Origin of the sequence: Listeria weihenstephanensis, from assembly GCF_003534205.1 — a bacterium.
In the GTDB taxonomy this organism is placed as follows: domain Bacteria; phylum Bacillota; class Bacilli; order Lactobacillales; family Listeriaceae; genus Listeria_A; species Listeria_A weihenstephanensis.
In genome coordinates this window covers 1,184,793-1,242,463 of record NZ_CP011102.1, presented here as the reverse complement: position 1 = coordinate 1,242,463, position 57,671 = coordinate 1,184,793, and the positions used below count along the sequence as shown (strand labels likewise).

General features: G+C 41.2%; 55 protein-coding genes and 1 riboswitch (2 of these 56 cut by a window edge). Of the genes, 15 read left to right on the top strand and 40 right to left on the bottom strand.

What is annotated here, in order from left to right:
• The 9 genes from UE46_RS06025 to UE46_RS05985 all read right to left on the bottom strand — a co-directional run.
• Nucleotides 1-398, bottom strand: the beginning of a protein-coding gene (locus tag UE46_RS06025) for a permease (RefSeq protein WP_036063002.1). It extends 619 nt beyond the left edge of the window; the window shows 398 of its 1,017 coding nt (coding positions 1-398); it begins with the start codon at nt 396-398; the stop codon falls past the left edge of the window.
• A gap of 148 nt (nt 399-546) precedes the next feature.
• Nucleotides 547-990, bottom strand: a complete 444-nt coding sequence (locus UE46_RS06020; protein WP_036063000.1) for a VOC family protein — start codon at nt 988-990, stop codon at nt 547-549.
• Between the two features lie 113 nt (nt 991-1,103).
• The gene (locus tag UE46_RS06015; RefSeq protein ID WP_036062998.1) at nt 1,104-2,177 is read right to left on the bottom strand and encodes an ABC transporter substrate-binding protein; all 1,074 of its coding nucleotides are present in this window, start codon (nt 2,175-2,177) and stop codon (nt 1,104-1,106) included.
• The gene (locus UE46_RS06010) at nt 2,174-2,980 is read right to left on the bottom strand and encodes an ABC transporter permease (protein ID WP_036062995.1); all 807 of its coding nucleotides are present in this window, start codon (nt 2,978-2,980) and stop codon (nt 2,174-2,176) included. The genes UE46_RS06015 and UE46_RS06010 overlap by 4 nt, the downstream gene beginning before the upstream one ends.
• Nucleotides 2,977-3,786: an ABC transporter permease gene (locus tag UE46_RS06005; protein WP_036062993.1), complete on the bottom strand. Its 810-nt coding sequence runs from the start codon at nt 3,784-3,786 to the stop codon at nt 2,977-2,979. Before UE46_RS06005 ends, UE46_RS06010 begins: the two co-directional genes overlap by 4 nt.
• Nucleotides 3,787-3,789: 3 nt before the next feature.
• The gene (locus UE46_RS06000; RefSeq protein WP_036062991.1) at nt 3,790-4,881 is read right to left on the bottom strand and encodes an ABC transporter ATP-binding protein; all 1,092 of its coding nucleotides are present in this window, start codon (nt 4,879-4,881) and stop codon (nt 3,790-3,792) included.
• A gap of 13 nt (nt 4,882-4,894) precedes the next feature.
• Nucleotides 4,895-5,437: a helix-turn-helix domain-containing protein gene (locus UE46_RS05995; protein WP_118907474.1), complete on the bottom strand. Its 543-nt coding sequence runs from the start codon at nt 5,435-5,437 to the stop codon at nt 4,895-4,897.
• A 338-nt stretch (nt 5,438-5,775) separates the two neighbouring features.
• On the bottom strand, nt 5,776-7,836 hold the full coding sequence (locus UE46_RS05990; RefSeq protein ID WP_036062989.1) for a Na+/H+ antiporter: 2,061 nt from the start codon (nt 7,834-7,836) through the stop codon (nt 5,776-5,778).
• A 14-nt stretch (nt 7,837-7,850) separates the two neighbouring features.
• Nucleotides 7,851-8,492 (bottom strand): GTP pyrophosphokinase, encoded by a 642-nt coding sequence (locus tag UE46_RS05985; RefSeq protein ID WP_036063062.1) that lies wholly within the window; start codon nt 8,490-8,492, stop codon nt 7,851-7,853.
• Between the two features lie 270 nt (nt 8,493-8,762).
• Between UE46_RS05985 and ytvA the strand changes: the two genes are divergently transcribed.
• Together ytvA and UE46_RS05975 are read left to right on the top strand one after the other, a co-directional pair.
• Nucleotides 8,763-9,536, top strand: coding sequence for a YtvA family blue-light photoreceptor (gene ytvA, locus UE46_RS05980; RefSeq protein ID WP_036062987.1), 774 nt, complete (start codon nt 8,763-8,765; stop codon nt 9,534-9,536).
• A 92-nt stretch (nt 9,537-9,628) separates the two neighbouring features.
• A riboswitch (Lysine riboswitch) is annotated at nt 9,629-9,822 on the top strand.
• A gap of 105 nt (nt 9,823-9,927) precedes the next feature.
• Nucleotides 9,928-11,415 (top strand): amino acid permease, encoded by a 1,488-nt coding sequence (locus UE46_RS05975; RefSeq protein ID WP_036062985.1) that lies wholly within the window; start codon nt 9,928-9,930, stop codon nt 11,413-11,415.
• Nucleotides 11,416-11,546: 131 nt separating this feature from the next.
• Here UE46_RS05975 and UE46_RS05970 read toward each other — a convergent pair whose 3' ends face one another.
• On the bottom strand, nt 11,547-16,229 hold the full coding sequence (locus tag UE46_RS05970; protein WP_036062983.1) for a beta strand repeat-containing protein: 4,683 nt from the start codon (nt 16,227-16,229) through the stop codon (nt 11,547-11,549).
• 338 nt (nt 16,230-16,567) lie between these two features.
• Nucleotides 16,568-17,026, bottom strand: coding sequence for a MarR family winged helix-turn-helix transcriptional regulator (locus UE46_RS05965; protein WP_036062980.1), 459 nt, complete (start codon nt 17,024-17,026; stop codon nt 16,568-16,570).
• Between the two features lie 191 nt (nt 17,027-17,217).
• Between UE46_RS05965 and UE46_RS05960 the strand changes: the two genes are divergently transcribed.
• Together UE46_RS05960 and UE46_RS05955 are read left to right on the top strand one after the other, a co-directional pair.
• Nucleotides 17,218-17,658 carry a MarR family winged helix-turn-helix transcriptional regulator gene (locus UE46_RS05960; RefSeq protein ID WP_036062977.1) on the top strand — a complete coding sequence of 147 codons (441 nt, stop codon included), beginning with the start codon at nt 17,218-17,220 and terminating at the stop codon, nt 17,656-17,658.
• A 45-nt stretch (nt 17,659-17,703) separates the two neighbouring features.
• Nucleotides 17,704-18,234, top strand: coding sequence for a YceI family protein (locus tag UE46_RS05955; RefSeq protein ID WP_036062975.1), 531 nt, complete (start codon nt 17,704-17,706; stop codon nt 18,232-18,234).
• Nucleotides 18,235-18,287: 53 nt separating this feature from the next.
• Here UE46_RS05955 and UE46_RS05950 read toward each other — a convergent pair whose 3' ends face one another.
• The gene (locus tag UE46_RS05950; RefSeq protein WP_233230993.1) at nt 18,288-18,926 is read right to left on the bottom strand and encodes a DUF1129 family protein; all 639 of its coding nucleotides are present in this window, start codon (nt 18,924-18,926) and stop codon (nt 18,288-18,290) included.
• Nucleotides 18,927-19,077: 151 nt separating this feature from the next.
• Here UE46_RS05950 and rarD point away from each other — a divergent pair, with 151 nt between their 5' ends.
• Together rarD and UE46_RS05940 are read left to right on the top strand one after the other, a co-directional pair.
• Complete coding sequence (rarD, locus tag UE46_RS05945) at nt 19,078-19,986, top strand: EamA family transporter RarD (protein ID WP_118907472.1); 909 nt, start codon at nt 19,078-19,080, stop codon at nt 19,984-19,986.
• Between the two features lie 150 nt (nt 19,987-20,136).
• On the top strand, nt 20,137-20,769 hold the full coding sequence (locus UE46_RS05940) for an NAD(P)-dependent oxidoreductase (RefSeq protein ID WP_036062971.1): 633 nt from the start codon (nt 20,137-20,139) through the stop codon (nt 20,767-20,769).
• A 52-nt stretch (nt 20,770-20,821) separates the two neighbouring features.
• Here the strand turns inward: UE46_RS05940 and UE46_RS05935 are convergent, their stop codons facing one another.
• The 7 genes from UE46_RS05935 to UE46_RS05905 all read right to left on the bottom strand — a co-directional run bounded on the left by UE46_RS05935 (nt 20,822) and on the right by UE46_RS05905 (nt 30,782).
• Nucleotides 20,822-21,463: a DUF5105 domain-containing protein gene (locus tag UE46_RS05935; RefSeq protein ID WP_036062970.1), complete on the bottom strand. Its 642-nt coding sequence runs from the start codon at nt 21,461-21,463 to the stop codon at nt 20,822-20,824.
• A 145-nt stretch (nt 21,464-21,608) separates the two neighbouring features.
• Nucleotides 21,609-22,250, bottom strand: a complete 642-nt coding sequence (locus UE46_RS05930) for a DUF5105 domain-containing protein (RefSeq protein WP_036062968.1) — start codon at nt 22,248-22,250, stop codon at nt 21,609-21,611.
• A gap of 131 nt (nt 22,251-22,381) precedes the next feature.
• Nucleotides 22,382-23,152, bottom strand: coding sequence for a DUF1295 domain-containing protein (locus UE46_RS05925; protein ID WP_036062967.1), 771 nt, complete (start codon nt 23,150-23,152; stop codon nt 22,382-22,384).
• Between the two features lies 1 nt (nt 23,153).
• Entirely contained in the window at nt 23,154-24,935 is a 1,782-nt protein-coding gene (locus UE46_RS05920) for a DAK2 domain-containing protein (protein ID WP_036062964.1), read from the bottom strand.
• A gap of 17 nt (nt 24,936-24,952) precedes the next feature.
• Nucleotides 24,953-25,360 (bottom strand): DUF2177 family protein, encoded by a 408-nt coding sequence (locus tag UE46_RS05915; RefSeq protein ID WP_036061143.1) that lies wholly within the window; start codon nt 25,358-25,360, stop codon nt 24,953-24,955.
• Nucleotides 25,361-25,503: 143 nt separating this feature from the next.
• A complete protein-coding gene (locus tag UE46_RS05910; RefSeq protein WP_036061142.1) occupies nt 25,504-29,931 on the bottom strand; it encodes a 2-hydroxyacyl-CoA dehydratase in 4,428 nt (1,475 codons plus the stop codon).
• 215 nt (nt 29,932-30,146) lie between these two features.
• A complete protein-coding gene (locus tag UE46_RS05905) occupies nt 30,147-30,782 on the bottom strand; it encodes an FMN-dependent NADH-azoreductase (protein ID WP_036061140.1) in 636 nt (211 codons plus the stop codon).
• 185 nt (nt 30,783-30,967) lie between these two features.
• On the opposite strand from UE46_RS05905, the gene UE46_RS05900 reads away from it, so the two are divergent.
• The 5 genes from UE46_RS05900 (at nt 30,968) to UE46_RS05880 (ending at nt 36,679) form a co-directional block, all read left to right on the top strand.
• On the top strand, nt 30,968-33,775 hold the full coding sequence (locus tag UE46_RS05900; protein WP_036061139.1) for a sigma-54-dependent transcriptional regulator: 2,808 nt from the start codon (nt 30,968-30,970) through the stop codon (nt 33,773-33,775).
• Between the two features lie 224 nt (nt 33,776-33,999).
• The gene (locus tag UE46_RS05895) at nt 34,000-34,422 is read left to right on the top strand and encodes a mannose/fructose/sorbose PTS transporter subunit IIA (protein WP_036061136.1); all 423 of its coding nucleotides are present in this window, start codon (nt 34,000-34,002) and stop codon (nt 34,420-34,422) included.
• Nucleotides 34,422-34,910, top strand: coding sequence for a mannose/fructose/sorbose PTS transporter subunit IIB (locus tag UE46_RS05890; protein WP_036061135.1), 489 nt, complete (start codon nt 34,422-34,424; stop codon nt 34,908-34,910). The genes UE46_RS05895 and UE46_RS05890 overlap by 1 nt, the downstream gene beginning before the upstream one ends.
• A 69-nt stretch (nt 34,911-34,979) precedes the next feature.
• Nucleotides 34,980-35,798 carry a PTS mannose/fructose/sorbose transporter subunit IIC gene (locus tag UE46_RS05885; RefSeq protein WP_036061133.1) on the top strand — a complete coding sequence of 273 codons (819 nt, stop codon included), beginning with the start codon at nt 34,980-34,982 and terminating at the stop codon, nt 35,796-35,798.
• 20 nt (nt 35,799-35,818) lie between these two features.
• Complete coding sequence (locus UE46_RS05880) at nt 35,819-36,679, top strand: PTS mannose transporter subunit IID (protein WP_118907471.1); 861 nt, start codon at nt 35,819-35,821, stop codon at nt 36,677-36,679.
• 55 nt (nt 36,680-36,734) lie between these two features.
• Here UE46_RS05880 and UE46_RS05875 read toward each other — a convergent pair whose 3' ends face one another.
• Nucleotides 36,735-37,355, bottom strand: coding sequence for a hypothetical protein (locus UE46_RS05875; protein WP_036061131.1), 621 nt, complete (start codon nt 37,353-37,355; stop codon nt 36,735-36,737).
• A gap of 15 nt (nt 37,356-37,370) precedes the next feature.
• Nucleotides 37,371-37,970 (bottom strand): hypothetical protein, encoded by a 600-nt coding sequence (locus UE46_RS05870; RefSeq protein ID WP_036061130.1) that lies wholly within the window; start codon nt 37,968-37,970, stop codon nt 37,371-37,373.
• Nucleotides 37,971-38,188: 218 nt separating this feature from the next.
• Here UE46_RS05870 and UE46_RS05865 point away from each other — a divergent pair, with 218 nt between their 5' ends.
• Nucleotides 38,189-38,650 (top strand): Lmo0779 family protein, encoded by a 462-nt coding sequence (locus tag UE46_RS05865; RefSeq protein ID WP_269467371.1) that lies wholly within the window; start codon nt 38,189-38,191, stop codon nt 38,648-38,650.
• A 37-nt stretch (nt 38,651-38,687) separates the two neighbouring features.
• Here UE46_RS05865 and UE46_RS05860 read toward each other — a convergent pair whose 3' ends face one another.
• The gene (locus tag UE46_RS05860) at nt 38,688-39,071 is read right to left on the bottom strand and encodes a hypothetical protein (RefSeq protein WP_036061129.1); all 384 of its coding nucleotides are present in this window, start codon (nt 39,069-39,071) and stop codon (nt 38,688-38,690) included.
• Nucleotides 39,072-39,135: 64 nt separating this feature from the next.
• The gene (locus UE46_RS05855) at nt 39,136-40,287 is read right to left on the bottom strand and encodes a serine hydrolase domain-containing protein (protein WP_051492938.1); all 1,152 of its coding nucleotides are present in this window, start codon (nt 40,285-40,287) and stop codon (nt 39,136-39,138) included.
• Between the two features lie 145 nt (nt 40,288-40,432).
• Between UE46_RS05855 and UE46_RS05850 the strand changes: the two genes are divergently transcribed.
• Nucleotides 40,433-41,305 (top strand): ROK family protein, encoded by an 873-nt coding sequence (locus UE46_RS05850; RefSeq protein ID WP_036061128.1) that lies wholly within the window; start codon nt 40,433-40,435, stop codon nt 41,303-41,305.
• 48 nt (nt 41,306-41,353) lie between these two features.
• Here UE46_RS05850 and UE46_RS05845 read toward each other — a convergent pair whose 3' ends face one another.
• Nucleotides 41,354-41,695, bottom strand: coding sequence for a GRAM domain-containing protein (locus tag UE46_RS05845; RefSeq protein WP_036061126.1), 342 nt, complete (start codon nt 41,693-41,695; stop codon nt 41,354-41,356).
• 158 nt (nt 41,696-41,853) lie between these two features.
• On the opposite strand from UE46_RS05845, the gene UE46_RS05840 reads away from it, so the two are divergent.
• Nucleotides 41,854-42,585, top strand: coding sequence for a sirohydrochlorin chelatase (locus UE46_RS05840; RefSeq protein ID WP_036061124.1), 732 nt, complete (start codon nt 41,854-41,856; stop codon nt 42,583-42,585).
• A 123-nt stretch (nt 42,586-42,708) separates the two neighbouring features.
• Here UE46_RS05840 and UE46_RS05835 read toward each other — a convergent pair whose 3' ends face one another.
• Nucleotides 42,709-43,596 (bottom strand): diacylglycerol/lipid kinase family protein, encoded by an 888-nt coding sequence (locus UE46_RS05835; RefSeq protein ID WP_036061123.1) that lies wholly within the window; start codon nt 43,594-43,596, stop codon nt 42,709-42,711.
• A gap of 167 nt (nt 43,597-43,763) precedes the next feature.
• On the opposite strand from UE46_RS05835, the gene UE46_RS05830 reads away from it, so the two are divergent.
• The gene (locus UE46_RS05830) at nt 43,764-44,525 is read left to right on the top strand and encodes an alpha/beta hydrolase (RefSeq protein WP_036061122.1); all 762 of its coding nucleotides are present in this window, start codon (nt 43,764-43,766) and stop codon (nt 44,523-44,525) included.
• 83 nt (nt 44,526-44,608) lie between these two features.
• On the opposite strand, the gene UE46_RS05825 is transcribed toward UE46_RS05830, so the two are convergent.
• The 15 genes from UE46_RS05825 to UE46_RS05755 form a co-directional block, all read right to left on the bottom strand.
• Entirely contained in the window at nt 44,609-45,427 is an 819-nt protein-coding gene (locus UE46_RS05825; protein ID WP_036061120.1) for a polysaccharide deacetylase family protein, read from the bottom strand.
• Nucleotides 45,428-45,449: 22 nt separating this feature from the next.
• On the bottom strand, nt 45,450-46,097 hold the full coding sequence (locus UE46_RS05820) for a GntR family transcriptional regulator (protein ID WP_051492937.1): 648 nt from the start codon (nt 46,095-46,097) through the stop codon (nt 45,450-45,452).
• A 30-nt stretch (nt 46,098-46,127) separates the two neighbouring features.
• Nucleotides 46,128-46,808: a hypothetical protein gene (locus UE46_RS05815; protein ID WP_143812872.1), complete on the bottom strand. Its 681-nt coding sequence runs from the start codon at nt 46,806-46,808 to the stop codon at nt 46,128-46,130.
• A gap of 222 nt (nt 46,809-47,030) precedes the next feature.
• The gene (locus UE46_RS05810) at nt 47,031-47,648 is read right to left on the bottom strand and encodes a PepSY domain-containing protein (RefSeq protein ID WP_036061116.1); all 618 of its coding nucleotides are present in this window, start codon (nt 47,646-47,648) and stop codon (nt 47,031-47,033) included.
• Between the two features lie 81 nt (nt 47,649-47,729).
• A complete protein-coding gene (locus UE46_RS05805) occupies nt 47,730-48,728 on the bottom strand; it encodes a lipoate--protein ligase (protein ID WP_118907469.1) in 999 nt (332 codons plus the stop codon).
• A gap of 60 nt (nt 48,729-48,788) precedes the next feature.
• Complete coding sequence (locus tag UE46_RS05800; protein ID WP_036061115.1) at nt 48,789-49,661, bottom strand: metallophosphoesterase; 873 nt, start codon at nt 49,659-49,661, stop codon at nt 48,789-48,791.
• Nucleotides 49,662-49,732: 71 nt separating this feature from the next.
• The gene (gene hflX / locus UE46_RS05795) at nt 49,733-50,989 is read right to left on the bottom strand and encodes a GTPase HflX (RefSeq protein WP_036061114.1); all 1,257 of its coding nucleotides are present in this window, start codon (nt 50,987-50,989) and stop codon (nt 49,733-49,735) included.
• A 487-nt stretch (nt 50,990-51,476) separates the two neighbouring features.
• Nucleotides 51,477-51,986 carry a GNAT family N-acetyltransferase gene (locus tag UE46_RS05790; RefSeq protein ID WP_036061113.1) on the bottom strand — a complete coding sequence of 170 codons (510 nt, stop codon included), beginning with the start codon at nt 51,984-51,986 and terminating at the stop codon, nt 51,477-51,479.
• Between the two features lie 448 nt (nt 51,987-52,434).
• On the bottom strand, nt 52,435-53,052 hold the full coding sequence (locus tag UE46_RS05785; RefSeq protein WP_036061147.1) for a flavin reductase family protein: 618 nt from the start codon (nt 53,050-53,052) through the stop codon (nt 52,435-52,437).
• A complete protein-coding gene (locus UE46_RS05780) occupies nt 53,049-53,654 on the bottom strand; it encodes an alpha/beta hydrolase (protein WP_036061111.1) in 606 nt (201 codons plus the stop codon). Before UE46_RS05780 ends, UE46_RS05785 begins: the two co-directional genes overlap by 4 nt.
• Nucleotides 53,655-53,663: 9 nt before the next feature.
• Entirely contained in the window at nt 53,664-54,620 is a 957-nt protein-coding gene (locus tag UE46_RS05775; RefSeq protein ID WP_036061109.1) for a ring-cleaving dioxygenase, read from the bottom strand.
• Entirely contained in the window at nt 54,617-55,486 is an 870-nt protein-coding gene (locus UE46_RS05770; RefSeq protein WP_118907468.1) for a VOC family protein, read from the bottom strand. Before UE46_RS05770 ends, UE46_RS05775 begins: the two co-directional genes overlap by 4 nt.
• 133 nt (nt 55,487-55,619) lie before the next feature.
• Complete coding sequence (locus tag UE46_RS05765; RefSeq protein ID WP_036061105.1) at nt 55,620-56,600, bottom strand: ABC transporter permease; 981 nt, start codon at nt 56,598-56,600, stop codon at nt 55,620-55,622.
• On the bottom strand, nt 56,593-57,498 hold the full coding sequence (locus UE46_RS05760; RefSeq protein WP_036061103.1) for an ABC transporter ATP-binding protein: 906 nt from the start codon (nt 57,496-57,498) through the stop codon (nt 56,593-56,595). Before UE46_RS05760 ends, UE46_RS05765 begins: the two co-directional genes overlap by 8 nt.
• A protein-coding gene (locus tag UE46_RS05755; protein WP_036061101.1) for an SGNH/GDSL hydrolase family protein crosses the window boundary here: on the bottom strand, nt 57,495-57,671 show its 3' portion. 612 nt of this gene lie beyond the right edge of the window; the window shows 177 of its 789 coding nt (coding positions 613-789); its start codon lies off the right edge, out of view; it ends in the stop codon at nt 57,495-57,497. The genes UE46_RS05760 and UE46_RS05755 overlap by 4 nt, the downstream gene beginning before the upstream one ends.

Below are 57,671 nucleotides of genomic sequence, written 5' to 3'. Positions count from 1 at the left end.
ATCGCGACGACTAGACTCCCTAAAACACGTAACAGCGGTACTTCCCACGTGCTCCCAAACGCTACATAGGTCGAAAAAAGCACTACTGGATTGATGATCGGCGCCGTTAACATAAAGGCAATTCCAGCGTGAAGCGGCACCCCTTTTGCGATCAAATTTCGGACGATCGGCACAATACCGCATTCGCATGATGGAAAAAATACACCAATGAGCGAACCTACAATCACCGCTAAAAATCGATTTTTCGGCATAATCTTAGCAATAAACGCCTCAGAAATAAACATTTGAATAAAACCTGCAATAAAAACACCAATAAGTACGAACGGTAAAGCTTCAATCATAATCGAAATAAAAATCGTATTCATTTGTAAAAAAGAATCTGGTAAATTTTGAAACATGTGTTCACTTCCTTGCCAAATCTGTTTTTGCTAAGCTAACCTCTTGATTCTATGCTTATTGGGAAAAGAAATCAAGTTGTAACGGATCAAAAAAACAGGCACATCCTCCGATTACTCATGAGGACACGCCTGTGTTTACTATTCTATATTACTTCAATTTAGAATACGGTTGTGCATGGAACATCCAGAGTAAGCCGTATTTATCTTTAATAATTCCCATTTTACCACCCCAGAATTTCTCTTCCAGTGGATCAATGATTTCAACACCGCTATCCGTGACGTTCTTGTATAGCGCGTCCAGTGCGGCTACTTCTTCTGCATCTTCTGAATTGAAATCAAACATCAATGTTGTACTCGACGAAAACGGCTCACCTTTTCCAAAACGGTCGCTACAGAAAATCGTGTTACCCAATACAACAAATCCACCATGAATCGTTGTATCTTCTAGGTTCTCCGTCGACATGCCCCATTCTTTCGCCATGTTTTCATCCATTTGATTACGTTCCAGTAATGTGGCACCAAAAACCTCTTTGTAGTACTCCATCGACTCTTTTGCGTTCTCAAAACTTAAATAAGAATATAATTTTGCCATTTTCTTTGTGCCCCTTTCAAATTAAGTTACCTCTGGATTATAGTTGATGAAAGAACTGAATACAATGAAAAACTAGCGAAAACAGTAAAGTTGGGAGACTTCTCAAAATTGGTCTACTTCCGGTACATCTTAAACTCTAAAAATAATTCATTATAATGCGCCAACATCTTCTTACCAAGATTATCGTAGACCTCTAAATTTTCTAATTGGTCTGGTTCAGGATAGAAGCGTCGATCACTCGAAATTTCTTTTGGCAGAAGTTTCACGGCAGCCTCGTTCGGCGTTGCATAGCCTACATATTCCGCATTTATAGCTGCATTCTCAGGTTTTAACATGAAGTTAATAAATTCATGCGCACCGTCCACATTCTTCGCCGTTTTCGGAATAACCATATTATCAAACCACAAATTCGAGCCATCCTTTGGAATCACGTACTCCAAATCCTTGTTTTGACTCAACATCTCAGAAGCCTCACCAGAGAACGTCACCGCTACTCCAGCCTCGTCTCCTGCCATCAAAACTTTAATCTCATCACCAACAATCGCTTTCACATTCGGCGTCATTTCTTTTATTTTCATCAACGCCTCTTGCAACTCCGCTTCATTCGTGCTGTTCAGCGAGTAACCAAGACTGTTCAAACCAAGCCCCATCACCTCACGCGCACCATCGATAAGCATAATCTGATTTTTAAGTTCTGGTCGCCACAAGTCATTCCAAGTCGTGAACGGAATATCGTGAATCATCTTCTTGTTGTAAATAATCCCGAGCGTTCCCCAGAAGTACGGCATCGAATACTTATTCCCTTCATCAAACGATAAATCCATAAAGCGCGGATTTAAATATTTCATGTTCGGTAATTTCGATTTATCCAGCGGAATGAGTAGATTTTCCTCACGCATTTTACTAATCGCGTAATCACTCGGAACCGCAATATCAAATGTGGTCCCGCCTTGCTCAATTTTCGTCATCATCGCTTCATTCGAATCAAATGTTTGGTAAATAACCTTAATCCCCGACTCTTTTTCAAATTTCTTCAGTAAATCAGGATCCACATAATCGCCCCAATTGTAAATCGTCAGCGTGTTCCCACCCGAATAACCTTCCGATTTGTTCAAAGAATAGGTGAGCCCCATCATGAGTAGCGCCGCAACCACGACGATACCAAAAATACGAACTAATTGCTTCATTTTTTAGGCACCTCCAAAGCTTGCGCTGTTTTCGCATTGCGCTGATTGATGAAGTAATACCCAATCACAAGGATTATTGTAAATAGGAACAATAACGTCGAAAGTGCATTGATCGAAAGTGAAATCCCTTGTCGTGCTCGTGAATATATCTCAACAGATAGCGTCGTAAAGCCATTCCCCGTTACAAAGAACGTCACAGCAAAATCATCGAGTGAATACGTTAATGCCATAAAGAATCCTGCAAAAACACCAGGTGCGATATACGGTAAAATAACTTTACTGAGCACGTCCCATTGGCTTGCACCTAAGTCCCGCGCGGCATCGATCAATGTCGGACTCATCTCTTGTAATTTTGGCAGAACCATTAACACTACAATTGGAATACTGAAAGCAATATGCGATACAAGCACAGAGATAAAGCCGAGTTTCACACCTAAAATCGTGAAGAAAATCAGGAAGGAGGCACCAATAACAACATCTGGGCTCACAATCAAGACATTATTCAAGCTGAGCAATGAATTTTTCGTAAAAGGGCGTGGCATATAACGAATCGCAAGCGCTCCAAGTACTCCGAAAATCGTTGCAACCACGGAAGAAAGCAAAGCAATCACAAACGTGTTAAGCACGATAATCAGCAATCTCGTATCCTGAAAAACCTCTTTATAATAATCGAGCGTGAACCCGCTAAAGTGGCTCATATTTCCTGCTTCATTGAACGAATAGAACATTAAATAGAAGATCGGTGCGTATAAAACAAAGAATACGACAGCTAAATAGATTTTTCCCCATTTGTTTTTCTTCATTTCACCGCCCCTTTCTTACGTTTTGCGCCTGAAATAAACATGATAATAAACATCGCGATAATCAAGAATACGCCGATTGTTGAACCCATTCCCCAGTCCTGCGTCACTAGGAAATGTTCCTCAATCGCTGTTCCAAGCGTGATGACGCGGTTTCCGGCAATCAAACGCGTGATCATAAAGAGCGATAGAGCTGGGATAAAGACCGCTTGACATCCCGCTTTTACACCATCAAGCGTGATCGGAAATACGACCCGCCAAAATGTCGTCCAACGAGAAGCACCTAAGTCTTGCGCTGCATTCGTTAGCGACGGATTCATTTCCTCAAGCGCGTTATAAATCGGTAAAATCATAAATGGAATAAAAATATATGTCGACACAAACAAGAAACTAAAATCCGTAAACAAGATCTGCTTCGTGCCAATCCCGATAAACTCTAAAAACTTATTTGCCGTCCCGTACGTCCCAAATATCCCCATAAACGCGTAGGCTTTAAGCAATAAATTAATCCATGTCGGCAAAATAATCAACAATAACCAAAGCTGTTTATGCTTCAATTTTGTCAAGACTAGCGCCGTTGGATACGAAATTAATAACGTAAATAACATGATCAAAAAAGCATACCAGAACGAGCTCACCGTCATTTTCAAATAGACTGGCGTAAAGAAATTCACATAATTAGAAAACGTAAAATTGCCGTCAATATCGAAAAAAGAGTAGTAGGCGATCAGCACGATTGGCGCAATAACAAACAGCAAAATCCAGAAGGCATAAGGAATTAGATAAAAAGTACGCGCTCGTCTCGTCATCCCTTACGCCTCTTCATAACTTTCTAGACGGGCATCAAACTCTTCTTCGGTTTCTCCAAGACGCATAATATGAATCGCCTCTGGATCAAATGCCAGCCCTAATTTTTCACCAATTCTTGCTTTTTTAGTGGAATGCACCAGCCACTCATTGCCGTCCTCATCCACACAACCAATTTCATAATGCACCCCGCGGAACAAGACCCAATCCACCGTTACGCGCAGATTTCCTTTTTCCTCGGTCGTAATTTCCAAATCTTCTGGGCGAATAATGACCTCGATCACCTCATTCGGATTAAATCCTTGATCGACACATTCAAATCGGCGTTCCACAAACTCTACTTCAAAATCCTGAATCATCCGACCCGAAACGATATTCGACTCCCCGATAAAGTCTGCCACAAAGCGATTAATCGGCTCATCATAAATATCCATCGGCGTCCCACTCTGCTGAATCTCACCCTTGTTTAATACAAAAATTTCATCGCTCATCGCCAGCGCCTCTTCTTGATCATGCGTCACAAAAATAAACGTAATGCCCAATCGGCGTTGCAAATCACGTAACTCATACTGCATCGCCGTCCGCAATTTCAAATCAAGTGCCGAAAGTGGCTCATCTAATAAAATAACTTCTGGCTCATTCACAATCGCGCGCGCAATTGCCACACGTTGACGCTGACCACCAGACATCTCCGTGATTTCTCGTTTTTCATATCCATCTAAATTCACAAACCGCAATGCTTCCATTACCTTCTGCTGAATCACATCTTTTTTCAGCTTCTTAATCCGCAAACCAAAAGCCACGTTCTCAAAAACATTCAAATGTGGAAATAAGGCATAATCCTGAAAAACCGTATTAACTGGTCGCTTATTCGCGGGAATATCATTGATGACCTTATCATCAAGAAAAATCTTGCCATCACTTGCCTCTAAAAAACCTGCAATTAGGCGTAAAATCGTTGTTTTACCACATCCAGATGGGCCCAGAAGCGTGTAAAACTTTCCTTTTTCAATCTCAAAACTAACATTATTAAGTACTGGTGGATCATTATCAAACTGCTTTGTCACATTTTCAAAGCGAATAATTGTTTCTGCCATTGTTTATTCCTCCTTACAAATACGAATCCGTCGCCACTAGAATCAGCGTCGCCGGCTTGTCTTCTTCATTACAAATTTGGTGTTCATCGGAAGCATGGAAATAAATCGCCTCACCTTTTTTAGCGATATATACTTTCTTACCTAATTTAATCGTTACTTTACCTTCTAATACATAGGCAAACGTCTCCGATAACGAAGGTTCAAAATGCTTAAATGCTCCTTTTTCAAAAAGCGATAACAAAACAGGCTCCATTTCCTTCTCATTCGATTCTGGCACCAACCATTTCGCTTGATAGCCTCTATCTGTATCTTCAAAAAAAGTATGTTCATCCGCGCCATAAACCACCTTTTGCTCCTGCTCTTCTTCATCAAAGAACTCTTTTGGCGTACATCCCAGCACTTCTAAAATATCGAATAATGTTTCAATAGACGGTGAGCTTAGATCACGCTCCAGCTGCGAAATATAGCCTTTGGAAAGATCCGTTCGTTCACCAAGCTCTTCTTGCGTTAGATTTTTGCTAAGTCGTAAATTCTTAATCCGTTTACCAATATCCATAGTCGCAACCTTTCTACATAGTTTAGTATAAGTAAACTACAAGTCATTATTGTTTAGTAAAAGTAAACTCCGTGTTTACCACAGCAAAGTTCATTATACAGCACAGCTCCTTATGTAGCAATAGTTTTTTCAGTTTTTTTTCAAAAAATATCGCTACATAAAATGAGCATTTGATATCAAAATTTATGGTGACTCCGCTATTCGGAAAATCGCTTTTTACTTCATGTTCTCTAGGATCATGTCACGCTACTTCAAAGCCTCCAATCGCAACATTTTTACCCTGTTATTCCACAACACGAAAATACCGAATCAGATATTCCATCCGATTCGGTATTTTCTTACGCTAATTCTTCACTTCCAAAATAATACGTCTCATATAAGTTCAAGTTTTGCCTCATATCACGTACTAGATCTCTTGAAATCTTTCCTTGTTCAAAAAGCTCTTGCAGTACATCTCGCTCGATTTGTATCGCTTGGAGTTGTACTTCTTTTTTATTTTTCTCGAACCGCGCTCTGGATTTTGCAGAACCAATATCGCGTCTCATTTGATCAAGTAATCGCTTATTCTCATCAATAAGTGGCCAAATTACTGCTTGATTTGAATCGTCCAACATCGATTTTAGCCTATCTGTTATCAAGGCAACATTTTTCTCACGCAATTCTCGAATTTCTTCCATCATCTTTTGACTTTGTTCTGGGTTTTGTTTCATTTCATTGAATCGCGCCTTTGCCTCTTGCCATTGTTTCGGATGGAGGATCTGGCGTGTCAGTCGTTTAAACATCAAGCTCGTCGTTCCAGAACGTGTTTTTGTCTTACGCGCTAACGCCTTTTCCATCGCATCAATATATTTCTTATAACGACTTGCTGTTTGATGGCTTGTTTCACCACGACTGGCTAATAAATCCGTATTTTCTCTTTCCCATTTCAAAATTTGCAGACGCAGTTCTTGCTGAGCCTTCGCAACTTCTCTTTGCTTACTCAGGTCCATATCTTCTTTAAGAATACCACGCATCCGACCTCGGTAATCTTCCACCACTACTTCTGTCGCTAGTTTATTCTCCGTCGTTACCTCTTTATTGAGCTCCTCGATAACCTTCCGACAAACGCTTACTCTTAGGGCTTTCTCAGCGCGCGGACTGTCTGTCGTTGTCTCATCTTTTCGAGCTAACATCGGTAAAATTGCAGTGGCAATAATAAGCGAGCATAAAATAACACCCGATGCGATACAAATGATTAGGGACCGCTGTGGAAATGGAGTTCCATCGCCAAGCACAAACGGGATCGAAAGTGCCGAGGCAAGCGTTACCGCACCACGTACACCTGATAAAGACGTTAGTACCGTGGCTCGTAAATTTAGCTTACTAGTATCTTCTCGTTTTAGCATATGAGGAATCAGCCATCCCAAATGAATCCATAAGAACCGGATCGTGATTAAACTGAACGTAATTAGCAACACGTAGAATATAACCTGCCAGTTACTCACACCAGAATTTTGCCACACAACTTGAATGATATCTGGTAATTGCGTGCCTAATATAATAAAGACTAAACCGTTCAACACGAAAATAATAACAGACCACGTACCCTGAGATACCACGTTTAATTTTACGGTCATCGGGTCCATTTTTCGTTTTTCAAAAGCGTGCATGATTCCTGCTGCAACTACAGCTAAAATCCCAGAAACGTGCAATTCTTCCGCTACTAAATAAATGACAAATGGCGTCAAAATCTGAATTAACATATGTAACGTCACATCTTCCATACCCAGGCCACGTATCCATTTTAGGAATTTAAATTTAATAAAAGTCAAAACCAAACCACAAATAATACCGCCAACTGCGATAATGACAAAACTGACAGATGCGCTCCAAATGGAAAATACGCCGGTCACCATTGCCGCAATCGCAAATTGAAAGGCAACAAGTCCCGAGGCATCATTCATTAAGGCTTCTCCCTCTAAAAGATGCGTGATTTTCTTCGGCAAATCAATCCGTCCTGAGAGCGAACCCACTGCTACTGCATCTGTTGGAGCCAATGCCGCTGCAAGTGCAAAAGCCGCTGCCAATGGAATCGTTGGAATCATCCAGTTCACAAAATACCCAATCACAAGCACGGTCACAAACACAAGTCCCAATGCCAATGCTAAAATCGATGCGCGCAGATTCCACAATGCTTGCCTGTCCGTTCGTTTCCCATCATTAAACAACAATGGCGCGATAAATAGCACCAAAAATAATTCTGGATTCAATTTCAATTCAAATGCTAATGGTAAAAAGGCCACCAAAACGCCTAGCCCAATTTGAATTAATGGTATCGACACAAACGGAATAAACCGGTTCACAACGTTCGAAATCAAGATTGTTGCTAGCATTATTAATACGTAATAAAATATGTCCACCCTTTTTCAACCCCTTATTCGCCCTCTACTTCATGCTTATATTGATCTATTTCATCGTTCAAGTATTTCATCTTTTCATCTAAATGCTGAATAATCGCAGCTGCTTCATATAATTCCTGTGTTAAATGCGCCGGTGCTGTCGATTTATACTTATAATAAATCTTATGCTCCAAACTCGCCCAAAAATCCATCGCAACGGTTCTAATCTGGATTTCCACACACATTTTACGAGACGTATTCGTCAAGAAAATCGGCACTTCACAAATTAGATGCAGACTCCGATAGCCATTTGGTTTAGGATTCTCCACATAATCTTTCACCGTTAGAATAGTCATATCATCTTGATTCGCAAGCATTTCATAGATTTTATAAATATCCGAAACAAAAGAACAGGTAACCCTGATCCCCGCGATATCATGTACATGAGCAAACGCATTTTCAGGCGTAATATCAAGTCCCTTTTTTTCCAATTTAGCAGTGAGACTCTCAAAACTCTTTACACGTGATTTCAAATGTTCCATCGGATTATAATCATGAAGAAATTGAAACTCATCATTTAATATTTTCAACTTTGTATTTACTTCTTCTAAGGCGAATCGATGCAGTAACATCACATTGCGCCAGTCTTTTAATTCATTTACGGAAGGTTGTTGCACAAAAATAGCTCCTCTCATCTTCACTTTCCCTACCCTCCTATGTTACTACATTTTTCACGTTTGCGCACAGGAATTCATAAAATCAAAGCAATTTCTTACTATTTTATCATCATTTTGTTATGCGATCTATAACCGATATCAGTATATTCAAAGTTTATGAACACAATATGAACTCCACGAACAGCCGGTTTTTCATAAAACAATTCCTATTTCCAGTACTTTTTGATATGATGGGTGTATCTAAATCTAAAAAAGGGCGGTTGTGTTAGGATGCTAAATAAAGAAGCGGAGTTGCAATTTAATATTATTTTAAAAGCGCTAAATATGAGTAGCGTTGGCGTTATAATTACCGATGGCGATCTACCAAAAAACCCAATCATCTATGTGAACGCTGGTTTCGAACGCATTACTGGCTACCAAGCTGATGAAGTTCTCGGCAAAAACTGCCGCATGCTTCAAGGTAAAAAAACAGATAAAACCGCTACCGCAAAAATTAGCCAAGCAGTAAAAAATCGTACCAGCGTTACTGCTTTCCTGCAGAATTATCGTAAAAATGGCGAAATTTTCTTCAATGAACTCACGATTGACCCCATTTATGATGAGGCTTCTGGAAAAAACTATTTTATTGGGATTCAACGTGATGTCACATGCGAAGAAAAATATAAGATGCTTCTAGAAGACTCGATCGAAGAAATCGTTAAAATGTCGACACCTATTGTCCCCGTTCAAGATGGTGTCGCAGTCCTTCCTCTTGTTGGTGCCCTTTCCACAGATCGCTTTGAAGAAATGACACGAAATGTAGCTACTTACCTCGATGAAAACCACATTGATTATCTAATTATGGATATTTCAGCACTCGCCAATTTTACAGAAGAAGTGGCAGCAAATCTCATCAAATTTCTAGCCTTGACGAAACTAACTGGTGTAAGCCTTGTGTTGACTGGTGTTTCACCGAAGTTTGCGATGCTGATGGTCAACTACGACAGCCGTCTTCCAAATATCCCGACATATAGTACTGTTCGCGAAGCCCTGAAAAACGTGTAGAACAGATCCATATTTTCTAAAAAAGCCTTGCAATTGCTAGATAAGTTCGTTACTATTGATACATGGAAAACTGAATAAAATCCTCATCCAAACGGTGAGGTAGAGGTTGCGAAATTCACAAGTAACGGTTGACGAGGTGCATAACACACTGATGACTCCCCGCAAAAAGGATGCTCGCCGAAGTGAAGACAGGTTTATGACTGCTCTTTAGCTGGGACTGTTATCGAAAGAAACAGGACTGCCGTTTTTGCCATTAGCTTGATGAAACGGATGTGCTATCTAACGCTTTTTGATGTTGGTATCTATAGACTGATCTCAAAAGTTGCACACGGGATTGGTTTTTTTTGTTCCCAAAACCTCATTTTCATACAGAAGAAAGGGAGTTTTACTTGTGAAAAAAGAACAGCAACAAGGTCACATTCGTAGAGATTTAAAAACGCGTCATTTATCGATGATTGCCATTGGGGGCTCGATTGGAACGGGATTATTCCTAGCGAGCGGAAATGCCATAGCAGTAGCAGGTCCGGGGGGCGCACTTGTCGCTTACGCTGCGATCGGCTTAATGGTTTACTTTTTAATGACAAGCCTTGGAGAAATGGCGACGTACATGCCTGTGTCTGGTTCCTTTAGTACGTATGCCTCCCGTTTTGTCGATCCAGCTTTCGGATTCGCACTCGGCTGGAACTACTGGTTCAACTGGGCGATTACACTTGCCGTTGATATTTCGACTGCCGCACTTATTATTCAATTTTGGTACCCAGATGCACCAGCTTGGCTTTGGAGCGCCGGGTTCCTATTACTCATATTCGGCTTAAATGCGCTGTCCGTAAAAGCTTACGGCGAATCAGAGTATTGGTTCTCCATCATCAAAGTCGTTACCGTCATCGTCTTTTTAATCATCGGTGTACTTACTATTCTCGGAATTCTTGGCGGTCATTTCATCGGTTTTGAAAACTTCACGATGGGTGATGCACCATTTAAAGGCGGATTCTTCGCCATTCTTGGAACCTTCCTGCTCGCCGGTTTCTCCTTCCAAGGAACAGAACTCGTGGGGATCGCAGCAGGTGAAAGCGCAACACCCGAAAAAAGTGTACCAAAAGCGATTAAACAAGTATTCTGGCGTATCCTGCTTTTCTATATTTTTGCGATTTTTATTATTGGGATGATTATTCCCTACACGAGTCCAAACTTGCTTGGAGGTGAAGCGACAGACGTTGCAATTAGCCCATTCACTCTTGTTTTCGAAAAAGCTGGTCTTGCGATTGCTGCTTCTGTGATGAACGCAGTCATTTTAACCTCCGTCCTGTCCGCTGGTAATTCAGGACTTTACGCTTCTACTCGGATGTTATGGTCAATGGCAAAAGACGGTAAAGCTCCGAAATTTCTATCCAAAGTAAACCGTCGTGGTATTCCGATGGCAGCCCTTATTTTGACGACAATCGTTGGTGCGATGACATTTATCACGACTTTAAGCGATAATGGTGCTGTGATCTATACATGGCTTCTTAGCGCATCAGGTTTGACTGGTTTCATTGCCTGGGTGGGGATTGCGATCAGTCATTATCGTTTCCGCCGCGCATACGTCAAACAAGGACTTGATTTGAATAAACTGAAATATAAAGCAAAGTTCTTTCCATTTGGACCTATTTTAGCGCTAGTTCTGTGTTTATTAGTCATCGTTGGACAAGATTACAACGCCTTTTTACATCCAGATATTACAAACCCACAATGGTGGCAAAAAATTGCGATTTCCTACATTGGACTTCCTATTTTCTTGGCATTTTGGCTTATTTATAAATACACACAAAAATCAAAAGTTATCCCACTCGACGAATGTTCTTTCGATGAGCACTCGTATACAGATGGAAAACGTGACTAACTCAATATTTATGCTAATGAGGTGATACTATTTTGTTAAAAAATAGTATCACCTTTTTTCTATGTATGGAAAAACAGCAGATGAAATATTTTCACCTGCTGTTTAAACCCATTAACCATTGATATTGCTTATTACTGTACTTTCACACGTGCGACTTCTTTAAAGCTTGCGTTGACTGCTACAATTTCTACTAAATCGGATGTGCTTGTGATACCTCCAAGGCCACTAATTGTAAAATTACCATTGTTCAGTGTAGCTATTTTAACACTTACTCCATTTATCCATAAACGGACAGAAGTTATATCCTTGCCATAAGCGCCTGTGATGGTTGATGCTCCAAATGTATACGGGTCTACACTAAAAGTATAATCATAGACGGTGCTATCCGCTTTTACCGTTACATTTTTGCTCGCTACTTCTTTGTATTGGGCATCGACTGCGATAATTTTCACGACATCGGTTGTGCTTGTGATGTATGTGTTTGCGCCTGCGATGCTATACGTGTTGCCTGTTTTAGCGGCTTGTTTCACGATTACACCATTCACGGATAAACGAACATTCGCAACGTTTGTACCCATAGTTCCATTGATCGCTGTATCTTTATTCAACGTGAAATCGGCTGGTGCTGTTAAGCTGTTGTCTAATGTGTCAAAACCAGTTTTTGTAACCGTGATGCGATTTTTCTCATTATATTGGGCATCTACACCCACAACTTCCACTAAATCTTCTTTATTTTTGATAAAGCTTGCAATGTTAGTAAATGTATAGTTACCGTTGTTTGTTGTTGCTTGTTGTACAACCGCTCCATTGACCCATAGGCGGACTTTCGAAATATCTTTGCCGAATGTACCCGTAAGATTCGCCGCTCCTTTAGCATAGTTGTTCGCTGTCAGAGACGTATCTAAAATAGAGCTTCCCTTAGTTACCACTGTTTTACGAGCGACTTCGTTGTAGGCTGCGTTTACGCCGACAACTTCGACTTTATCCGTTGCTAATTTCACAAAACTTGGTACTTTGTCGAATGTGTACGTGCCATCTGCGTTTGTTGTTGCTTGCGATACGACCACATTGTTGACCCATAGACGTACTTTGGATACGTCTTTACCGTATTTACCTGTTAGCGTTGCATTTCCTAATGTGTAATCGTTCGCTGTTAGGCTGTAATCATAGACTGGATCGCCAGTAACAGTTACAGCTACACGAGCGCGTTCTACATATCCGCCATCAACACCAACCACTTCAACTTTATCGGTTGGTTTTGTGATGAAGCTCGCGATGTTAGGGAAAGTAAACGTGCCATTGCTTGTTGTTGCTTGGATGACCAGTTTGTCGTTCACGAAAAGACGAACTTTAGCGATGTTTTTGCCGTATGTTCCTGTTAGATTCGCTGTGCCAATTTTATAGCTGTTGGCTTTTAGGCTGTAATCAAGCGCTGCTGGAATCAGTGTGCTCGCTGTGGATACTTTGCCATTTGATGCTTTGGTGATTGTTGCTGTGATGGTAGATCCTGCTGCTTGTGGTGTGATGTTGAAAAGGTACGTACCATTGCTCGCTGTTTTACCAGATGCAATCGTTGTGTTACCATTTTTGATGATGATATCTGAATTTGGTTCACCCGAACCAGATACAGTTGTAGAATTAGCTGTTAGGTCGTTGATAGTTGTTGTTGCAATTGTTTCATCGGCAATCGTTGTGCTTGCTGTTGATGTTTTACCATTCGATGCTTTTGTTACAGTCGCTGTAATTGTTGAACCACCTGCTTGTTTTGCGATGTTGAATGTATAGCTACCATCGCTTGCTGTCTTACCTGATGCAATCGTTACTGTACCATTTTTGATAACGATATTTGAGTTAGGTTCACCTACTCCAGATACTGTTGTAGAATCGGCTTTTAACGTGTTAATTGTTGTTTGAACAATGCTATCATCTGGAATCGTTGTACTTGCCGTTGACATCTTACCATTTGACGCTTTTGTTACAGTCGCTGTAATTGTTGAACCGCCTGCTTGTGGTGCGATGAAGAACAGATAATTTCCATCACTGGCTACTTTACCAGATGCAATTGTCGCACTACCGTTTTTGATAACGATGTCGCTGTTAGGCTCACCTTTACCCGATACCATGACATCTGTCGCTGATAAGCTGTTAATTGTAGTGGCTACGATTGTTTCATCGACTACTTTTGTACTAGCACTAGATGTTTTACCGTTCGATGCTTTCGTTACAGTTGCTGTGATGGTAGATCCACCTGCTTGTGGTGTGATGAAGAACAGATAATTTCCGTCGCTAGCTACTTTACCAGATGCAATTGTCGCACTACCGTTTTTGATAACGATGTTGCTGTTAGGCTCACCTTTACCCGATACCGTTGTCGCGTCAGATGTTAATCCAGCAATCGTTGTTTGCGTGATTTGGCCAAACAGCGTATTCGCTGTTGCAATATCGCCTTGTAGTTTCGTTTTGTCTGTACTTGCTGGTAGGGCATTTACTTGTGCACTTGCTGCGTCAATCATCGCTTGCGTTGTTGTATCTTTCAAAATAGTGTTCGTTGGTGCGTTGGCGAATAAGTTATTAACGCTTGCTTTCGCTTGCTCTGTCGCTGTTCTTGCTGCTAGTTCGGCTTTCGCTTGGTCGATTTGTTTTTGTAGGTCTCCGCGAACTACTGGGTCTACGATAACGTTAACTTTCGCTTGCGCTGCATCAATTGCTGCTTGGTTTGTTGTGTCTTTAATAGGATAAATAGGGTTATTATTAATGAACAGATTATTGACAGCTTCAAAAGCTATTGATTTAGCTGTGTTATCAGCAATACGAGCATTTAGTTCATTTTGTGCTTTTGTTACATAACCTTGAAGTTCTGCTTTTTTAGCCGTATCTGTTACAGCGTTGACTTTCGCTTGCGCTGCATTAATCGCTGCTTGATCCGTTGTGTCTTTGATGTGATTTGCTGGATTGCTATTGATGAATAGATCGTTGACAGATGCGGTTGCTACTGCGCTTGCTGTTGCTTCTGCAATACGAGCATTTAGTTCATTTTGTGCTTTTGTTACATAACCTTGAAGTTCTGCTTTTTTCGCTGTATCTGTTACAGCGTTGACTTTCGCTTGCGCTGCATTAATCGCCGCTTGATCCGTTGCGTCTTTGATGTGATTTGCTGGATTGTTGTTGATGAATAGATCGTTGACAGATGCGGTTGCTACAGCTGTTGCGTCTGCGATGCGAGCATTTAGTTCATTTTGTGCTTTCGTCACGTAAGTTTGTAGTTCTGCTTTTTTCGTTGCATCTGTTACAGCGTTGACTTTCGCTTGTGCTGCATTAATCGCTGCTTGATCCGTTGTGTCTTTGATGTGATTTGCTCGATTGTTTTCAATGAATAATCCATTAACTGCTACATTCGCGGCATCATAAGTTGCTGAAACAGTAGCAGATGTGATCGGATAGTAATTGCCGTTCACTTCTAGTTTCACGGATACGACGTCACCATCTACCAGAGTCCCTCCTCCTTTTAGTACACGTTCAGAACCAACGAGGGAATTGATGAGATAGTAGCCCATATCACCCTCGGTGTTTCCAGAATAAACGCCGTTAACATAGAAGAAGAAATTGAAGCGTGAACTTTCTGCACTGTCAATTTTCGCTTCAAATCCAGCAGTGGATGCTGTTAGGCTATGAAATGCTACTTTCGCTGCTGCTATTTGTGCTTCTACTGTAGTACGAGCATTGAGTTCGTTTTGTGCTTTCGTTACGTAACCTTGGAGCTCTGCTTTTTTCGCTGTATCTGTTACAGCATTTACTTTCGCTTGTGCTGCATTAATCGCTGCTTGATCGGTTGTATCTTTGATGTGGTTCGCTGGATTATTGTTAATGAACAAGTCATTAACAGCTGCTACAGTAGCTGGATCAAGTGCACCTACAGTTACTGGAATTGTCGTTGAAATCTGATTGTTAGAATTAGATGTAACAATGATGTTAGCCGTTCCAGCTCCAGTTGCAGCCCAATTTCCGTTTCCATCGACTGTCATAACTCCTGGATTGCTAGAAGAATATGTTACTCCTTGGTTGGCGGTTGCAGGTAAGACGTTTGTAGACATTTTGCCTGTAGCTCCTACCATTGGTGCGGTGTTAAGTCCTGTGACATTGAAACTAACAGCCGGAGTAGCCACAGGGAAGGTTGGATTCTTTCGGTACGCAAAGTAATATGAAGCATTTAATGCTGCGAACTCCATACCATCGACATTACCCCATGTTAGTGAATCCGGTAATTTGAATGAAAAATTGCCTTCCGCATCTGTAGTAAAGAATACTTGACCTGTCGCACTTAGCCCAACCGAGAAAGTCACGTTGGGATGTCCAGTGAAAACACCCTTAATAGTCGTATCTGAATCTTTCATAGTATTAAGTTTGAAAGTGGACATATCACCTATAGTTATCGATTGCCCCGCAGTCTTTCCATTATCGAAAGTTACTAGAATCGCATCTGTTTTCAAATAATTACCAACATATGATTGTACAGGAATAGAATAATCTCCAGATTCATCTGCTATTCCTGCGAAAGTATAGCGGACGGCACCGGTCCGGGCGTTAAATATTTGCACTGTAACTTGTTTCCCTGCTCCAGCTGGCACACGTCCTGTCACTTTTGTGCTATCGCTTGTTACATAGTCCAACATTGATCCTGAACTTGATTTCAAAGTGGATGTTAACTTCTGTTCTGCTGCGTGTGTTTGTACTGGTGGTAAAGCTGTGATAATTGTGCTTGCTACTACATTTGTCGCAACGAGTGCGAGTGCGATTTTCTTCATATTCTTATTCATTTGTTGTATTGCTCCTCTTTATTTTTTATTTTTTACCTTGCTGAAACTAGTTTCGATCCTCCTCTTACTATTTTTTGTAGCGTTAGAAATCTTCTACTTAGATAGCTTAACACCTAAGGTAGGACAAAAAAATACAATACTTCTTGTTTTTGAACTTCACATTTGTCAATTTGGTTACGTTTTTATTTTGTTTCACTATTTTCGGATTTTATGTATAGGTTAAGGCATTGATGTATATGTATACAAAAAGAGTTCACTCATAAAGTCAATGGTGACATCATGAATAAACTCTCTTGTTAAATATATTCGACTTCGATAAATATACGCTGTACGCTTTCTCAGTCTGCTTTTAGTAAACCTTCAATCTTCTGGTTAATCTCAATTAATTTATCAATATCCTCATCCTCTATTTCATCCAGCGCCTTCATCATTGCTTTATATGCGAATGCGTTCTGCGTCGAGCGCTCTGACATTTCTTTGCCCTTCTCCGTCAACTGTAAACGCCATGCATCGGCATTTTCTACGAACTCCGTATTCATTTTCTCTACTAATCTTGCGTGCACTAGACCGTCCACGTTTGCCGAAATAACTTCTGTCGATGTGAATAGTTTCTTCTTTAAGTCATCTACCGTGGATTCCGGACGTCCGTATAAAATATTGATTATCGCCATTTGTTGTAGTGACAAGCCTAGGCTCAGCGCGTTTTGCTCGGCGTGTTTTGCTGTAATTCGATTGATTGCCCAATACGAGCCCAACACGTCCCGCACTCGATTTACTCTATCTTCACTCAATTCCATCTAGCTTCACCTCTTCCTTTTCTATTTTACGCTACTTTCTATTATACACAATGATCTTTACATAATCTTAACGAAAACTACTTTTTTTAAAATTTTTTCTAAATCGCTTGACTTACTTTTTATAAGTATGTTATTATTTGTTTGTAAGATATTTCGATATTAAAACATTTTGTTGGAACGAGGTGGTTTCCTTGGATAATATCGATTTGAAATTATTTACTGTTTTGTTGCGATCGGCAGGTTGGATTCAAAAGCTCACGGCTAGATTGGTCGAGGAACATGGGATTACGCCAAGTGAATTCGGTGTTTTAGAGCAGATTTATCATCTTGGACCACAACAACTTCAAGCGATTGGGCAGAAAAACCTGATTTCAAATGGCAACACGACTTACATGGTCACCAAGCTTGAAAAAAAACAATATGTCGTTCGTACGGCAGACCCCAACGACCGCCGAATCGTTTACGCAGAGCTAACAGAGCACGGCACGAATTTTATTAGCAACTTATTTCCGCAGTTTGAAGCATTGATAAAGGAACAACTCGATGTTTTAGATGAGGGAGAGAAGGAAACATTAATAATGGGGCTAAAAACAATCGGACTAAACGCCGAGTCCCACTGGCGAGCAAAATGAAGATGGCGCCAACAAAAAAATGATATTAATTGGAGGAATTTTAAAATGACAGTAGAAAAATGGAATGTAGACCCAGCACACAGTTCAATCGAGTTTCAAGTAAAACACATGATGGTATCTAAAGTGAAAGGCGCTTTCAAAGATTTCAGCGCTGATTTAAACTTAGATCCAGAAGATTTAACAACAGCAAGCCTTGTATTCACAGTAGATGCAGCATCTCTTGATACGCGTCAAGCGCAACGTGATGGTCACTTGAAGAGCCCAGATTTCTTCGACGTTGACAACTATCCATCGATTACTTTTAAATCAACAGACATCACAAGCGATGGCGACAATGAATATAAAGTAACTGGTGATTTGACGATTCGCGAAGTAACGAAACCTATTACATTAAAAGTAGAATATGAAGGAACAAGCAAAGACCCAATGTCAGGCAATATGGTTGCTGGCTTTGAAGGTACTGGTAAATTCAATCGTAAAGATTTCGGCTTAAACTACAATGCTGCGCTTGAAACTGGTGGCGTACTTATTGGTGACGAAGTGAAACTAAATATCCAAATCGAAATTTCAAAATAAGCAAAAAAAGTGAGGTTAGGAACTCTAATGCAGAGTCTCCAAGCCTCACTTTTTTATTTTTTACGCCATATAAGTCCTGCTGTTGTAAAACCTGCAATACCAAGAATGACTTCTATCAGCGCCCCACTTGCGATCTTTTGACCAAAATTCGGTAAGATCGTCAGGAGGAAAACGAGCACAAATACGTACATAATCACGATTCCGCTACCAATCAAAAAGTATGCCGCCATCGACTTGGATTCGGTCACAGAATAATGTTTCCACAAGATATAGCCACCGAGTAGCATACAAGCGATACAAATAACGACTAAGATCAATGATACAAAAAACGTACCGAGATAAAACGTACTTTCTTTACTAAAGAAATCGATGATGCCCATCACAATTAAATAGAGACTCATGATAATAAAACCTGCGAAAACGAATATCCGAATAGGTTTGTCCGCCACTTTATCTGCTGTTTGCTTTGTTATTTGCCTCGCATATGTCGTCGCGTCCATTCCCAAAATCGCCTCGGCATCTGATTCTTGCTCTAACAATCGGTCTACAGTCGTTAGAAGAAATATTTCCTTGTCCTCTTCTGAAACATTTTTATCAGCAGCGAGTACCCATTCCACCGTTTGTAGATAGGCTTGTTTCTCTGCCGTTAATTGCTCTTTTCTCTCCATCAATGCTTGCTTTTTGCTGCCCATATATACATACCTTCTCCCATTTTGTTCTCCTCCCATCATATGCGAAAAAAAATGTTTAGGCAACTCTCAACTTTTTTAGCCTATTTCCCATTTTTAAATAGCTAATTTGTGTTACAATGGTTCTATTATTTTGTTTAGAAAAGGTGAGTATATGTATACAGAAAAAGAAAAAATGTGGGGTATATTAGCTGCAGTCATGGCTTATATTATTTGGGGCGTATTACCGCTCTATTGGAAAATGGCTGGAGATGTCCCTGCTAGTGAGATTCTAGCCTACCGGATTATCTGGTCTTTTGTATTTATGGTCGTTATCATTGCGATTCTCGGAAAAACGAGAGAAGTTTGGACGGAGATTATCAGTATTCTCAAAAGACCTAGGTTACTTTTGGCGATCACGATCGCGTCTGTTTTAATCACGGCAAACTGGTTTATTTTTATTTTTACCGTTAACGATGGGCATGTGATCAGCGCGAGTCTCGGTTATTATATTAACCCGCTTGTAAATGTGCTGCTCGCCACCGTTTTTCTTAAGGAGAAACTAAGTCGTGGGGAAGCGCTGGCGGTACTTTCTGCGGCCATTGGCGTACTTATTTTAGCGATTCACCAAGGCGTATTCCCGTGGGCTGCTATTTCTATGGCCGTTACATTTGGCTTATATGGACTGATTAAAAAACTCGTTCCCATTAGTGTCTGGGGCGGACTTACAATCGAAACGCTAATTATGACGCCATTTGCACTGATTTTTTTACTCTTTTTTGCACAGGATGCGTTCATGAAATTTGGCTTAGACACAAACCTCGTTCTCTTCGGAGCAGGCGTTGTCACTGCAATCCCACTACTATTATTCGCAACCAGCGCCAAGCGGATTTCTTACGTCATGCTCGGCTTCATCCAATACATTGGGCCAACATTAATGCTGATACTCGGCGTCTTTGTATTCCATGAAGCCTTTGATAGCACGCAATTCATCGCGTTCCTCTTCATCTGGGCGGCACTCTTAATCTTCACGATTTCCCACCTATTGATGCTATCCAAACTCAAAAAAGCAAAATTGATATAATAGGGCCAGGCACGAAGCACAGATTTATCGCTTCGTGCTTTTTTATGATCTCAAAAGCGTTATGCTTTACATTCTTGTTCAAAGTAGGTATACTAAAATCAATCGTTGTAACAATTATAGTTACAACCGAAAATTAGGAGGTCATTTCATATGAAAATTGGAATTATCGGAGCAACAGGTCGCACAGGTTCAAGAATTTTAACAGAAGCAAAAAATCGTGGTCATGAGGTCACAGCAATTGTCCGTAACGCTAGTAAATTAAGCGATTCATCCCTACCCGCCATTGAAAAAGACATTTTCAACCTAACAAAAACAGATGTTGCGGATTTTGATGTACTAGTAGATGCTTTTAGCGCCCCTATCGAAGAATCAGATAATCACTGGAAATCGATCGATCACTTGATTACAGAATTGAACGGAACGACGAACCCTCGTTTAATCGTTGTTGGTGGCGCTGCAAGCTCGCTCATCGATGATAAAGGTACCCGAGTTCTTGATACAGCATCCTTCAAAGAAGCGCCATATTACGCTACTGGTTCCGCACAAGCGATTCAATTAGACCACTTAAAATCAGATGCTACATTTGATTGGACATTTATCAGCCCGGCTGGATTATTCGAACCCGGCGAACGAACAGGTACTTACACAACTGGAAAAGATGAACTTATCGTAGACGCAGAGGGAAATAGCTACATCAGCATGGAAGATTACGCGATTGCCCTTGTTGACGAAGCTGAAAATAACAAACATCCTCGTGCCCGCTTCACAGTTGGACAACGATAAAAAAAGAAGCACAGCTAACCCCAAAAATTCGGAGTTAATTGTGCTTCATTTTTTATGATTGAACAGTGCCAGTAAAGAATGCTAGATATAGGTTTTGCGCAAATTTATCAGCGTCTTTGATTTTCCACTGATCTTTGTTTGATTCTAGATTCATTTTTACTTTGACAGCTTTATTAGAAACTTTTGCTTTAGCGATTGTTTCTTGATACACGTCAAGCATCGCAGTAGCAGCTTTTTTAGCATCTGTTTGGATAGATGGATCTGCTTTTACTTTTGCTTGTAGTGCTGTTGTCATTTCTGCTTGTACGCCTGTCATATCCAGACCATTTACAGAAATTTCAACAGTTGGTTTGTCTTTATCGTCATTTGTTACTTTTGTTGTATATTTTGTTACTTCTTTGACGCGCTTAGCAAACGTATCGTATAATTTATCAACCTCATCATCGATACTACCATCTGTAATGTTTAGGCTACTTGTGAAACCTTTTTTGAAACCAGTTTTGATTTCTTTTTCCAAGTTTGCTGCATCTTCACCAAAAACATCTTTAAATTTATCTGTATCCTTATTGTAGATGATTGTGTTAACTGCTGTGTCTGCTGCTTCTTTCGGATCAACAGCTTTACTTCCACACGCAGCCAGGGTAATCGCAGCTGTTAAAACAACGACAAGCATTAAAGCTAACTTTTTCTTCATGTGATACACTCCTTTTTCCCAACCTTATTTTCATACTCTTCCTATTTTAAAGGAATCCCAACAGATTACAAGTATTTAGACGAAAATATATCAAATAATAATTTAAATCGAGACACATTCTCAAAATAATCGCTCTAAAATTAGTTTATTGCGCTGTTCCAGTAAAGAAGGCGCGGTACAAATTATTTGCGAAAGTTTCATCATCTTTCATCTTCCACTGCTCTTCATTTGCTTCTAGATTCAGTTGTACTTGAACCGCTTTTTTGGAAACATTTGCTTTTGGAATCGCTGTTTTATAGCCATCAATGATCGCCTCGGCAGATTTATTCTTATCTTTTTCGATCGATGGGTCTGCCTTCACTTTAGCATTAAAAGCGGCCAATCTTTCTGCTTGTAGACTCGCCATATCGAGGCCATTTATAGAAATTTCAACCGTAGGATTTTTCTTATCGTCCTTTGTTACCTTCGATGTATACTTTGCTACTTCTTTGGCGCGCTTTGTATAAACATCATACAAGCTACCTATTTCATCATTCATACTACCATCTGTTATTTCCAAATTAGCTGCCAATCTTTTTGTAAAAGTATCTTTGTTATTTTTTTGTAAAGCTGTGGCACTTTTACCAAACGTATTTTTGTATTTCTCGACGTCTTTATTGAAAATAATCGTATTCACAGCAATATCGGCAGCTTCTTTTGGTTCTACAGCCTTACTACTTCCACATGCACTTAGGGTAATCGCGGCTGTCAAAACGACTCCAAACATTAAAACAAGCTTTTTCTTCATGTACTACACTCCCCACTGTAACCTTTTCCACACTCCTCTTATTTTAAAGGAATCCGTTCTGATTACAAGGGTTTGGGCAATACCGTCACAAAATATACATACAAAGGCTATAATTGAATACCCTCTTACTTTTATGATTTCTTTGGAAAGCTTGGAATAAATTTAGAAGTACGCTTGGCATAAGCCTGAAAATCGGGGCGGTCCTTGTATTTCTTTTCGAGCAGTGGCACGCCAGATACGAATAAAAGTAGCAAGGTGATGATGACGGGACCGATAACGCCCCAAAGACTTACCGCTCCAGTGATGCTTACTAGAAAAATTCCCCACCAGCTCAGCGCCTCACCAAAATAATTTGGATGGCGTGTATATTTCCAAAGCCCTGTCATGATAAGTTTGCCTTTGTTTTCTGGATTCTTTTTGAAGCGGCGCAATTGTTCGTCTCCAACAACTTCGAAAAAGAAGCCGATAAGCCAAACAGCGATTCCAACATAATTCCACCATGCTAAAGAATCTGCCGATGTTGTATTCACAAGCAGGATTGGCAAGCTAATAATATAAAGCAACACACCTTGCAAAATAAAGACATTCAAATACGCTTTTAGTTTAGCAAAATGAGTTCCCCAACGTTTACGCATATTCACATAACGATAGTCCTCTGGCTTCCCAATATTTCGTTTTGCCAAGTGGAGAAATAGACGCATGCCCCAAATAAAAACGAAAATCGTTACGATCAAACCTTGCATTGTCATCTCGCCACCGAAGAAATACGTATACAACGCGACAATAACAAATCCCGGTCCCCACGCTAAATCCACGATCGAGTTGTTTTTTAATTTTTGCGCCCATAGGAACAAAATTGTAAAGTAAATCCATAATAATAAACCTGCTATCCAATAGATCATCTTATATTTCCTCCCCCTCGTCTAGCTGCATTCGAATCGCAATCGCCACGCAGCCTATCCCTGCACTCATCGCAATAATGGACGAAATCTCCATCACATAAGTAGGCGGCTTCCCGACTATATTTGTAAACAGCTCCTCATACTCCGCCGCTCGTTCTGGCGTATGCGCATGGACAATCGCGTATTCAGCAACCTGATTACGCGCGAGCATTCTTTTCACGCGCGCTGCAATTTTCTTCGTGTTACTCTGCAAACTAAAAGCAATATCACTCACCGTTCCAGCTCCCGTATCCGACAGCGAAACAACTGGCTTCAAACGCAGCGTATTACCAATCGCCCCACCTTTTTCACCGAGACGTCCCGACCGAATCATCGCATCCAAATTTGGTACGCTAACAAAAATCTTCGTTTGCGAAATACTTTGCGTCACGAACGACTGTACTTCCGCGAACGTTTTTCCGAGCGCAATTTGTTCCGCCGCCGCCTTCACGAGCAATCCTTGTGCACCCGAATTTTGCCTCGTATCTAGCACCACAATATCCGGCGAAACACCAGCCGCAGCCTTTTTCACCGTTTCATATGTGCCACTTAATTTCCCAGAAACCGTCAAAACCAGCACGTGCTCATAATGATTCGCCAAAAATGATAGTTGGTTCGCGACTGCCTTCACATTAGGCTGAGAAGAGGATGGATATGCCTCACTGTCCTCTAAGCGCTCAAACAATGTCCCCGTATCCATCGTGACTTTATCCAAATAATCGTTACCAGCAAACGCGATGTGTAGCGGAATAACTTGAATCTGATACTCCTCCATCACACTTTGCGGCAAATCCGCCACCGAATCCGTCACCAACGCAATCCGATATTTCCGATGATGAATCACGTCAAACTGATTTTGCATATCGTCCACTTTCTGCTGCACCATCACGCCATAATCAGCCAAATAAGCACAAACCAAGCGCGGCTCATCCGTATGAATATGTACCCGAATTTTCGTCTCCGTCCCCGCGACAATCAGCGAATCACCAAACGACGTCAATCCCATCCGAATCTTGTCCGCATCCAGCCCCTCACCTTGCAACAAAACCTCCGTGCAATAACGAAATACTGGCGCCTGATCCAAAACTTCTTCATTCACCAATTGCGGTAAATGCTCCACCTCCGTCACATATGTCTCCTCACTAATCACCGATGTGAACCCTTCAACAAACGTGAAAAATCCCTTCGCACCAGCATCCACAACCCCGTTATCTCGCAAAACACGCAACATGTTCGGCGTATTCTCAAGAGCCGTTTTAGCCTGTTTCAACGCATGCACTAAAACCTCTTGAAAAGTAGCGCCATGATCTTTCGCCTGCGCAATCGCCTCAGACCACGCCCGAATCACCGTAATCATCGTGCCTTCTACCGGATTTCCCATCGCGTTATATGCATAATCAGCGCCACCAGAAACACTGCGCGCAAAGCATCCCAAGGAAACACGTTTATCATCCGATAAATGAAAGTGCATACCATTAACGTATTGTGCAAAAATAATCCCGGAGTTACCACGAGCACCAAATAGAGCCGCTTCTGAAATCGTAAACAGCGTCTCTTTCGCTGATGCCGCTATTTTCGACTCTTCCACAATTGATAACATCGTCGACGCGAGGTTACTCCCCGTGTCCCCATCCGCTACAGGAAAAACATTGATTGCATTCAGTCCATCCTTTGCATCAATCACCGCTTTGGCACCACCTAAAAAGGCATGATACAACTTTTTACTATCCAAAAAATCCGTCATTGTTCCCGTCCTCACTTTCAAGAAATTCCCCATACTTTCGCTAACCAATATACAATGCCCGACGTTGCGCCTGTAATAAACGCACCCCAACCTAAATCAATCACCGTAACAAGCACCGGCCAATCTCTTAACGTCGCCAAATTCGTTAAATCATATGTCGCATAGCAAAGCAATCCTAAAAACGCTCCTGCAAAAATCGCAAACTGGAGGCTATCTTTGGCAAGCGCTGGCTCAATAACAAAAAAGACCATACCACCTACAAATAAAAGATAAAATAAAAGTGCTGCGCCAAATCGCATGTTCGTCGCCATCAAATCGCCTAAATAATGCTTATACAAATTCTTAGCTATAAAACCTAGCCACACAGCATCAATCAATAAAAAGACAACAAAGGCGATTCCAGCAAGTTTCGCAAAATAAATCATCGTGAATCCCTCCTTCATACTTTCCTTTACCCGTTCTAAGTTCAAATTATAGCAATGAAGTAGTAAATTTAGCTATTTTTCTGTTTGTGAATTTTTTTACAATAAAAAAAGGTTTCCCATTAATGAGAAACCTGTATCTATTATCATGATTCTGTTTGTATTTTTTCAGACTCCGTAGAAGCTTTGACTTTACCAGCAATATGCCCAACAGGATCAGCTTCACGTGCCCGCTTTACTGTACTTCCGATTTTTTCAACAGGTGCGGAATCACGAACTCGCTTCGCCGTGTCAACAATTTTTTCTTTCGGATGGAAGCCTTCTTTTTTAGCTACGACTTTTGACTCGGTTGCGCTCACTGTTTCGAGTTGTTTCTTAGCAATAGAAAGCATCAATTTTATCCGATTTAGCTGGTTGACTGAACTTGAACCCGCGTCGTAATCGATCGACATGATATTCGCCGCTGGATACATTTTTTTCAAGCCTTTAATCATGCCGCGACCTGTAATATGGTTTGGTAAACAGGCAAACGGCTGCAAACACGCGATATTTGGTACGTCACTATCTAGCAACTCGATCATTTCGCCCGTCAAGAACCAGCCTTCCCCCATCTTATTTCCAAGCGATAATAACTGGCTGGCCTTTTCCGCGATGACTTCGATGTTTTCTGGTGCGCCGAAACGTTGACTTGCTTTTAAAGCGTCCGACATTGGCTTCCTGAACTTGTTAATGACCGGAATCGCCACACTGTGTTTCGCAAACGATGTCACCTTGGATTTCCCAAATGTGTTCGCCGCAAAATGACTGTCGTAGCAGCAATATAATAAGAAATCGACGAAATCTGGAACGACCGCTTCCCCACCTTCTTCTTCAATCACGCCAACGATATCATTGTTCGCACCTGGATGGAATTTCACTAATATTTCCCCAACGACGCCGACTTTTGGCTTAATTTCATCGGTTACCAGCAAGCTATCAAAAGCTGCCACCATCTCTCTGCAAAATTTAGCATATGCCGCAGAACTGTAATTCGCTAACATCTCTTTACCTTTATCGATAAAATGGCGATGTAGCTTGTTCGCGCTACCTGGAATCACTTCATAAGGACGCGTTTTATACAGCATCCGATCTAAGCCATCACCCAGACAAAGCCCCACTAGGAATCGTACGCCAACTTTTGGCGTAATTTTGAATCCAGGTTGTTTTTCTAAACCGCTAGCATTGAGTGAAATGACAGGAATATGATCTAAATCTGCTTGTCCCAACGCTTTTTTCAGCATCGATATATAGTTTGTCGCACGGCAACCACCACCCGTTTGCGTCATTAATACTGCTAAATTATCCAGATCATAATCGCCGTGTTTAAGCGCATCCATCATCTGACCAATCGTTAAAATCGCCGGGAAACAGGCATCGTTGTTCACGTATTTCAGGCCTTCATCAACCGCGCGCGGTGTCACCGCAGGCAAAACTTCCAAGCGATAACCAACGTCATGCCCTGCTGCCTCCACCAGTTCAAAATGCGTCGGTGCTAGTTGTGGCGCCAAAATCGTGTACGTCTTCTTCATTTCTTTCGTGAACATAACACGTGGCTTTGGCGCTGGCATTTCTGTCGGTAAAACATGGTTGCGTGCGCGTTCATCCATCGCCGCTTTTAGAGATCTAATCCGAATTCGCGCGGCGCCTAGGTTGTTAATTTCATCTATTTTAAGTAGCGTATAGACTTTATTATGTCCTTCGATTATCTCCTGCACCATATCCGTCGTAATCGCGTCGAGTCCGCAACCAAATGACGTTAATTGTACAACCTCAAGATTTTTCTGTTCTGCCACAAAACTTGCCGCCCGATAAAGTCTAGCATGATATTTCCACTGGTTTTCCACGCGTAGTGGGTGTTTTATTTCGCCGAGATGCGAGACCGAATCCTCCGTCAACACCGCCATACCGTTCATCGTGATCAATTCTGGCAAGCCATGATTCACCTCTGGATCAATGTGATACGGATGTCCACACAATACGATACCGCGAATTTTATTTTTCTCAATGTACTCGAGCGCCTCTTCCCCTTTTGCCCGTATATCATCACGGAAAACGCGCGCTTCTTCCAACCCTGCGTGCACCGCTACTTCCATCTCTTTTAGAGGGATATCAGGAAACGCCTCATGCATCCCTTTTAACAACGCCTTCTCATTATCTAACGTCAAAAATGGCGCAATCAAAGGAACATTCTGCTCTTCTAAGGCATCCACGTTAACCCGAATTACCTCTGGATATCCCGCAACCACAGGACAATTAAAGTTATTCGTCGCCTCACCAAATTCCTTATTTTCATAGACCACTGCGGGATAGAAAATACAATCCACTTTCTTCTTAATTAAATCCATCACATGGCCGTGCGTCAATTTCGCTGGATAGCAAACCGCTTCTGAGGCAATCGTTTCAATCCCTTTTTCATATAAATTTTTCGAGGACTTCATCGACAACTTTACCTGGAAACCGAGTTCTGTAAAAATCGTATGCCATAACGGATAATTCTCAAAAACGTTCAGTGCCCGCGGAATACCAATCGTCCCACGCGTCGCTTCGCCTTTTTTCAGTGATTTATAATCAAACACACGCTTGTATTTATAGGCATACAAATTCGGCAGCAGATTCTTCTCAGACTCCACCCGCTCGCCTCGCTCACAACGATTTCCACTAACAAACTTGCGATCATCGCCAAATCTCGTAATCGTCAATTGGCATGAATTACTGCATAAATTACATCTCGATTGGGACGTTTCTGCTTGGAATTCACGCAGTTTTTCAAGTACTAATAATTGGCTTACTTCACCCGTTTCATAGTTTTCACGGGCGATTAGTGCCGCGCCATAAGCTCCCATCATCCCTGCGATATCAGGGCGAACAACCTCGCGCTCCGTCAATAATTCGAACGCCCGCAAGACCGCTTCATTATAAAAAGTACCGCCTTGCACGATCACTTTTTCACCGATATCTTTAGGACTTCGCAATTTAATCACTTTTTGTAGCGCATTCTTCACGACAGAATAGCCCAGGCCCGCCGACAAATCCTCTAACGACACACCTTCTTTTTGCACCTGTTTCACTTTTGAATTCATGAAAACGGTACAACGCGAGCCTAAATCCACAGGTTCCCGAGCTTGCAATGCTTTATCTGCAAAATCTTGAATTGTCACGCCCAATGTTTGTGCAAAAGTTTCAAGAAAAGAGCCACAACCTGCCGAACAAGCCTCATTTAGCATCAAACTATCGAGCGCGCCATTTTTAATTTTCATACATTTCATATCTTGCCCGCCAATATCTAAAATAAAATCGACATCCGGCAAAAATTCACGCGCGGCCCGATAATGCGCCACCGTCTCAATTTCCCCAACATCAATCTTGAGCGCCGCTTTGATCAAAGACTCCCCATATCCCGTAATTCCCGATTGGCGAATCTTCACTTTTTCAGGCAAAATTTCATAGAGATCACTCGTCGCATCGATCACAGACTGTAGCGGATTCCCCTTATTACTATCATAAAAAGAATACAAAATCTCATTATCCGCACCCATCAACACCAATTTTGTCGTCGTCGATCCCGCATCAATACCTAAATAAACATCACCCTCATACGTCGCCAAATCACCACGCGGCGCCTTCATCTGACTATGACGCTCCCGAAAAGCAACCAAATCCTCCGCACGCGTAAATAAAGCTGGCAAAATATTCGTATCTGTCGCCATACTCGAAAAATCAAGGTCACGAAGACGCGCAATCATATCTTCTATATCTACAGGCTCATCATTCCACCCATTATAAGCCGTCCCAAGCGCGATGAAATACTCAGCATTAGCAGGCGCAATAATGTCCTCCTCTTTCATTTTCAACGTTTCCGTAAAGCGGTAGCGCAACTGACCCAGAAACGTCAGCGGTCCACCTAAGAATGCTACTTTTCCACGAATCGGCCGACCACACGCCAAACCACTAATCGTCTGCGTCACGACACTCTGAAAAATCGAAGCCGCAATATCTTCTTTCCGCGCGCCTTCATTTAAGAGCGGTTGCACATCCGTTTTCGCAAAAACACCACAACGCGAAGCAATCGGATAAATCGTCTGTGATCCTTGCGCCAAATCATTCAAACCATTCGGATCCGTTTGTAAAAGCGTCGCAATTTGGTCAATAAACGCACCCGTTCCACCCGCACAAGCATTATTCATCCGCTGCTCAATCCCGCCAGAAAAATAAATAATCTTAGCATCTTCCCCGCCTAGTTCAATCACAACATCCGTCTCAGGAATCACCTGCTCCACCGCTTCTGTACAAGCGATAACCTCCTGAATAAAAGGCACCTTCAAAAATTTCGAAATCGCGAGTCCTGATGATCCCGTAATTTTGAAAGTCATGGTGGTCTCTCCACACGTCTTCTCCAAATCCTGCATAATTTGCAATGTTACCGTTTTAATATCCGAGAAATGGCGTCGATACGTTTGAAAAAGAATCGTTCCCGCATCGTCCATCGCAACCGCCTTTGCCGTCGTTGATCCTACATCTAAACCTACATGAATCATTCCGATCATCCCCTTCGTAAAAAAATATGCTCAATCAATCACATGTTACTCTATAGATAAAAACCGAATCGTATGACCTTGCGCTAAAATGAGTGATTACTCACTTTTAAAATCACTAGAAAACCGTTCTACCTATTCAAAGTTCATTTTACACTTTTCCTATTAAAAGTAAAGTAAAAACTAGAGGCATCATGCACCTCTAGTTTCTACTTTTTCTATAACATTGTAATACGGCGAATGCTGTCTTCAATCGCTGCATTCAAAATCTCATCTTTACGCGTCGGATCATAGTCGACACCTTCCACAAAAACAGTTGGCAATGTTTCCACACCAATAAAGTTCATGATCGTGTTGATGTACGGCTCACCATGTGTTTCCAAATCGGAGTCACCAGTCGAATAAACACCGCCACTACCATGGATCTGCAACGCCTTCTTGCCTTTTAATAAACCTTCAGGACCCGTTTCTGTATAGCGGAATGTTTTCCCAGCCACGACAACGGTATCAAAATAAGCTTTTAACATCGGCGGAATACCAAGATTCCAAAGCGGCGACACGATAACGTATTTATCGGCATCCATAAATTGCTTTGTTAACGCCTCAAATTTCGTTAATTGCGCTTGTACTTCTGAATCTAAATCTGCGAATGCTTTCCCCTCACGGAGTGCGTTCCCAGCGGCTAAGAAAGCACCATCGATAAATGGAATATCTTCCGTGTAAACGTCGATACGCTCGATCTCATCATTTGGATTTTCCTGTTTATATTTCTCTAAAAAGGCGGTCGCTACAACCATACTTCTAGAAACGTCATCAGGAAGTGGCGAAGCTTTAATAAATAGTAATTTTGCCAATGTCATTCAACTCCAATTTTCATGATAATTGCTTTCTTATTCTATCCCAATCCCACACCCTTCGTCAACGATTTTCACGGAAAGAGAAGCCATGTCAGATTGACAAAAAGTTAAACAATGCTAAAATAAATACAGAAGCAAATAGTGTATCAGTCAAAAACAATACACTAACCGGAGGGGACTTTATGAAACGCATTGAGCGCATTTATCAATATATGCAACAGCATGACCATGAAAATATCAAAGAACAACTGGAACAAAATACTGGAATCACTGCCACTGAAATTTCTGAATCACTCGGTATTTTAAGGAACAATGTGAGCATGGAACTCAATGAACTCCACCGCCAAGGCAAAATCATCAAAATTACGGGCCGCCCTGTTCTCTACTTTGATCGACAAGCCGTTGAGAAAAAATTAGAACGCGGACTCGAACAAGAAGAACTAGAATTCGATTGTTGCGAAGCCCTTCTAAAAAAACTAACCTACACTACTGTATCAAAAAGTCCATTCGATGATTTAATCGGATCAGACGCCAGTTTACGCACGCAAGTCGAGCAAGCAAAAGCCGCAGTTCTCTACCCTCCCAACGGTCTACACACGCTTATCGTTGGACAAACCGGAGTCGGAAAAACGCTTTTTGCTAATTTAATGTATCGCTATTCACAGCACACAGAACGGCTATCACCTCAATCGCCATTTATCATTTTTAATTGTGCAGACTACTATAATAATCCGCAGCTCTTGATGTCACACATTTTTGGCCATACGAAAGGCGCTTTTACCGGCGCTGATAATGAAAAAGAAGGCCTCGTTGAAAAAGCAAACGGAGGTATTTTATTTTTAGATGAAATACATCGTCTCCCACCAGAAGGTCAAGAAATGATTTTTTACTTGATGGATACCGGGACATTCAATAAGCTTGGCGAAACAGATCGAAGTCGGAAATCGAATATCCTAATCATCGGCGCGACGACCGAAGACCCCGAATCTTCCCTGTTACGCACTTTTGTTAGACGTATTCCGATCGTTATTTCCCTGCCTAGTCTAGAAGAACGGACAGCGAAAGAACGCGTAGATTTATTGAAAAACCTCCTTTCCAACGAAGCGCACCGTATCAGTAAGCCACTTCGAATTGAGGATGAAGCTGCAAAAGCGCTTATTGGAAATACCACATTTGGTAACATCGGTCAGCTGAAATCGAATATTCAACTCGTGTGTGCCCAAGGATTTTTAAACAGTTTTGACCAAAATGAAGAGATTTTAATTGATTTCAAGACGTTACCAATCAATATTAAAGACGGTTTCTTCCATTTTAGTGGTCGCCGAAAAGAACTCCAAGAAATCTCGAAATATCTTGATCCTTACACTGTGATTATGCCAGAACGCGGGAAGCAACTGATCAATTCCGATGACTATGAGCCTGACTTTAACCTCTACAAAATCATTGAGGATAAGGCGTCTATTCTGATGGATCAAGGCGTGGAAAATGAAGATATTAAGAAATTTATCACGATGGATATCGATGTACATCTGAATAGCTTCTATAATAAATTCAAAAGTACAATTCAGGACCGTGAAAACATATTAAAAATCGTGAACGAAGAGATTCTTAATTTTACCGAAGATATCCAGATTAAAATCGAACAACAACTTGGGAAAAAACTAAATGACCGTTTCGTATTAGCATTTAGCTTGCATTTGACCTCTTTCTTAAAGCGTGCTCGAAGTAATAAACCGCTGAAATATACGAATATCGAAAATGTCGTCAATGATAAGCCGGAAAGTTATGCCATCGCGCTTGAAATGAAAAAAGAGATCGAAGCTGAGTTTCAAATTCGCGTACCTAATATGGAAGTCCTCTATTTGACGCTACTCATCAGCTCCCTGCTTAAAGAACAGGAAGAAAATCGCGTGGCTGTGCTTGTGGCAACGCATGGAAATAGTACCGCAACGAGTATGGTCAACGTCGCGAAAAAACTGCTTGGCGAAGGTCTCGTCGATAGCATCGATATGCCGCTTGATCTAAGTCCCAAAGTGGTTCTTGATAAAATCACGCAACGTGCTCGCGAACTCGATATGGGCCGTGGCGTCTTGCTTCTCGTTGATATGGGCTCCCTCACGAGTTTCGGCTCCGTTATCGCGGAACGTACAGGCATTCCAGTTCGCACAATCGACATGGTTTCGACTGCTACTGTGATTGAAGCTGTCCGCAAATCCAACATTCTCGATATGGATTTAGACAGCATTTATGATTCTCTCAAAGATTTTCGTGGTTATGGTGGCTACGATTCCGAATCTGCCGCCATTCTTAATGATAAACCGCACGCCATCGTCACTATTTGTGCAAGCGGTGAAGGTACGGCCGAGAAACTCCAAGCTTTCATCGAGCGCATTTTAGAAACAATTACAACCGAGCAAATCAAGGTCATTCCAATCGGCGTTCACGAAGCTGATAAAAAAATGGAACAGCTTCAAGAAGAAAATGATATCCTGATGATTGTCGGTATTCATAATCCCAAAGTGGAGATTCCGTTCATCCCTATTGAGCGCCTTTTTGCAAAAGATGGCGAAGAACAAATCATCCAACTCGTCAAGCAACGCGACATCATCATCAAAAAGAGCGAAACCAATTGGATTGCCCGCGAAGTTATCGAAGACAGTCTCAATGAATTCCTAACTTATTTAAATCCAAAAAAAATTGTTCCGACACTTTTAAAATTTGCCAGCATCATAGAAACAGAATTAAACTACACGATGGAAAATACATTAAAAATAAATTTACTCATTCATGTCGGTTGCGCGATGGAACGTATGGTTATTAAAGATACGCTCATTTACCACGAACCAAACGATCATATCCCATCAACCCCTACCTATGAGGCCTTGCAAAAAGCCAATACAGCGTGCTTAAACCCAATGAAACTCGCATTAACAGCTGATGAACAATACTACATTTGCGACATTATTACCAACACACACATAAAAAAATAACCACGAAAGAACGATGACTAGGTATTTGGTAACAAAAGTCATCGTTCTTTTTTTCGTAAATTTGTTTTTAAGATCACTTTATAGGGTAATGAACATTGTATGTGGTGATTGATATTCTAAAACGTCTTAGTGTATCATTCGATTTTTTTACCGTATCAACCAGTACATATAGTTTTTCAGAGGATATAGAATCCAAAAAAATAAAGAAAAAAGGAGGAATTAATATGACGGTGGGTATCATTATTGGAACGCATGGCGAATCAGCGCGCGAACTGCTTAAATCAGCAGAAATGATTATCGGTAAGCAAGATAACGTTGAATTCATCACCTTCGTTCCAGGAGAAAATACAGATACATTAATTCAAAAGTTCCATGAAAAATTGGATGCTCTTGACACTTCTGAAGGCGTTCTTTTCATGGTTGACTTATTTGGAGGTAGCCCATACAACGCGGCAAGCCAAATTGCGTTACCTAAAGAAAAAATGGATGTCGTAACGGGTGTCAATATTCCGATGTTACTTGAAACCCTATCCATGCGAGCGGCAAGTGGTTTTGAAGATCTTCGCAACACTGCCCTAACAGCCGGAAGTGATGGCGTTAAATCACTGAAACAATCACTTAAAAATGTCGAGGAGGATGATTTATAATGGATATTCGTTTAGCGAGAATTGATGACCGCCTTATTCACGGTCAAGTAGCCACAGTTTGGACAAAAGAAACACAGGTGGAACGCATCATCGTGTGTAATGATGAAGTTGCGAAAGATGAAATCCGTAGCACATTATTAAAACAAGTAGCACCACCAGGCGTTGTCTCAAACGTTGTGGATGTTGAAAAAGGTATCCGTGCCTATAACAACCCTAAATACGAAACAACACCCGTCATGTTACTTTTCACAAACCCAACAGACGTACTTCGTTTTGTGGAAGCTGGCGTTCCAATTAAAACCGTAAATATCGGTGGTATGGCTTTCCGTGAAGGTAAAACACAAATCACGAATGCTGTTTCTGTGGACGCAACCGATGTAGCTGCTTTTAGAGCACTGAACGAAAAAGGAATCGAACTTGAAATCCGTAAAGTTGCAGCGGATAACAAAGTAATGATGATTCAATTGCTTGATAAAGAAGGTCTATAAAGAATCGTATCATGTTCTTTTGACATTATTAATTTATTCTAGTAAAGCAAAATTGGGAGGGAATTTTATATGGAACCGATTCAAATAATTCTTGTCTTCCTCGTAGCCTGTGTCTGTGGTATGGGTAGTATTCTGGACGAGTGGCAAACTCACCGTCCGTTGATTGCTTGTACGCTTACAGGTCTTGTACTTGGAGACATGACAACCGGTATCATTATTGGTGGTTCACTAGAAATGATCGCGCTTGGTTGGATGAACATTGGGGCAGCCGTTGCACCTGATACAGCCTTGGCATCATTAATTTCTACAATCTTAGTTATTTCAGGGGGACAAGACATCAGCGTTGGTATCTCACTTGCGATTCCACTAGCTGCTGCTGGTCAAGTTTTAACGATTCTAGTTCGTACAATTACAGTTGGTTTCCAACATTCAGCTGATAAAATGGCGGAATCAGGAAATCTGAGGGGAATAGATATGCTTCACGTCACGGCCTTGCTCCTGCAGGCGATGCGGATTGCAATTCCAGTCTTAATCGTTGCCCTATCGATGGGTACAAGTGTCGTAACTGACATGCTAAACGCAATACCAGATTGGCTTGTTAACGGTCTAAACGTATCCGGTGGCTTTATCGTTGTTGTCGGTTATGCGATGGTAATTAACATGATGCAAGCGAAATACTTAATGCCTTTCTTCTTCCTAGGTTTCGTAGTCGCAGCCTTCACCACGTTCAACTTAGTAGCACTTGGTGTTCTTGGACTTGTAGCAGCTATTGTCTACATCCAATTGAGCCCTAAATATTATCTAAAAGAAGCACTTGCCCAGTATGGCGCTGCAGGTGGCGGTGGGTCTAAACCAGCGAACGATCTGGATGACGACCTAGACGACTAAAAAAGGGAGGTAACCAAATTATGAGTAGCGAAACAGCAAAAGTAACCGTTGGCGAAAAAAAGCTAACAAAACGTGATTTAATGTCTGTATTTATTCGTTCCAACCTATTCCAAGGTTCATGGAACTTTGAACGTATGCAAGCTTTGGGATTCTGTTTTACCGTTGTCCCAATCATCAATCGCTTATATGAAGGCGAAGAACGCACAGAAGCAATTAAACGCCATCTTGAATTTTTCAATACACATCCTTATATGGGAGCTCCAATTTTAGGGGTAACCGCTGCGATGGAGGAACAAAAAGCAAATGGCGCACCAATCGATCAAGCAGCCATCAATGGTATTAAAGTAGGTCTCATGGGACCACTTGCCGGTGTTGGGGACCCGATTTTCTGGGGAACGATTCGTCCAGTATTTGCCGCGCTTGGTGCTTCATTCGCATCAACTGGTAGTATCTTTGGACCACTTCTATTCTTCGTACTCTTTAACGCTGTTCGTCTTGGCTTCCGTTATTGGGGTGTTTTCTATGGTTATCGCAAAGGGACTGACGTTGTTTCTGATATGGCCGGTGGTGTTATCCAGAAACTAACAGAAGGTGCCTCAATCCTTGGGCTGTTCGTAATGGGTGGACTCGTAAACAAATGGACGAATATTGATATTCCAGTTGTTGTCTCTACTACAACGAACCAAGAAGGTAAGAAAACCGTTACTACTGTACAAGATATTCTAGATAGCTTAATGCCTGGTATCCTTGCATTAGGACTAACATTCGCTTGTATGTGGCTTCTAAAGAAAAAAATCAACGCGCTATGGATCATCTTCATGCTATTCGGTCTAGGTATCGTTGGTTATGTACTTGGAATCTTCGCTGTTCCGGGTTCATGATTGAGACATAAAAATAGGATTCTCCGTTTTTTCGATAACGGGGAATCCTATTTTTTTATTTGAAAATGACGTATAGGATAACGGTTCTATCTTTGTCTTTTAGTGAGTCTTTTGAGAAAACACTTGAACTTATGCCACCCTCTTTTTTGCTAATACTCCAAGATTCTAGTACATATTCTTTCCCTTTTTCTATTTTTCCATCCTCGAATTGGTGTGTTCCTGCACTACGACTCTCCCCATCCACAAAAACACCTTTAGGAATAGCATATGCGATTTGGGAAGAGCTACTACCATGGCTCATTACTAGTCGAATTTCAGTAGCATTAAAAACATCAAAGCCCGGAATCCCCCAAATAAGACTTTCACTCATCTGCGTGTTTTCTTCACTCATTCCTTCTGTTACAATATCATGACGCACACGCTTGTCTCGATCATATACATCAAAATAAACACTCATACTCTTCGCTTTTACATTGTACGCTATCTCACCATTCGCAGCTAATAGCAATGATAATTCATCCTTTTTCGACGTCGTATCTACACTTTTAATCTCACCATCTGGAATGCCAGCTGCTTTTTCATCTTGGAACGGCCAATAATTCATGTGGTTTAAGTACAGTAACACACCAGCGATCACGATAATCAGTGCCGCTACAACTATTAATTTCTTTTTCATAATACGCTCCCCTTTTTATATCGTTTTCTCTCTCTCCGCGCTTTTCGGTGTTTCTCGAATCGAATCCATCACTTTATTCGCTTCATTATTATATTTTTCCATTTTTGATTTCGGACCATATTCTAAAACTTGTAAATAAAAGTCGCCCATTTCAATGAGGTATAAACGGTTTAAGTAGGTAAATCCCGATTCTTTTGTCTCAAACTCACTTAATTTTGCCGGATAATTATTCACCTTTATATCTTTGAATGCAGGAAGTTTGTCAACACCATAGTCTTCTGGAAATTCTTCTACGATTTTTTGGTACGATGCTAAGCTGATCCCGCCCTCATAATCTTTTAGTTCTGATTTCATTTCCGTTAAACCAGTAATAGAAACATTATCATCATCCCGACTTACTGCAAGCTCTGTATCATCTGTGAGTAAGTCCTTGTCCTCTTTCCAACTCGAAGGAATTTCAAGCGACCAGGTTCCTTGCGTACTTTTTACGATTCTCATACTCTCCACTTTTACCGTTTTCTTTTTCTCGGTTACCTTGTCCGAAGTTGCTTCATTGGAACACGCTGTCACAACTACTAAACTAAGCGCGATGACTAAAATTGATAGCCTTTTCATAAATTGTTTCCTCCCTTTTCTCAGCTGTTTAAAATTGGCTTGAATCCTAATTATAATAGCTAATTGGATATTTCACAATCTTTATTTTTTATTTATCAGATAAAATAATAAGCGCTTTCTTTCATTCAGCAAACGAGCGATGTGATTCGGTTCCTTTTTTAAGTAGATAATGGTACAATGAAGTGTAAATTTAATGAATGCAGGTGTAAAAAATGAGCATGGATGCAACAAATATTTTCTTGATTATTATGATCGTCGGCGCGTTTTTATTTTCCTTTTATGATGGCGTGGTTCTTCATTTTTGGAAAGGCAAAACTGTTCTTAGTGTCCCACTTCGTTCGCGAGGTAAATGGGATGGATACATATTCGTTGGTTTGATTGCGATGCTGTTTATCTCAAACGCTTTCTTACGTCATGGACCAACGTCAACTTCAGTCTTATTAGCCATTCTGGGCCTTCTCTTCTTCTACATTTGTTTTATCCGAAAAGGCAGAGTTATCTTTAAGGAACACGGCTTCTTCTATGCGCTACTCTACTTCGAATACAAAAAGATGGAACGCATTAACTTGTCGGAAGATGGTGTTCTCGTTATTGAAACTGGTCGCCAACGTCTCTTACTCTTTGCTCGAAATGAGGAAGATTTGGAGCGGATGCTGAAAGTGTTTACCGAAAAAAGCTAAAAAAGAAGCGATTGGGCTCATTCCCAATCGCTTCTTTTTAAATACCTACTCGACTCAAATGAATCCGTTCTACTTCAAACTCAATAAATTTCCCGTGAAGCGCTTCGATCTGTTCATCGTATTGGGTATTGAAACAAATGATGCTGTCTTCTAATCGTAAAACGGCAAAACCATCTTCCTCATAGTCTTCTAGTTGTCCGACAATATGAATAGACGCCTCTTCTGTCATCTCCAAAATACAATGCTTCTCGTCGCTCTCAGCTAACCTCGCCGCCGTCAAATCCTCTGGTATTTCAATTTCTACGGTATATTTGTGATTCGACTCCGGCTCGTCATCATTCCAAATTCCTTCACACGTGCCGAAATCACTTTCAAATCTAACTTGCCCAGTTGCAAGCTTTTTCTGAACCCTAATTTCCACTAAAAAATTCCTCCTGAAGTTTTTTCACTTTCGTATATTATAGCATGGAATTGGTAAATCGTATCTATTTTTCACTCTGCATCGCATTATAAATTTCTTTTACTAAAGCTCCATCGTCTCGCTCATATCGAATATTCGAAAACACAATGACAGCATCTTTCCTATCTTTTGAAAAACTGTTGATTGTCTCATAATTATAACCAACACCGCGCGAGATATAAAAATTGGGTCGATCATAAAAGCCAAATCCATAGTTCCCGGCACCTGCTTGAAGCATCCTAGTCAAACTTGCTTGCTTGATCAAACGACCGTCCATAAGAGCCTTATTAAAGAGGTAAATGTCTTTTGGCGGCATGTACATATTCCCAGCGCCAAAGAGCTGAGAGGTATCTTGCAAAAAGCTTGTTTTAATAAGCGTATCATCCGTCAATTTATAACTGACAGACATGTGTGGATTCGTAAAGAAGGAATCACCGACACCAGTTTTCTGCATTCCTGCGGGTTTGAAAATATTTTCTGCTAAATAGGTAGCGAGCGTTTGACCTGATAGTACTTCAACTAACCTACCCATCACCGCGTAGTTATCATCTTGATAATCCCACGTACCTGGTTGCCTCTTAATTCCTGTTGCTTCAATTTCCGCCAATATCTGCGCCGAGGTTATTATTTCATTTCCTTTTTTGCGTCCTGGAAGTCCGGATGTGTGGCCAAGAAAGTTCTTAATTTTGATATTCTGACCATTGGGAAATGTCGGGAAATATTTGGCAATCGGATCCTCCACGCTGAGCATTCCTTTTTCCTGTAATTGCATAATTGCTGTTGCTACCACTGCTTTTTGCATCGAACCAATTAGAAACACACTTTGACTTGTGTTCTTTTCCCCAGTCATCTTATTGGCAATGCCGTAGCCTTGATTTATGATCGGTTTATTATTTTGAACTACGTAGGCCGTTCCGTTAAATTGGTGCTTTTTCAGAATCAGATCTACCTTTGTTTTTAGTGAAGCGTTAGGATCGATAATAATATTCGCTTTCACACTTGCCGTTGATTCATCGTTCATGTTGATTTCATTTGCTGTTACTTTCGAGTGTGCCTGCATAAAAATGAAAGCACTTCCCACTCCCCCCAATAAAAAGCAAGCAATGACGATTAGAATTGTTGCCAGGCGCCGTTTCTTACGTTTATTTTGCGCCATCTGTGTTCTGCTTACATGCATCTTATTTCCTCCTTGATAGAATGAGTACGACACAATTGTAACACTTCGTAATATAATTGTAAAATTTAATTTCTGTTCTGGCTTGTCTTTTCATTCCGATACACGTATGCTAAGAATAAATGACCAAAAAGGAGTTAGAATTTTTATGACATTATTAGCATTTGACATGGGTGGAACGGCAGTAAAGTATGCTTTAATTGAGCAAGACGGTAAGATTCTCGAAAAAAGTAGCTTTCAGACGCCAGATACATTGGAAGCGCTCTTAAACCAGCTACAAATCATAAAAAAAACGTATACACATCATGATCTCACTGGTATTGCTTTTAGCTGTCCTGGTGCTGTCGATAATGAAAGCGGTGTTATCGGCGGTGCTAGTGCGATCCCCTACATTCATCATTTCCCATTTCGACAACGCTTAGAAGAGACGCTTGGACTTCCTTGCACACTTGAAAATGATGCGAATTGTGCTGCGCTCGCGGAAACATGGCTTGGCGTCGCTAAAGAAAATCGCGATATCCTCTTCCTGATTATTGGTACAGGAGTTGGCGGTGCTGTCATTAAAGACGGTAAAATCCACGCTGGTGCACATCTTCATGGCGGTGAATTTGGCTACATGTTAATGAATGATCGCCTGGAAACGTTAAGCGATACTGGAACCGCGGTCAATGCTGCATCTCGCATCGCAAAACGAAAAGGGCTCGACCGTTTAACTGGATTAGAAGCTTTTGCATTAAAAGAAGCTGACGATACCGTTGCAATCGAAGAAATTGAATTTATGTATCGGAATCTAGCGAAAGGTATTTTTAATTTACAATATGTCTATGATCCAGAAGTTATTGTTATCGGTGGTGGTGTAAGCGAGCGTCCTGATTTCTTGCCAGCTATACAAGCGGAACTGGACAGCCTTTTAGCCCAAATAACAATCGCAAAAATTGCACCTAAAATCGTATCTTGTGCCTTCGGTAATGACGCGAATTTAATTGGAGCTGTCGCGAATTTTAATCAAGTCCATTCTTAAATACAAAAAAACAAGACGAGTTTTAGAGGCTACGTCTTGTTTTTCTGTCTACTTATTGCTAACTAATTTCTCCATTTCACCACGATCTGCAAGTACCTGGGCCATGATCTCAAGCCACTTCTTCTGTCTATTGACGATGAACTGGAATGTATGCCCCTCTTTCGTTTCAATTTCAAGTATATTAGATAACATATCTCGACCTAAAATCTTAGTCATGACGCCTTCTACACGAGTAATATCCGCAAATGGTATCGTCACTTCTTCCGCAAAATAATCATTTGGTTTATGAATCAAGTATTCCTTGGTAATAAAAAGCCTCCCTGGTACTGGTTTGAAACCATTTTTCAAGTTCGCTAAGCCTTTGTAAATCACATCGAGCGTCTCACCCATACATTATCACTCTCATCTCTTTAGTTTTATTCTATTTGTTCACAAGTTGGTGACATTTAAAAACTTTATTTTATAAAATGGCTTGGCTTACGCACCTTTGCGGGTTAATATATAAGAAGACGGTACTCCACTAAACACGTCGAAAGGGGCTAACCATTTTGCGCGCAATTATTTATATCGGTAACGGCACACAACTAGCTGAAGGTAATGCAGAATTTCGTACTTTTATTAATCAAATTAAAACGAAAAGACCCGAAACAATTCAAGAACTAGGATTCTTGCATATGAGTTACCCGACGATTGAGATTGCTTGTGAAAAAGCTATTATTGCTGGAGCAGATGAACTTATTGTCGTCCCAGTATTCTTATTTTCTGCTACAAATATTAAACATGAAATTCCAAAAATTCTTCAATCATTAAAACACAAACATCCAACTATAACGATAAAAATGACGGAAACTTTTGGCTTTGATCCAGAAATTATTTCGCTTGCTAAGGAAATTATCTTACAAACGAGCATCGATACTACGAATTCCGAGGCCGTGCTTCTAGTCGGACTCGGCAGCGAACGTGATGAAGAACCTGCCAAGCGCCTATACAGTGTCGCTCAATTATTAGAGTCGCAGCTCCACATTCCCGTTTTTCATAGTGAAATCATGGGAGAACCTGCGTTTAGCAACAAACTTGAAGAGATCATACCCCGCTATGAGAAAGTATTTATCCTCCCCTATTTCCTCTTTACTGGAGCGCATGTTGTAGCGATCGATCAAGCACGGCTTCACCTTCAAAAAATATATCCGAATTGCCAAACCGTTCTCTGCGAATCTTTTCATTATCACCCGTTGCTAGAACAAGCTATTTTGCATAAAATAACAGAACTCACAGGTTGAATATAGAAAGAAAGAGTTTCGGACAAGCGCTCGATTTGTGTCAAGCAAAACTTTTCGTCTTACCTCCAAAATGGGTGAGGCATTTTTGCTTTATCTCAAGTTTGTCCATACTCTTTCTTAGGCTTATTTGGGAACTAATACGTCTAGATGCTCGCGTAATACTTCGATTTTAATTGGGAATGTATCTCCAGGATCGCCATCGACATTTACTTTAACATCTGGCGCTTTACAATCAATTTCAAGCGATGTCGTCGAAAAGTACATGACGCTATCTGCTTTTTTAAGTGAGCCGAGTGCTAATTGTGGTAGAATTTTGGCAGCATCGATAAGTCCTAATTTCGTAATGATAAAGACATGAATCAGTCCATCATCGACCTCTGCTTCTGGCGCCCATTGCTCCATGCCACCGACAGAATTCGTCAAACTAGCAATGACAAGCGCAGCATCACCACTCCACTCTCCATCATCATACTTCAACTCAAAATCTAGTAATTCATGACGCGTAAATGCTTTTAACCCTTCGGCAAAATAGGCAACAGAACCAAATTTGGTCTTCTGCTCCACACTCACCTTATCCACAGCCTCTGCAATCATCCCAGCTGCCAAAACGTTCATGAAGTATGTATCACCGATTTTACCAATATCCATGGTTCTTTTCTTCGCTGTTTCAAGTGCTTTAATCGCTCGGTCTGGTCGTAACGGAATACCCAAGGAACGCGCTAAATCATTGACTGTTCCCAGTGGTACAAAGCCGAATGCTGGCCGATGTTCTTGCTCGGCTAAACCATTAATGACCTCATTCAGTGTACCATCCCCGCCCATTGCGATAACGGCTTCATAACCCTCTTTAGCGGCATGATCTGCAAATTCCGTTGCATCTCCGCCTTTTTGTGTTTCTTTGACCTCCACCTCATCGAAACGCTTCAATAATGCCTGATGCGCCCGATCCGCGTATACTTTCCCTTTTTCCTTACCGGAAGAAGGGTTCACAATCAACAATGCTTTACCCAATCTGTATCACTCTCCCTATTATTGACTCCTACTCATTATACCCTGTTCCTACCTAAAAAAAACAGCGAAAACACATCCTTCCAGCAATTATTACTTGAAAAATTACAAGTTTGGCGTTACAGTTAAAACACAGTAATCTACTAAGGTATAGTAAAGGAGGAATAAAGATGGAACGAATCACCTTTAAAAACGAAGCTGGTCTCTCATTAGCTGGTCATTTTTATGCCGCTCCTTCTAAATCCATCGTCATTATGACACATGGTTTTTTGTCCAATAAATCATCCAGCGGTCGCTTTGATCGATTTGCTCTAAAACTGCAACAAAATGGCTATAACGTGCTGACTTATGACTGTGGCGGTTACGGCGAAAGTGATGACACCGCGATCCACTTTGATAAACAAGTAACCGATTTAAAAGCGGCAAAAGAATATAGTCATACACGTGGCATGGAGAGGTTCGCCTACTGGGGGCATAGCTTGGGCGGCCGTTTATCGCTTACTTGTTATGACAAAGATATCGAAACGATGGTGTTAACTGGCCCTGTTACTGGCGCGATTTCCTATCAACATGTCGATGATTTTTCCAAAGAGCAAGTCGCGCAATGTGAATGTAACGGTAGTATGGTATTTTATGTAGATGATCCTTGGCGCTCCGAAATTGTCCTCGATAAGCAAATGCTGGATGATTTCGACTATATGGATCAAGCTGCCACGTTACAAAGCGTCCACTGCCCTATTCTGGTTATCCATGGTACAGAAGGCGATTTAGAGCGCGAGCTGGCGCAGATCACAAAAAAAGCCGCCCACCTTTTCCCTACTGGTACAAAATTAGTAGAGTTAGACGGAGCAGATCACAGTTTTATGAATCAGCTAGACGAAATCGAAATATTAGGACTGCATTGGCTTCATGACCACTTTTCTGTTCGCTAGCTAAAAAAAGTTTGGGACATACTCAAGATACAGGGATGAGCGATTTCATCTCATCTTGAGTTATGTCTCAAACTTTTTTCGATTTATTGAAGAGCAGCTTGCATTGATATTCCTGGTACCATCCTTACTCTTGGAAGTGTGTACATACCATCATTTTTATTCGCTTTCCCAGCTGCGGTTGTAAAGCCCATCGCGTACCCTGCTGCCTTTGCTGCTCGCTCGGTGTCTTCATTATGGCGACCAACTGGATAGCAAATGGAATTAACCGGTTTGCCAGTAAGCTTCTCTAAAACGGCTTTAGAGTCTTTTAATTCTTTTAGTTGCTCCGTATAGGTTAATGTGTTTAACTCTTGATGATGAACCGTGTGGCTGTCCATTTCAATGCCATAGTCGCTCATCTCTTTTAACGCCGCTTCATCGAAATGATTATTCTTTGCGATTTTATCCGTAATGACAAATATATTTGCTTTTAAGTCGTATTTTTTTAGAATTGGATAGGCATTCGTATAATTGTCCTGATAACCATCATCAAACGTGATCACAATCGGTTTATCCGGAACATTTTTCCCAGTTAACAATAATTCATCCAATTCTGCAAGCGTAATCGTATGATAATTGTTATCCTTTAGCCATTTCATCTGCGCATCGAACTCATCTGGAGGCGTGATTAAATTATTTTTAACATTTGTATTAATGGAATGGTACATCAACACCGGAATCTTTAGCGTTTCTGGGTTCACATCCGTTCCTGTTTTTGTAGGCACGATCTCCTCTTGCTTTGGAGTCGTATTGATTTTAGGAACAGGCTCCTTCTTCGGTGGTGCACTAGCCTCATCTTGTGTACAGCCAGTAATTAGAAAACAACAGAGTATCGCGATACCAATTTGTAGAATTTTCTTCATGTGAATGCCCCTTTTGCATGTTTTATCTGAAAATAAATAGGATTCGATCGTTAATAATTTGCTTCACGATAGTTCTTGCTCCGTTAAAATCCCGCGCTTCGATCATTTTGCCGCACGTTGTATAGTTAGCAAGCGTTCTATCAAAGAGCTTCATTGCTGACTGAAAAACATCTGCTTCCCCAAATTCCAAAAGGTCATCGTAAAATTTATTGATGACCTCTAAGTAGTACTCATTTTTTGCATAGCTCAAAATTTCATTTAAAAACCAGCGTTGATACTCCATGCATTGTCTATCTGTCGGTGCTTCTAGTTTGTTGAAATCAGCCGCTTTGTTCAACACTCGGCGATTGCTAAACGTCACCGATTTCGCCTCTATTTTATCAATCGTTGCCAATAGAAAAAGTTCCATAATATCGAGCATCTCAATGTAGCGTTCTTTCGTGATTGCACAATTTTTGACGATAACGCCTTTATAGTCTTCAAACTCCAAATAACCATCTACTGTTAACATTGCAAAAGCTTTGCGCACCGGTGTCCTGCTAAGTTCCAATGTTCTTGAAACCTCTGCTTCAATAAGGCGTTGACCAACTTGGTATTCCCCACATTGAATTTTTTCTTTAATCATTCGGTGTGCTTTACTCTCCAACGTTTCACCTGTGATTTTATCCATAGATAGTCTCTCCTTCAACTGCATATCTCATTAAAAGATAGCTTTTCCATCAATAATTTCCCGTAAAATATCATTATTTTCGATCACTAGTTCCATTTCGCGATATGGCTGATAACTTGTATTCTGCTCCATAATATAGCTTGCTCCGAGTTCTTTAATATCCCTTGAAAGAGCTCGTATCGTGCGTTTTTTTGCATCGGTAAAATGGGAAATCACGTAACTTGCTACGCGTAAAATAACGGCAATCACAACGACCAGTACAGCGAGCAAGCAAGCTAAGAAAATGCGGTGACCGTCTGGACTAGCCTCAAGTATAAACACAGCCCCTAGCGCCGCGAAAATAAGTACAATAAGCAAAATCGCAATATTTTTGATGGTAAAATTCTTCGTTCTATAAGCATCGTCTTCTTCTAAAACCTTAGCCAAAACTACTAATTCTTCGGGTGTTGAAAACCCGTTACGAGCCAAGTAATTCCGGAGTAAGCACAATTTCAGTTGGTCTAGTTTCTTAAAGTTACGAATATGATAACTTTTCCATAAAATTTTTCGCGCTTTGCGAACGATGAAAAGGTAGTAGAACAACAAAAAAAGAATCGCATAAATTGCGAGCCCGCTCCATATTCCTTCCACTTCAAATGCTAACCCAAAAGCAATGGGAACAGCCAAGAGAAGAATCATCGTTAAGCAAAAGCTCCAAATACGTGATGTCATAAAGCTATATATTAAGTTATAATTGCTCAATTTTGTACGATAAAACTGGATTAATTTCTCCCCCGCCATAACCAACACTCATTCCCTCTGATTCTTTCATACTAGTTTATCATGTAAAGTCGAATATTAAAAGTATCAGACGGGCAAAAAGAGCGATTTGATATATAATTCTTCAAAATAAAGAGCATCTGGGGTCAGATGCTCTTTTCAGTGAAGTCGAACTTAGTCATCTTTTTCAGTAGATAATACATCTAATGTTTTAGCGTCTAATTTCACTTCATATTCCTGTGTTCCGTTCATTACTTTCACATTGAAGTAAGTTTGGTTTAACTCACGATCAATCGACCACTCATTCACTGTTCCAGATTGTTGCTTCAGAGCCGCTGTCATAGCTTCTTGTGGCGTTTTGATCCCTGTTAAATCTAGTTTTTCATTCGCACGTTCTTGGCCATTTGCATCCTCGTTGTCTAGTTTCTCGTTGTTGTCTTGAAGAATTGCTTTTGAATCAGCATCGAACTTCATTTCAAACTCATTGGAATCATCTACGCCATCGATTGTGTAAACGTATTTACCAAGTTCTTGTGATAATTCTACTGATGTGATATCCGTTTTTGGATGCTTGTTTTTAAATAGCTCTATTGCTTCTGTATAACTAAGCGCGAAATCTTTGTTATTAAGATCTACTGCTTTTGTATCACTGTTATTGTTCGAATCTGTTGTTTGCTCTGTTGTATTCGTGCCTGTTGATGTGTTCGAGTTATTCGCATCGTCATCTCCACAAGCTGCAAGCGTTCCTACCATTACCGTTGTCATCGCGATCATACTAATTTTTTTCCACATAATATTTTCCCTGCCTTCTTTAGTTTATAGTCATAGTGTAACATCTCACTACTGTGCATTGCATCATACCTAAGACTTATTTTATGAATTCTCTAGAAAAAATACGCTTTCGAGCTCTGCTTTTGTAATTTTGCCGAAATATTTGGCTATGTCTATTGTGCAAAGAAATTCAGCTATCTTTTCTTGTGTATAGGGCATTCCTAGTAGTTGTTTCTCCACTTCTGCGATATCACCCGTTGCAAAAAAATCACCGAATATTTTGGCGCTCACGATACGTCCTTTTTCCACTTGTAATCGTACTTCAATGACACCTGCTGGAAATTTACATTCATTTTTGACGTTAAATTTTGGTGATTTCCCGTAATTCCAATCCCAATTTTGATAGCGTTCTTGTTGGATCTCTTTGATTTTCGCTAAATTTTGTTCCGTAAAAGTGTACGTCGGGATATTTTTTGTTTGGAAAATGGATTCCAGTAAAACGTGTTTAAAGGACTCGATATCCATGTCCTGACGCAAATGTTCGCGTATATTCGTCACCCTCGCGCGGACTGATTTTATACCTTTCGCTTGTAGTTTCAGCGGATTTACATGCAGCGCTTTTTCTACATTTTCAAGTTGGACATCAAACATCAATGTGCCATGACTATAAAGCCGGCCTTTCGTCGCAAACTGGGCGTTTCCAGATATTTTTTTACCAGCGACTTCAATATCATTACGGCCGCTCAGTTTCGCATCCACGCCGAGCGATTTTAATGCCTCAATAACAGGCTTCGTAAAACGTTCAAAATTGTTGAAGCTCTCCCCATCGTCTTTTGTGATAATACTAAAACTAATGTTTCCTTCGTCGTTATAAACCGCGCCACCACCTGAAAGACGGCGTAATACGGCCACATCATGTTCTTTTACATAGGCATGATTTATCTCGGCTAGCGTGTTCTGATTTTTCCCTACAATCACCGTTGGATACATCCTGTAAAACATCACATATGTTTCATCAGCATCTAGGTGTCGCAACGCAAATTCCTCCATTGCAAAATTTCGCGATTGATCTAAACAATCTTCATTATCAATATAAATCATCTGTGCCTCTCCATTCATAAAAGGACTTGAAACAGCGATGTATGTCTCAAGTCCTTTTGCTTATTCTTTATGTTGTAATCGAATTATCGGTATATCAGGATCGTTAAAAACGCGAGGTACGATGGTCGCATTACCGATACCGCGACTTACAATCATCGTTGTATCATTTTCTTCGTGCATACCAGCCGTTAATTTCGGCATCAAACCTTGGTGTGGTGCAAATAAACCTTCTGTAAATGGCAAACGAACTTGTCCACCATGCGCATGACCACAACACACTAAATCAACTGGTGTATCTTGATATATTGGCCATTTTTCAGGGCGATGTGATAATAGGAAAGTAAAGATAGATTCGGGAATCCCCGCTGTTGCTTCCTCTATTTCTTCGCGGACGATCGTTTCTTCCAAGTCTATTTCTTCTTCCAAACTATAGTCGTGGAATTTTTCGATCTGCATACTTGGATCATCAATTCCCGCTAACGCAAACGTTTTACCATCTCGCTCGATATAGACATGTTGATTTTTCAAATAGACGATGCCCGATTTTTCAAGCGCTGGTAGTAGATCCTCAAGATTAGCGCTACGAGCCTCATGGTTTCCCGTCACATAATAAACTGGACAGATCCTCATCAGCTTACGCATCAACGTCAGCGCGGTATTAATGCCTTCATCACCATCGAGTAGATCTCCCGTCACCACAATTAAATCAGGTGCCAATTCATAAACTTTCCGAATCAGTGTGTGATTATATCGGCCAAACGTACTACCATGTATATCCGAAAGTTGCATCACACGAAAACCGTCAAGTTCCGGCGCGATTTTGGCGGACGAAACAGTGTATTCTGTTGCTGTTAATCGTTTTGTTGATAAATAGGCATAACCCGTGAATACGAGCGTCAAAGCCCCTGCTACTTTTAAAAAATTATTTTTCATGGCTATTTCTGTCCTTTACAACTTTTTCCCCATTATAACAAAGAAACTCGGAACTTTCCTTTATTTAAAGCTTACTTAGTTAAAAACTCCGCATATTTCATCCGATCTGACTGCTGCACATTGGCTTTTAATATCGTCCCTTCCCCTTCGTAAAGCGTTTCAAGAATATCGGCATGTTCGTTCAAATATGACACGATATCCCCACGATCAAAAGGAATCACAAACGTAACAACCTCATAATCATTAAAAATTTCCTCCTTGATCATATCCACTAGTAATTCGAGCCCCGCACCGCCATCTTTCGCTGAGAAATAAAGATCATTTGCTTCACGTCTCGGATAGATAACATTCGTTGCTAAATCCGCTTTATTGTAGGCAAAGATAACTGGGCGATCCGTTATATCTAGTTCGGCGAGCGTTTCCTCCGTTGTTTTCATCATCGCTTCAAAATGTTCGTGCGAAACATCTACAACATGAATAAGCACGTCTGACTCGGCTGCTTCTTCTAACGTAGAACGAAATGCTTTCACCAAATTGTGCGGTAACTTGCTCACAAATCCAACCGTATCCGTTAATAAGAACTGCTTTTTATCGGGCAAAATGATTTCACGGACACTCGTTTCAAGCGTTGCAAACAGCATATCTTTCTCGAAAACTTGTTTATTTGCAGTTTGGCTGTGCGCCGTTACCATAGCATTCATGATAGTCGATTTCCCAGCATTCGTATAACCGACAAGTGACACGACAGGAATCGCATTTTTCTGCCGCTGCCGCCGTTGTACTTGCCGCTCTGCCACAAGGCCATCTAGTTCTTTATTCAGCTGATTAATTTGATATTTAATCTTACGACGATCGAGCTCCAGTTTCGTTTCCCCAGCACCACGGTTTTTGAGTCCACCTTTTCCACTTTGCTGATCCATACCCTCGCCTTGACCTGTCACGCGTGGTAGTTCATATTTCAAACGCGCGACCTGCACTTGTAATTGCGCCTCTTTCGTCTTTGCACGCTCCGCAAAAATATCTAAAATAAGACGCGTTCGATCCATCACTTCTCGCTCCAAAAGTTCTTCTAAATTACGAATTTGCGATGGTCCTAGTTCATCATTAAAAATGACTAGATCAACATCTTCATAATCTGCTAAACTCTTGATTTCATCCACTTTTCCTTTGCCAACATAGGTTGCTTTATTTTTCCGATCTAATTTTTGCGTAATCTCACCTACTGGGTTGATATTGTTCGCTTCTGCTAAATTGGCAAGCTCCGCCATCGAGTATTCAAAATTCTCCTGTTTCATCGTAATTCCTACTAATATCGCTGTTCTGGTCATTGTTCATTCCTCCAGTGTTTTTATTTTCTACACGTGCGAGGGATATATGAAGGCCGCTTAGAGAATCCTCTAAATCCCGATCTATCAACATTTAAGCATAATAAAAAAGCAGACAATTCATCTGCTTTCCCTACAAATACCGCCACTCCTCCTATATTAAAGAGTGAACAAAGACTATTTGTTTCAAATGGGTTCCCTTCAGTGAAAGGCAGACCAATCCCGTTAGAGTCTTGCACATACCTCAGATAAACCGGCTCCTGAGCTCGATTTATTTAAGTAGAATTCTTCGTCGTCCCAAAGAAATGGAAGAGCGATTTCTTTCTACTCTAGAGTTTGTTTCAGACTCTTTCTCGCACTATTCAGTTGCTTGGCTTGAGAACTTGGATTCTTAGTCTAACATACCACATCTGGACAACCCTCCGATCATTTTAATTAGTGACATTGTAACATGGTAAAAAGGCAATGGCAACCCATAACCTCCTTTTACCTATATCAACTTGGACATCCAATATGTATCATGGTAATCCTCATTGATCATAAAGGAATCGCGATGTATCCCCTCTATTTCATACCCAAGCTTTTGGTACAGATGTAGTGCATTTTGATTTTCACATACAACGCCAAGCTCCATTCGGCGCACCACCCCACGTGCTTTAGCCCACTCTTCCATTTTTTTGAACAACTGCGTGGCCACACCCTGACCCCAATGTGCTTTCAAAACACCAACCGCAATATAAACACTATGTTGCATCCGGTTCGGAGGATTTCCATCAGCAATTAAAAAACCAATGAGTTCATCTGTATCCATATCCTCGGCAACTAAAATAAGCGAATACGGCAGATCCGCAAAATATTCAATCCGCTTTCTGGCATCTTTCGGCGTGATTGCCCGCTCTCCCGCACCGTATAACATATAATCCGTTTCGCCATCAATCTCTAATTGCATTTTCGCAAACCGTTTCGCATCATATTCACAAGCTTCCCGTATCTGAATCATCGCTTTTCCTCCAACTCAACATTCTTTTCATTCAGTATACCAGAAAAAATGGGTGGGACAAAACCTCTGGATACATAAAATAAGCGAGATATCATGAATTCCTTTTTTCTGGGTAAGACGTGAATCTTGCTTCAAACAAATCGAGCGAAAGCGTTTGTATTCAGGGGATTTGGTGGAAGCCGGAGAGCTGCGCATACTAGTGTATGTGATGACTGAAAACAGGGAGGGAGTCGTATCCCCGACCATGCGAGAAGTTAAGCGAAACTGCTCCTGTGTAGCAGAACCTTAAAGAAGTAGCACAATCCTTGTTCTACAAACCTTGAATGACCGCCTATTCGCGTTGCTCATAGGCATATTGGGGCTGTAACTCACTTTGTTTCGAACAGCCCCAACAATGCGAACGCTTGTCGCCGATTTATCTGGGTTATGTCCCAGACACTCCTTCCAACTATTTAGGCCGTTCAATCCTGAAAATTTCTCCTAATGTAGCGTAATCATTCCCGGCTAACCTCGCAACAGGATCCAATTCCGCAGTTAAGATGTGCGCTTTTTTCTTATCAAAGACAGCTTCATCGAAATGATAATACGTCACTCGTGCCAAAATGAGATCGGTCACGACATCTCCATCATCATTTTTCACTGGAATATGTTGTTCAAGCTTTGCTTCGAATCTAATTTTGGCTTCTTTAACCCCTGGAACTGCAACTGTTTCGCTTGGTGCCGTCATCAATGAAGTAGCGTCTAGCTCGTTCACTTCTGGCGCCAATCGTGCTGCCGTTTTATTCATTTCAACCGTTAAATCCGCGTCCACAATATGAATAACCAATTCCTTCATTCCGACAATATTTCGCGCTGTATCCTTCATTTCGCCTTGATCACGCTGAATCGCAATAGACACAATCGGCGGGTTGCTCGACACCACATTAAAAAAACTAAATGGTGCCGCGTTCAAAGTGCCATCCTGCGCCATCGTCGTGACAAACGCGATCGGTCTGGGAATGATTGCCCCACTTAAAAACTTATAATGCTCCTGCGGTGTTAGCCTATTGGCATCCATTTTAATCATGATTGCGCCACGTACCAATCTCGCGCTGCCTCCACTTCGGCAAGCGTCAAATTATGTCCATTCTCCGTCCAAAGTTCCGCCACACTTGCCCCACGGCTTTTGAGCAGATCGATCAAGGCTTGCGATCCAGCCGCACTAATAAGCGGATCATTCACACCTGCCGTTAAAAAGAGTCGCGCCTGATCTAGCGAAAAATCTGGCATCGCTTCCCCAGAAGGCATCGCATGAAATAGGATCGCCTTTTTAAAACTAGCGCTATCCGTTAAAATCGCATTCGCCGCAATGTTTGCCCCGTTCGAGTAGCCGACCGCCACAATCCCGTCCGCTTGGAATTCATACACTTCCGCTAACCGCTTGATTTCAGCGATCAATTGCGCCGTCTTTTCCTTCAAGCTATCCAAGTCAAACGATCCGTCTGCCCACCTTGCAAAAAAGCGATTGGCGCCTTGTTCCGATACGTCGCCACGAAAGGATAAAACAGATGCCTCTGGTGCAATAATTTCTGCCAATTGTAGTAGCGAGCGCTCATCCCCACCTGTTCCATGAAGCAAAACAAGTGGCGCGAGTGCTGGATTTTTTCCTTGTATAAAAAGATGTTCCATCGTGATCTCTCAGCTCCTTTTCGTATTTAGTGGACGAACTTCGGCTTCAATTGCAGCTCGTTTCGGTTCCAAAAATGGTGGTAATGACAATTTTTCACCCATTGTTTCATACGGTTCATCTTGCGCAAAACCAGGGCCATCTGTAGCAAACTCAAACAAAATTTGCTGCGATACGGGCATGTATAACGATTCAAAATAGAAACGATCAACAAAGCCTGAATTCGGTGCTTGGAATTCATTCGCACGCGCAATCCATTTCTCAAGTTCGGCATGATCCTCGACACGGAACGCCACATGATGCACATTACCGTAGCCTTGCATGGCTGGCAAGATATCGTTTCGTTCTTCCACAATCACCTGCGCACCATTTCCACCTTCACCAACTTCAAATAAATGCTTGCCATCTTCTTCTGCTATTTCACGGAATCCTAAAATCACAGTTAAAACGAGACTGATATTCTCCTTGTTTTGTACTGTCAAATAAACAGGACCCAAACCATAAATGGCGAATTCAGCTGGTACTGGGCCATTCTTCCACGGAATACCTGGTGCCACGCCTTCATTTTTTTCATCTGAAATTAATTGTAGCGATTGTTCGTCGAAATCACGGAATCCGAGTACTTTTTTACCGAAGCTTTCGCTGATTTCATCATGATCCACGCCAAGCTCATCAAAGCGTTTTGCCCAATACTCTAGCGCAGCATCACTCGGAACACGGAAAGATGTTTTAGAAATGCTATCCGTTCCTTTGCGCCCTTTTGGCAGATTAGGAAAATCAAAAAACGTCATATCCGTTCCCGCAGAGCCTGCATCATCCGCAAAAAATAAATGGTACGTTTGAATATCATCTTGATTTACCGTCTTCTTTACAAGACGCATGCCTAAAGTTTCTGTATAAAATGCATAGTTTTTCTCCGCACTACTTGTCATCGCTGTTACGTGGTGAATTCCTTTTAATTCTTTCATTTGTCATTCTCCTTTAAATTAAATTCAATTTCTGCTCGTTTATCTTCTAAAAACGGCGGTAGCGCCAATGTTTCGCCTAACGTTTCTGTCGTTTCATCTATTGCAAATCCCGGTGTATCGCTCGCAATTTCAATTAGTAATCCGTTCGGTTCTCGGAAATATAGACTTGTAAAATAGGCTCGATCCGCGAACTCCACTATCTCTAAACCAGCATCCAAAGCCTTTTGGCGCCACTGCTCTACCTCTTCTTTCGTCCCAACCCGATAAGCCAAATGATCCAAACTTCCACGACCCATCCTCGTTTTTTCATCCGAAACGCTTGGAATCACCTTAGAAAATCCATCTGACTCGATTTCTAAAAATTCCTGCTGAAACTGCGTCGATTTTTCTGGATCCGTCACATGCCAGTCCATTCCTAAAATCCGGATAATCTGCTTCTCGATTGGAATATCTGTGTGCTTCGTTGCATTTTCCGCTGAAATCATTTCATCCACTTCCACGAGCAAGATTTGAAAAGTATCCTGATCCTGAAAGTAAAGCCCTGCGTCCGAGCGTTCCAACCCCAACACATCTGCTTTTTCCAAGCGCGTTTCCCAATAATCAAGACTACCACGCGGTACCCCAAGATACGTTGTCCCATAATAATCATGTTCTCGCCGAGCCCGACCAAGCCGTTTGATTTCAAAAAAAGTTAGTAAGGTTCCTGGATTGCCCTGATAATCACCGTAGAACAAGTGACGCATCCGGGTATTATTTTGATTCACTGTATTTTTCACAAGTCGCAAGCCAAGCACTCCAGTATAAAAAGCGCGATTTTGCTCTGCTGATTTCGTAAAAGCAGATACATGATGAATACCTGTAATCATCTCTTCACATCCCTTCTGTTGATCTCTAAAAACAGTTTAACACTAAACTATAAAAACGTAAAGAACTTTGCTTATAAAAAGTAAGCGACAAAAAAACTCTGAGACAAATACGAGTCCCAGAGCCATTTTCTATTTAATAAACATCGCGTTTCGTAAATACCCAATATGATGTAACGAGTGCTACGACGGTCCAAACAAGCAAAGTCACGACAGAAAATCCGAGTGTCATGCCATCTACAGGTGGACTTGTCCCGTTCAAATAATTCGTGAGTTGCAAGTTTACCATGAATAAATATTTCGCACTTGGCCACGAAGATACGAGATTGCTCAGAATCGAACCCGTAATCAGCGCCGAAAGCATGATTCCCATCACAGCAGCCGTACTTTTCACAAGAACGGAACACATCAAGGTTAACACGCCGATAACGATGGCAACTAACCAAGCCAAGCCAAATTCCATCAATAAATATTGCCACATTGGTAGTGAGTAGACGCCGGCCGTCCCGACTGTATCACCACTCACGTCAAATCCAGTCAGAATCGGCGCGGTCCAACCACTATATCCGAACACAACGCCGGAAATGAGATAGGCTAAAACCGCTGAGGCGAGTAAAATAATCGAGACAGATAACATCATCGAAATAAATTTACTCGTCAAGATTCGCCATCTTTTCACCGGCCTTGTCAGCAAGAATTTAATCGTTCCACTTCCCGATTCCGAGGAAATGAGGTCCGCTGCAATCACCATCACGAATAATGGGAACAGCAAACCGATACCATTTTCAACAAATGATTTCAGAAAAGTTGGAGCCCCTGGTGCGTTCGGATTCACATCTTCATTGAGGTAGTACTGCAATTGCCCCAGCGTGACACGCATATACTTCTTATATTCATCTGGAATCCGATTCGAACTAAGTCGATTCTCAATATCAACAATCTGTTGTTGCACCTGTACATGCCAGTCCGTTGTGCCCGATTTCTGCTGATCTTCCTGATGCTGCCTAAATTGCGCATACGTAAAAATACCGACGATAATCGCGACAAGAAACAAAATAATCAGGAGGCGGCGCTTACGATAAAGCTTTAGTTGCTCATTATATACTAAATTAATCAATGCCTTGGCCTCCTGTCAATTCGATAAATAAGTCTTCTAGCGACGGCGTTATTTTCTGCATTTCCAACACTTGCACACCAGCGCGAACGACACGACTATTCCAAATTGGTAATTTATCCGCATCAAAACTCGTATAAAAGGCACCATCTTGCTCGGTAACCTCCGTCATCTCTTCTAAAATCGCTTTTCCTTTTGCCATCGGTTCAAAGCGCCAGCGCGTTTTTTCACGATCAGAAAGCAGTTTATCAACATCATCCGTCGCGATAATCTCGCCATTCGTCATAATCGCCACCCGATCACACAAAAGCTGAATTTCACTAAGTAGATGCGAAGACACGAGCACACTAATCCCTTCCTTTTTCGCTAAAAATCGAATGAAATCGCGCATTTCCCTGATTCCCGATGGATCAAGTCCATTTGTCGGCTCATCTAAAATAAGTAATTTCGGATTCGGCAATAGCGCCTGGGCAATTCCCAAACGTTGACGCATTCCAAGTGAATAAGTCGAAACCCGATCATGCACGCGCGCGCTCATACCAACAAGTTCCGCTACTTCATGAAGTCGTTCCGGTCTAATCGAAGGATCCATTCTCGCAAAATACGCAAGATTCTCCCATCCCGTCAAAAAAGGATAAAACTCTGGATTTTCAACGATACATCCAAGGCTTTTCATGGCTTCTGTGAAATGCTTCTGGATATCCTTACCACCAATCAAAATCGTCCCAGATGTTGGCTTGATGAGTCCTACTAACATCCGAATGGTCGTTGTTTTTCCTGCGCCATTTGGTCCTAGAAAACCAAAAACTTCGCCTTCGTTCACTTCAAAACTCAAGTCCTTAATAATTTGTCGTTTCCCAATCTTTTTATTCAAATCCTGAACTAAAAGCGCCGTCGTCATTGTGCCTCACCCTCCCCGTCTGTTGTCATTACGCTCGATACTCGGTCAGCAAATAATTGATATCCTGCCCCATTTGGATGAAAATGATCGCTTGAAAGATATTTTTTCCCGTTTAAGATAAAGTAATCATACGTTGGTACGTAAACAATTCGTGAATATTTGCTCGCCAAATT

Excerpts from the sequence above, each read along its gene's own strand:
- UE46_RS06020 (WP_036063000.1), bottom strand. The coding sequence starts at position 990 with ATGGCAAAATTATATTCTTATTTAAGTTTTGAGAACGCAAAAGAGTCG.
- UE46_RS06015 (WP_036062998.1), bottom strand. The coding sequence starts at position 2,177 with ATGAAGCAATTAGTTCGTATTTTTGGTATCGTCGTGGTTGCGGCGCTA.
- UE46_RS06010 (WP_036062995.1), bottom strand. The coding sequence starts at position 2,980 with ATGAAGAAAAACAAATGGGGAAAAATCTATTTAGCTGTCGTATTCTTT.
- UE46_RS06005 (WP_036062993.1), bottom strand. The coding sequence starts at position 3,786 with ATGACGAGACGAGCGCGTACTTTTTATCTAATTCCTTATGCCTTCTGG.
- UE46_RS06000 (WP_036062991.1), bottom strand. The coding sequence starts at position 4,881 with ATGGCAGAAACAATTATTCGCTTTGAAAATGTGACAAAGCAGTTTGAT.
- UE46_RS05995 (WP_118907474.1), bottom strand. The coding sequence starts at position 5,437 with ATGGATATTGGTAAACGGATTAAGAATTTACGACTTAGCAAAAATCTA.
- ytvA (WP_036062987.1), top strand. The coding sequence starts at position 8,763 with ATGCTAAATAAAGAAGCGGAGTTGCAATTTAATATTATTTTAAAAGCG.
- UE46_RS05970 (WP_036062983.1), bottom strand. The coding sequence starts at position 16,229 with ATGAATAAGAATATGAAGAAAATCGCACTCGCACTCGTTGCGACAAAT.
- UE46_RS05965 (WP_036062980.1), bottom strand. The coding sequence starts at position 17,026 with ATGGAATTGAGTGAAGATAGAGTAAATCGAGTGCGGGACGTGTTGGGC.
- UE46_RS05955 (WP_036062975.1), top strand. The coding sequence starts at position 17,704 with ATGACAGTAGAAAAATGGAATGTAGACCCAGCACACAGTTCAATCGAG.
- UE46_RS05950 (WP_233230993.1), bottom strand. The coding sequence starts at position 18,926 with ATGGGCAGCAAAAAGCAAGCATTGATGGAGAGAAAAGAGCAATTAACG.
- rarD (WP_118907472.1), top strand. The coding sequence starts at position 19,078 with ATGTATACAGAAAAAGAAAAAATGTGGGGTATATTAGCTGCAGTCATG.
- UE46_RS05940 (WP_036062971.1), top strand. The coding sequence starts at position 20,137 with ATGAAAATTGGAATTATCGGAGCAACAGGTCGCACAGGTTCAAGAATT.
- UE46_RS05935 (WP_036062970.1), bottom strand. The coding sequence starts at position 21,463 with ATGAAGAAAAAGTTAGCTTTAATGCTTGTCGTTGTTTTAACAGCTGCG.
- UE46_RS05930 (WP_036062968.1), bottom strand. The coding sequence starts at position 22,250 with ATGAAGAAAAAGCTTGTTTTAATGTTTGGAGTCGTTTTGACAGCCGCG.
- UE46_RS05925 (WP_036062967.1), bottom strand. The coding sequence starts at position 23,152 with ATGATCTATTGGATAGCAGGTTTATTATTATGGATTTACTTTACAATT.
- UE46_RS05920 (WP_036062964.1), bottom strand. The coding sequence starts at position 24,935 with ATGACGGATTTTTTGGATAGTAAAAAGTTGTATCATGCCTTTTTAGGT.
- UE46_RS05915 (WP_036061143.1), bottom strand. The coding sequence starts at position 25,360 with ATGATTTATTTTGCGAAACTTGCTGGAATCGCCTTTGTTGTCTTTTTA.
- UE46_RS05910 (WP_036061142.1), bottom strand. The coding sequence starts at position 29,931 with ATGATTCATGTAGGTTTAGATGTAGGATCAACGACGGCAAAGGCGGTT.
- UE46_RS05900 (WP_036061139.1), top strand. The coding sequence starts at position 30,968 with ATGAAACGCATTGAGCGCATTTATCAATATATGCAACAGCATGACCAT.
- UE46_RS05895 (WP_036061136.1), top strand. The coding sequence starts at position 34,000 with ATGACGGTGGGTATCATTATTGGAACGCATGGCGAATCAGCGCGCGAA.
- UE46_RS05890 (WP_036061135.1), top strand. The coding sequence starts at position 34,422 with ATGGATATTCGTTTAGCGAGAATTGATGACCGCCTTATTCACGGTCAA.
- UE46_RS05885 (WP_036061133.1), top strand. The coding sequence starts at position 34,980 with ATGGAACCGATTCAAATAATTCTTGTCTTCCTCGTAGCCTGTGTCTGT.
- UE46_RS05880 (WP_118907471.1), top strand. The coding sequence starts at position 35,819 with ATGAGTAGCGAAACAGCAAAAGTAACCGTTGGCGAAAAAAAGCTAACA.
- UE46_RS05875 (WP_036061131.1), bottom strand. The coding sequence starts at position 37,355 with ATGAAAAAGAAATTAATAGTTGTAGCGGCACTGATTATCGTGATCGCT.
- UE46_RS05870 (WP_036061130.1), bottom strand. The coding sequence starts at position 37,970 with ATGAAAAGGCTATCAATTTTAGTCATCGCGCTTAGTTTAGTAGTTGTG.
- UE46_RS05865 (WP_269467371.1), top strand. The coding sequence starts at position 38,189 with ATGGATGCAACAAATATTTTCTTGATTATTATGATCGTCGGCGCGTTT.
- UE46_RS05855 (WP_051492938.1), bottom strand. The coding sequence starts at position 40,287 with ATGCATGTAAGCAGAACACAGATGGCGCAAAATAAACGTAAGAAACGG.
- UE46_RS05850 (WP_036061128.1), top strand. The coding sequence starts at position 40,433 with ATGACATTATTAGCATTTGACATGGGTGGAACGGCAGTAAAGTATGCT.
- UE46_RS05845 (WP_036061126.1), bottom strand. The coding sequence starts at position 41,695 with ATGGGTGAGACGCTCGATGTGATTTACAAAGGCTTAGCGAACTTGAAA.
- UE46_RS05830 (WP_036061122.1), top strand. The coding sequence starts at position 43,764 with ATGGAACGAATCACCTTTAAAAACGAAGCTGGTCTCTCATTAGCTGGT.
- UE46_RS05825 (WP_036061120.1), bottom strand. The coding sequence starts at position 45,427 with ATGAAGAAAATTCTACAAATTGGTATCGCGATACTCTGTTGTTTTCTA.
- UE46_RS05820 (WP_051492937.1), bottom strand. The coding sequence starts at position 46,097 with ATGGATAAAATCACAGGTGAAACGTTGGAGAGTAAAGCACACCGAATG.
- UE46_RS05815 (WP_143812872.1), bottom strand. The coding sequence starts at position 46,808 with ATGACATCACGTATTTGGAGCTTTTGCTTAACGATGATTCTTCTCTTG.
- UE46_RS05810 (WP_036061116.1), bottom strand. The coding sequence starts at position 47,648 with ATGTGGAAAAAAATTAGTATGATCGCGATGACAACGGTAATGGTAGGA.
- UE46_RS05805 (WP_118907469.1), bottom strand. The coding sequence starts at position 48,728 with ATGATTTATATTGATAATGAAGATTGTTTAGATCAATCGCGAAATTTT.
- UE46_RS05800 (WP_036061115.1), bottom strand. The coding sequence starts at position 49,661 with ATGAAAAATAATTTTTTAAAAGTAGCAGGGGCTTTGACGCTCGTATTC.
- hflX (WP_036061114.1), bottom strand. The coding sequence starts at position 50,989 with ATGACCAGAACAGCGATATTAGTAGGAATTACGATGAAACAGGAGAAT.
- UE46_RS05790 (WP_036061113.1), bottom strand. The coding sequence starts at position 51,986 with ATGATTCAGATACGGGAAGCTTGTGAATATGATGCGAAACGGTTTGCG.
- UE46_RS05785 (WP_036061147.1), bottom strand. The coding sequence starts at position 53,052 with ATGATTAAAATGGATGCCAATAGGCTAACACCGCAGGAGCATTATAAG.
- UE46_RS05780 (WP_036061111.1), bottom strand. The coding sequence starts at position 53,654 with ATGGAACATCTTTTTATACAAGGAAAAAATCCAGCACTCGCGCCACTT.
- UE46_RS05775 (WP_036061109.1), bottom strand. The coding sequence starts at position 54,620 with ATGAAAGAATTAAAAGGAATTCACCACGTAACAGCGATGACAAGTAGT.
- UE46_RS05770 (WP_118907468.1), bottom strand. The coding sequence starts at position 55,486 with ATGATTACAGGTATTCATCATGTATCTGCTTTTACGAAATCAGCAGAG.
- UE46_RS05760 (WP_036061103.1), bottom strand. The coding sequence starts at position 57,498 with ATGACGACGGCGCTTTTAGTTCAGGATTTGAATAAAAAGATTGGGAAA.